Below are 57671 nucleotides of genomic sequence, written 5' to 3'. Positions count from 1 at the left end.
TCCCTTTATAAACTAGTGCATCTATAAGCGACTGCATCGTTGGTGCAGCTTTGTTTTTATGGTCTTGATTCGAAATTTAACTGTCTTAGTTTGAAATTATATAAGCGCCCATGGGTTCTTATCAGTATTAAGTCATTCGATGGATTTTGTTCTAGCGCCTATTTAGGCACTTGGCTTTAAAACACTAAAACTTTGTCTAAGCGATACAGGAAAGGTCCAAAGAGTGTCTTTCATGACGCTTATTTTAGATTGAATTAGACAGGAAAAGTTAAGCTGATTTCAAACGTAATTGATTGTTATGCAACGGTGATAATCCTAACGCTAAATGGATTAAATTGTAATCAAAACTCGTGATGGGCGAGAAAATGGAATCGGAATATTTATCCATAAAGTGACTTAACGAATATGCATACAGTTGGTTCTTTCTGATGTGCTGTTATCTTGCAGTAAAAATTACCGATTAATCTAAGATCTGCAGTAATTGTTTGGGATAAATATTCAAATCAATATTCTTTTCAGTGAATCTTATTGTAACAAGTTGTTTACAATTCTGAAGTAAATAAAAGATAGGGACGGTTGAAATGTTAAACCTACACAAAAAATCACTTCATATTACTAATGTTCAAAACGCCAATTGCGTTGTTATGGTGCCGCCAAAAGAGTTTAAATTTAACGAAGAAACAGCACGTGATAACGAATTTCAGCACAGAGTGAATCTGACCGAAGCTGAGGTGAAGGTAGAAACGATGGCCGAATTTAAGGCTATGGTCGCTTCGTTGCGTAAAGAAGGTGTGCAAGTTGTAGAGTTTGATTACCCAGAATTGGGCGTTGAAACGCCGGATGCTGTTTTCCCAAACAACTGGTTTAGTACCTGTAGTGATGGAAGCTTATTCACGTTCCCTATGGCGTGTGAAAACCGTCAGAATGAAGTTAAGCCAAATGCTCTTATTGAAGCGTTAGAAGCGTCGGGTCGCATTGTTAACCATAGCGAGTCTCTAGAGTCTTACATCGCGCAAGGTTCTTATCTAGAGAGCACCGGTGTGATGGTTATCGATCACATCAATAAGACGATTTATGCGGCGCTTTCTCAACGTTGCGACCGTGAAGTATTAGAAGATTATGCGAAGCGTATTGGTTATTCTCGCGTGGTTTCGTTCCAAACTGCGTTACCGTCTGGTCAGCCGATTTACCACACCAATGTGATGATGGCGATTGGTGATAACTTCTGCGTGATCTGTGATGAAGTGATCCCTGAGTTTGAACGTCGCTTTGTGGTGAAATCTCTTGCCAAAGACAAGCAAGTTATCTCGATCTCGATCGATCAGATGAACCGATTCTGCGGCAACATTCTGCAATTGGAAACCGTGAATGGCGATAAGGTAATCGCGATGTCTCAGTCGGCTTACGATGCATTTTCTCCAGCTCAATTAGCTCAGCTTTCGACACACGGCAAGCTGCTGCCATTTAACGTGAAAACGATTGAAGACATTGGTGGTGGTTCGGTGCGATGCATGTTGGGTGAGGTGTTTTTACCAACGCGAGTGAATCGTCTGTAGCAAGTATAGAAAGTATAACAAGCACTCACTTTCAGTAATGAATCTTTGAATACCACTCTTATCGCAGAGTGGTATTTTTGTTTTTATCTATCTTTGTATCGGTCTACCAGAAATAAGAAAACAGTAATAAGAGAACCAGAGCTAGATACACGAGCTAACGCGCACAAAAGTTAACGGAAAACAGCTAACGCAAAAGCTATGAAGCGTCCTTAAAAGCTCTGTGTTCGATGAATTGAGCCGACAGTGCCACGACTTCCTTGGAGTAGACAAGCGCCGTGTGGTTGAGTTTGAGAGCGTAAGTATCCGTTGCCCCTCTCAGGTTTGCGTCTTCGAGTGTGACTGTGCCATCCCCCGGATTTTTTCCGAGTACAATACGTCCAACTCCGGCGTCGTAAGTGCCTGTAATCACGCCAATCGGCACATCAATATCGTAGTCACCCAAGCCATCGCTTAAGATCATTTTGCTCGAACCAAATATAAATCCAAGCCCATGATTCGACAGTGTTTTGGCGATGGTTGCCCCATTGTGCGGTGTGCCTGCGGTAATAATACAGGTGTCTGCAAAGTCGGGTTGGTAGAACTTAAAGTAGTGGCGAATCAGCAAGCCACCCAGTGAGTGACCAAAAAAGTAGACTTCATCATATTCATCGAAACGGGCATTAATGAAACGATTGAGACGTTTAGCGGCCGAAGGGAAGCGCAGCGAGTTGTAGGCAAATTTGTGCGTTGTAAAGCCGCGTTTTTTGAAGTTTCTATCCAGATATTGCATGATCAACGCAGGCATATATAGACCATGAATTAAAACTATATGTTTGTTTTCATTATTCATTTTTGTCCTCCGTTTGATGATGTCCCCAGTATATTTAGTCGCAAATCTAAACTCAATAAAACTTGCTACTAATGGGACACAAAGGCAGAGGTGTACGTTATAAACAGGACGTTTGTTATAGATAGAGCGTTCGTTATAGAAAGAATGCGCGTTATAGACAAATAGTGCGCTATCGACAAAGAGTGCTTGATGGACAAAAGGCGGGTTAGTCCGATTTCACTCCACCATACACATCAATAGTTAAGCCGCCTTGTTTAGCGTAAGTATTGGGTGTTAGACCGATGGTTTTCTTTAGGTAACGAATCAGGTGCGGTTGGTCGCTAAACCCAAATTGAAAGGCGACGTCCATCCAGTCGATGTCATCCAAATTTCGCTTATACAAATATTCCAACATCGCTTCGAGTTTGTTCATCGATTGGCACTGTTTTAATGTCAGCCCAGTTACCTTGTTGAAGCTTCTTTCCAATGTTCTTTGCGAGCAAAACAGCTTGTCGCCAAGCTCTGCAATCGGTGTCGAACCAAGCACACCCAACACCTTACGTGTCAGTTCGCTGTGCCTATCCGTTTTAGCTGTCGATAGCCAAGGAAGTAGCAAATCATCTAACTGCTGACAGCAGGCCTCAACATGGGTTTGAGCGAGCTTGATCAGTAGCGTTGCATCGGCGTTTGGATTGTTTAGCAAACCTGCGAGATTGACTGGACTAACCCTGTCCAAGCTAGGGTGAGGACTATCTGGGATAACCAATGAATACAAGGCTCCGACATGGAATTTAATGCCCAAGTGAACAAAGGGCTTCGAGTGATCCAATTCGATGGCTTTATGGTGTGGCAGCAGTAGATGGCAACCAACGTCTTGATCGATTTTTTGCTCAATAGTGTAGTGATACGCTTGCTCGCTTGGCGATAAGATCAGGTGTGCTGATGGATCGGGATTGAGTATCGGAAATTGATGAGTTTGAGCGTCGGGCGTCTTTTCAATCAGCCAGTAGCAATCAATGAACTGAGCAACTACAGGGGATTTTGGAGACTGTAACCAATTGATCATTAGACCTTCTATTTCAGATGACTGTCACCTCCAACTATATGTGGATATCGTTGGAGGTGACAGTTTTTATCAGTATCTATTGTTAGAACTTAGTCTTGATGTTTGTTAATCCGAATCAAGGCTAATCAGTTTCCTTTAATTCGCTAAAATTAAACTGCAAGATACGATGCTTTGATGATAACCCAGCGCGTGTGATGGCCTTTTGTGCGCCAATATTACTGCTTTCCGTAGAGCACATAGCTTCTAACCCTTGGCTATTAGCGTGCTGCTTTAGAAAGTTAAGAACACGCGTTGCTAAGCCTTTACCGCGTTCTTGTTGTGCGACAATCATACCTAGGTCGGCAAACTGTGTTTGATGCTCATCGAACTTACGACACTCTCCGGTTGCTAGAACATGGTTATTTTCTATGTAGCCCCATAGCTCTTGGCGAGCAATTAAGTTGCTGTAGTAACCGGTGATCCACTCTTTTGGCGCGCCAATCGCTGATGAAGCAAACTCAACGAACTGCTCCAGTTGTTCTTCTGTCGCGAGGCTCATCTCTATCTCTTCAATGCGGTCTGAATCACAATCAGATCTGGCTTGAGAGTTTTGGCGGTACATCATCGCATTCACTTTAAATGACTCTGTGTTGTCGACACACAGTGATAAATATTGTGGCTCAGCCGTACTCACGAATGCGCCTTTCACATTACCAATCACAGAGCTGTTGTTCTCTACGATTAAGGGGAACAAGTCTTCAATATGAGTACTGGCTGTTGGTGCTAGGTAGAACTGAAGTAAGTAGCCTTCGCCATTCAACACGCAATAACCGACAAGATTACCGTTTTCGTAAAAACCAAAATGGTCAGACATTGGCACAAAGCCAAAATGCCACATGCCATCGAGTGGTGCTGTTGATTCGGTAAAGTAAGCCGTTTGAAGTTCGCTTAGGTCACTAAGTGTTGAGATTTTTTTGATGTCTAACATCGCTTGAATTCCTGCTGTTTTGATTCGGTAGAGTGCGTGGTCGTCATCTTGTTCTCAGGTACGTCAATTGACGATGAGATAATTGATTAGCTGAGCCACGTTTCAATAACAGCAATTGTAGGCGACGGCTTGAGGCCGGTATTGAATAAAAACGACAGTTTTGAAAGGTGTGTGGGTGTTAACAGAAGAGCTGATGTTAATTGAAAGAGGGCAAGATATTTTGCCCTCTGCTGAACTTATTGATTGGGACGTTGAATAGGGCGCATTACTTTCCTGAGTCTTCAGCTTTGATGAGTTTTGTATCGACAGTTTCACTCTTTAACTCAGGCTCAACTAATACCTTTATCACGCCTTTTTGTAGGATCAGGTTATTAGGGTAGGTGATGATGTTGCCCGAACTGTGTCGAAGAATAACGTGGAACATGGTGATATCGATGATCACACCGCTGATGTCTTCGTCTTTCTCCGCGACTCTTACTCTGTCGCCAATGCGATAAGGGAATACGAAAAATATTAGTACACTGGCTGTGAGGTTACTTAGAATCGACCATTGCGCGAATAAAGCGACACCCAGCACCGCAAATATGGATGATAAAAACAGCGAAATATCACCAAAACCCAAGTTAAGAACAATCGTAAACACAGCGATGAAGAGTAGAAACAGAACGATATTGAAACACTTAATCACGAACTGCTTTCGCTTCAATTCGACGCGCTTATTTTCCGCTAATGTTTCTATCCAGTTTTTCCCCAAGCGTTTTATCACCCAATAAACAGTGATAAGAAGTAAACCTAAACCCACTTGTTTAAGCCACATATTGGATTGCAAAAACTCAACCATTAAATAAACCTCAATTTTTTCAAAATAATGACCTCTGCCGCTATGACCACGAGCAGCCCAACGCAAAATAGTGGGAATGCTATTGGGTTATCTGTTCCGGGTATTCCTGCAATATTGACACCCAGCAAACCGGTGAAAAACCCAGCAGGGAGGAAAATACCCGCAATGATAGAAAATAGGTACGTATTTCTATTCATTTTTTCAGCTTGTTGCTGACTTAGGCTCGCTAAAAATACATTAATTTGTTCGATGTAAAACTCAACAGACTCATTAATTCTCAGGATGGTATCAAGGCTGTTCTTTATATGACTGTTGTGCTTACTCAATGGTGTAGGCAGGTCACTCATTAAGTCCTCAAAAACGTATTTCTGTGGCTTCAAATAGCGCCTTAGTCTAAGTAGCCTTGAATGCAGAGCGTTAATGGATCTTATGTCGATATTGGATTTAGATTCTAACTCGTCAATCAAGAGTTCGACGGGTACTAGGAAGGTTGAAATACTGTGGTTGATTCCACGTATCATGCCCAGTAATACATCAGGTAATGATGTCGGGCCTTGGTTTTGTTTGAGATCAGATATCAGATTACTGACCGCTTTTGAAGGAACTTTGCGTGTCGATATTAAAGTGCCTTTGTACCATAAGATGCGTAGGCTAAGCATGTCGTCAGGGTTAGCACCTTCGTTTAGATTAATCCCTCGCAGAATCATCAAAAAACAGTCGTGGCCAAACTGTTCGAACCGAGGACGGGTGTCATCGGTGAGTAATGAATCGATGATGGCATTTGGAACCGTATTACTGTGGAGCCATTCTCTCAAACCGTCAGCATCTCTTTGGCAGTGATACCAAGTTGATTGCTCGAATGAGGCTGGGCTGGTGGTGTGTTCATGTGCCACACCCTCAGAAAATTGCCAGCTTGAAATTATGAAAGCGTCCATTCATTTGTCCTTAATGATATGACGTAAACATTGATATTGTGGCGCCATTCAGGTGCCGTATTGAACTGAGCTTAATCTTGGTAAGTTCAATGAGCGATGTGAGTGAGATAAAGTCTAATAAGACAGGTTGGTCTTTGGAGCACGACGGACTCTTCCATTATTGTCTCTATTAAATGTAGCTCATTGTTTCGTCGTTATAAATTAGCACTCTGGCTCCATGTTAGCGACGAAAAAAAAGAAAAGACCGAGGTCTTTTCTTTTTAGGAGAAGTTGAGGAGAGCTTGTTCAGGCAACTCGAGTTTTCCGATGGTTTACATAAGCAAAAGCACTACCGACACGCAGCAAAAATGTCTTGGTTCTCTCGATATTCTTTGGTTTGTACATCCATCAGGCCGAGTAAAGAGTCGAACAGGTTGTCTTGGGAGAAGCTCTGTTCTTTGCCTGCCTTTCTTAAGCAGGTCTGGTTTATCCCTTTCTGCTCGGCGAAACCATCAGACATCCACATGATCATAGGCACATGGGTTTGCTCTTTCGGTGCCAATGAATAAGGCATGCCGTGTAAGTAGATGCCATTTTCTCCCAATGATTCTCCGTGATCGGAAATGTACATCAGCGCGACATTGTACTTATCGGTGAGTTTCTCTAGTTTCTGAATAGCCTGTGATAGAAAGAAATCTGTGTACAAGATGGTGTTGTCGTAGGTGTTTACCACTTCCTCTTTGGTGCAGTTTTCGATATCTGCACGAGCGCAATCAGGCGTAAATTTCTTATGTTCTTCTGGATAACGCTCAAAGTACGTTGGGCCGTGAGATCCCGAAATATGATAGAAAATGATGCTATCTTGCTTAAGATCTTGAGTGTCTTGTTCGAAGTTCTCTAGCATCGCTGTGTCATAGCACACATCGTTATTACACAGCGGGTCGCTGTCTTTGGCGACGAGAGTCATCTCTTTGATTCGATGTGCGACCGCCTTGTCTCCACCATCGTGCTCTCGCCAGATAGAGTGAATGCCCGCGCGGTTCATAATGTCGACCACGTTATCTTGGTTGTAGGCTTTGTCGCGATCGTAGTTGCTGCGATTCATGTTAGAAAACATACACGGCACAGAAACCGCAGTGGCTGTTCCGCATGACTGAACATCAGAGAAAAAGATCGGACTATAGGGTTTGGTATGAGCATTGGTTTCTTTCTCATAGCCATAATATTGGTAGTTATATACACGTGCTGTTTCACCAAGAACAAACACCAATAAGGTTGGTTTTTCAGCTTGTTTAGCTTCTGGTTTTAGCTGCGCATCTAAGCCGATTTCTTGGTAAGGAATCGGTTCTTTGATGTAAGTATTGTTGATGTATTTTGCGGTTGAAGCGACGTATTCGGTTGGAATGATCATCTTTTTAAGATGAGAGTTATTACGACCAATCGACACATAATCTTTGTAAAACAACCCGGCAATGATGGCAATGACGATCAACGAAGAGAGTAATCCAATCGCCTTCCAAATAGCAAAATCTTTCCAAGATTCTCTTTCAAGATCCGTAAATAAAAGCAGCAGTGACGGAACTCCTCCCATTAGAACAAACCATAAAATAGAATAGCTGCTTAGGTAGCTAGCAGCCTCTCCGCTGTTGGTTTCGAAGACGTTTTCTATCATTCCATAATCTACAAAAATGCCGTAGTTGAACATGCTGTAGCTGACTAAAGAGGAAGTAAGTAGTAACAAGATAAAAAAAGCTTTGGCGAATATCGGCCAGTTGAATACTTGAAAGATAAAGTTGAATGCGGCGAGAAAGAAAAATGGGATCGAGATGATAAACCCAATGCTTTCGGCTTGTGAGGCACTAAGAATATTGAACAGTTCGCGTGAGATAGGCAAGTTAATGACAAGCAGGTAATACACTGCCAAAACGAAAGGGAGTTTGTTTATCGACATGTTTAAGCGTGGTAGATTCATAGGTCTTGTCTTCCTGTGTCACTTATCCCTTTATTTTAGTCTCGCTACCAAGAAAGCTCTAATATCAATGCATAAAGCTCAAATAGAAGGCGCTGAGCGATAAACTGGCTAAAGTGAAATGACGCTAAGGTGTGTAGATACAAAAAATTCACTTTACTGAGTGACCTTCATGACAAGGTGGAACAGCAAAGTGAATTAGTATGTTCAGCTTATTCTATGTGGTTCAATCACATTAGAAGTTGTATGAGCCACCGAAGCTAATGCTGCTGAATGCTAGTGTTTTGTCTTCTTTCTTAGATCCGTAATCGTTCTCTACGCTTACTGCATCTGCTTGCGAAATCAGACGCAATGTTAGGTGTTCGATTGGCGTGTATTCGACACCAACACCAAAGTGGAAACCCGTACCGCTATCGTCTGCATACTGAGCTGCGGTATTTGCGTTTAGGTCAACAGAGCTTAAACCAGCCAAAACGAATGGGCGGATTGTGTTGTCGAATGTGTAACCAAGATTTGCTGACAAAGAAACAGACGTTGGAGACAGTTTTTCAGTCCCTTTTTTGTAGTCTGCGTAATCGTTGTAGCCAAGTTCAACACCTACGATGCGGTTGAATTGATAGCCGCCATATAAGTTGTAGCCCATACCGTCTGAATCTAAACTGCCTTGACCATCGGTGTCAGAATCTTGGTATATGCCAAGACCGCCACCAATGTACGCACCGCCGTCAGTACCTGCTGCTAAAGCAGGAAGAGAAACTGCGCTGATTAAACCCAGTGCTAATGCTGATTTTGTTAACTTGTTCATCTTTGTTACTCACTCTGTCATGTCTTCAAATGTGATTGTCGGTTACTGTCGATTTTTATTAGTTGTTGGCTCGTCGCCTCTCGACCGTTGTGACAATTATCCCTGAGTCTTTTGCTCATTACTGTATGGCTTTGTAAGCTGAATCGTTACATAGATACAAAAATTCACTTTACTGTGCTGCCTTATCAACGAGCAGAGTAGCAAAGTGAATTTGAGCTACTTACTTACGACGTAGTCGTTTGGGGTGAATATTAGAAGTCGTATGAACCACCGAAGCTCACACTGTTGAACGCTAGAGTGTGGTCGTCAGTTGAGATCGTAGAGCCACTAATTTGATAAGAGTCTTCTACGCTTACTGCGTCTGCTTGCGAAATCAGGCGAAGTGTTAAGTGCTCAACCGGTGTGTATTCAACACCAACACCAAAGTGGAAGCCGGTGCCGCTATCATCATTGTAGCCAGCGCCGCTGTTCGCGTTGAGGTCTACGGAACTCAAGCCAGCTAGTACAAATGGGCGAATGGTGTTGTTGAACGTGTAACCGACATTTGCTGATACAGAGATAGACGTTGGTGAAAGCTTGTCTGTGCTGTTCTTGTAATCTGCATAGTCGTTGTAGCCAAGTTCCACACCAACGATACGGTTGAATTGGTAACCGCCGTATAGGTTGTAGCCCATGCCGTCTGAATCCAGACTTGGTGCTCCATCCGTATCGGAACCTTGATAGGCACTAAGTCCGCCACCTACGTATGCGCCACCATCGATACCTGCTGCAAAAGTTGGAAGTGAAACTAAACCGATTAAGCCGAGTGCTAATGCTGATTTTTTCATGATAATACCTTGTTTACTCATCCTGTGATGCAAATCACGGTATCTCTGATGATTGATTTATAAAACCCTCACAAATGAAACCTATTTTTTCATTGATAACGTGATTACCTGCGCCCCTTGATTTATCAAGAGCTAATGAAATATTTGTTGGTTATATTGTTTATAAATAAAATTCATATATTGACAAATGGTTAAATTTGCTAAATAAAACGATGTTTTTTAAACTTATAGGTAAGGCTATTTTTTCTAACTGTTTGAAAAATAGCGAATAACTAATTGTCTATTTGTTTTATTGTAGTATTTATTTGGTGTTTATTGAGAGCAAAGCAGTACGCTGATTCTAATCATGACAAGGAGAGTTGGATGTTAAACCGAGCAAATACAGGTTTGGTGGTTGTGGACGTACAAGGCAAGCTCGCACGCCTTGTTGATGAGAGCGATACGCTGATTGCTAATTGCGGAAAGTTAGCTCAAGGAGCGCAGGTTTTGGGTCTGCCAATTGTTAGCTTGGAGCAGAATCCTGAGAAGTTAGGTGCTACGGTCGACGAGCTGAATGACCTGCTGAGCGATGCTAAGCCGATACCAAAATTTACGTTCAACGCGTGTAACGAGCCTAAGTTTGTTGAGGCGGTGCAAGCCAAGGACGTGGATACTTGGTTAGTGTGTGGTATTGAGGCTCACATTTGTGTTTATCAAACCACAATGGGGTTGTTGGAACTTGGGTACAATGTTCAGGTAGTTGGTGACTGTATTAGCTCACGAACGGCGCTCAACAAGGATCTGGCAATCCGCCGATTAACGGATGCTGGTATCGAAATCACAGGATTGGAAATGAGCTTATACGAACTGGTAAAGGACTGCCGCGCGCGTGAATTTAAGCTCATTCTATCCTTGATTCGTTAATCACCGAGAGGCTGTCGGTCGCCACCGCCTCGGTAGGAATCTAACGCAACCTTCAAACGACGCAGCTTGTCGCGAGAACGGTTCTTATGATTGACAGCAATCCCCATAGAAAGCACATCCACTAACGCCAACATAGCGTAGCGAGAAGCCGACGGCTTGTAGATGAAGTCGGTTTCCATATGCTTGATGGGTAACAAGATATCGGCAATTTTTGCTAGCGGTGTATCTTGTGGGGTAATCGCAATGATCTTAAGTCCGTACTGCTTAGCCAGCTCTGCCGTTTCTGTGATCACTGGTGTAAAGCCAGTCGCAGAGATCATCACCATTACGTCATTAGCATCTGCCGTGGCAGCAACCATACGTGACATCAAGCCATCGTTGTACGACACCACTGGGTAGCCTAAACGAAACAGTCGATGTTGCAGCTCTTGAGAAGCAATGGTTGAACCACCACCCATACCAATAGCAATGATCTGTCTGGCGTTATGCAGCCAGCTGACTGCGGTTTCAACGTCTTGCTCTTTGAACAGAGTGCGGTTGATGTCTAGGCTCTGCTTGATCGATTCGTAGATACCTTGATAACCCGTTTGGTCAACAGGCTCGAGGATAAAGCGCTGACCAACGGTTAGCGTCTGAGCCAACTTAATCTTCATATCACGTACGTTGCTGCAGCCGATCGCCTTAGCAAAACGTGTGATGGTGGCTTCACTCACTTGCGCACCTTCGGCTAGCTCTGTGATGCTGGCATTGGCAGCAAAATCAATGTCGTCCATGATCAACTTGGCGACTTTCTTTTCTGCATCACGAAGAACAGGGAAACGCTCTGTTATCTGTGAAATGATATCTACTTCTAAACTCAAGAATCCTGATCCTTTGTTGATGGGGCTATTTGCTAATACCTAGTCATTGGTCGCTAAAGCTTAGCCCCGTTAGTATATCTTATTGTTTCGCTGATTCTAGCTTATTGAAAAATTGAACTAGAAGCAGGTTTCTACCCATTTGGTCACCTGATGTTCGTCATCGCTGATGGCAATGTAGCGCCATTTGTCGAAGGTTAAACACGGGTGTGAGGTCGAGAAAGCTATCATGTCGCCCACTTCAATCTCAGAAGAACCGTCAGTTTCAACAAAAGTATGTTGATCCATCACGGCAGTAGAGGTTAAGCCTTTCACTGAGATAGCTTTGCCATTGCGATAGCCGCGCTCGGCAATCGGTAAACCCGCATCAAAGGCCACATCACGCTTGCCTAGCCCAACCACTAACTTGGTTGGCTCCGGACGAGAGATTACATACGCCCATACCTCAAGTGCCGATTCTAAATCGCCACCCAATTCGCACGCGTAGCCTTGGTTTACTTGAGCGCGTTGCAACACCTTGCTTTGTGCGTCTAGGTAAATGCCTGTGTCGTGAATGGCATAGCAGCCCGGGCGGATGATCGCCAAATAATCAGTTAGGTTCGCCAAGCATTCTGCCACCACATCATACCAAGCCGAGCCTGCGCCAGTGATAATAGGTTGCCCTGCAATTAGCCCATCTGATACGAGGCTTTCGACTGAAGTGAGTGCCTGATTTAAGAAGGTACGAATATCTTGTTCTGCATTGTCACCGTGAATTACACCTTCATACACCTCAATACCTGCCAGCGAAAGGGCTGGTGTGTCTTGGATGGTTTGAGCCAGTTCTAGAACTTCTTGTGGTGAACGACAACCACAGCGACCGCCCGGTACACCAAATTCGATCAGTACCTTTAGCGTCTGCTTTGTATTGGTGAAATATTGGTTAAGTTGCTGCACGTTTACCGATGAATCTACACAACAGTAAAAATCGACATCAAATTCGCGAATAAGCTGTTCGATGATCGCCATGTTGGCTTTACCCACCAATTGGTTTGCCATGATGATTCGTTTCGCACCTACCATAGCCGCAATTTCGGCTTGTGCAGGTGTTGCTACTGTTATGCCCCAAGCGCCATTTTCTAGCTGTTGGCGGAAAAAATCAGGTGTCATGGAGGTTTTGCCATGTGGCGACAATTTAACCTGATGGTGATCGGCGAATGATTGCATCCAATTCAGGTTATTGGTTAAGGCGGATTGTTTGATAATTGCTACCGGGAGCGAAATGTCTTCATCAACCAGTCGGTAAATACCGTTCTCAGATTGTGATATTGCTCTCCCTTTTTGGCCTTTTTCAGTCAAGACAAAACTATCGTTTTGATACTTTATAACATCTTTATGTGCAGGGTTATGTTTCATTGCTGATTCCTAACATGATTTAAGTTGTTGTTATTTAATGTTTAAATATATCCACAATCTGTTTTGTGGTAGAAACTATCACACAAATTAAAATATTATGTGTGTTTTGTCACTGAAAATAATCGGCTGAATTTCTAATATAGCTCCATCAACACAGTGGATTGAGAGAGTGAAAAATGTTGTTCGATACGATAATTAAAAATGTAGAGGTGTTTGATGGCACCGGCGAACAATCGTTTTGTGCCGATGTAGCAATCCGAGATGGAAAAATAGCCGAAATTGGTCAAATCGATCACGAAGATTGTGGTCAGTTGGTTGAGGGAGCAGGCTTAGCATTGGCTCCTGGATTTATCGATGTACATACACATGACGATACCAACGTAATTCGTTACCCAGACTGCCTGCCTAAGATCAGCCAAGGTGTCACAACCGTGATTGTTGGTAACTGTGGTATCAGCGCATCACCAACCGTTTTGGCTGGCGATCCACCTGACCCAATGAATCTTTTAGGCGCACAAGCTGACTTTAAATACCCAACTTTCGCCGCGTATGCACAAGCGGTAGAGCAAGCTCAACCCGCAGTAAACGTTGCCGCGTTAGTCGGCCATACGACATTGCGTAACCAAGTGATGGACGACCTGCAGCGCACTGCAAGCGAAGACGAAATCGCAGCGATGCAAACCAACCTTGATTTAGCGATGGCGCAAGGCGCATTAGGTTTGAGCTCGGGTTTGGCTTACGCAAGCGCGAAACAAGCGAATGCCAACGAAGTGATGCAGTTAGCGAAAGTGCTTTCTGGTCACGGCGGCATCTATACCACGCATATGCGTACCGAATTTGAAGAGATCTTAAGCGCGATGGAAGAGGCGTTTGAGACAGGACAATACGCGAAAGTGCCTGTTGTTATCTCCCACCTAAAATGTGCAGGTGCGGGCAATTGGGGTAGAACCGTTGAAGTACTCGACTTAATGGACAAGGTTTCTGAGCACCAAGATGTGTCTTGCGACTGTTACCCATACTCAGCGAGTTCTTCGACATTAGATTTGAAACAAGTGACCGACGATTTTGACATCTTCATCACTTGGTCTGAAGCAAAACCAGAACATGCAGGCAAAACGCTTAAGCAGATTGCTGATGAAATGAATCTCTCCCTGATGGACGCAGCAAAAGCGCTTCAACCAGCGGGCGCGGTTTATCACTGCATGGATGAGAACGACGTAAAGCGCGTATTGAAATACAAACTGACCATGGTCGGTTCAGACGGTTTACCAAATGACCCGCATCCACACCCAAGATTGTGGGGCACCTTCCCGAAAGTGCTAGGTCACTATTGCCGAGACGAAAAACTGTTCTCGTTGCCAGAAGCGATTCACAAGATGACCGGAATGTCGGCGCAGCGTTACAACTTAGCGGGCCGAGGCGAAGTTCGCTGTGGTGCCTTTGCTGATTTAGTTTTATTTGATCCAAAGAATATTAAAGACACAGCAACATTTGAAAATCCTATTTCAGTTGCTGAAGGAATAGAAAGTGTATTTGTAAATGGTGAGTTAACTTACCAGCAAGGAAAAGTAAGAAATAATCGTTCAGGCGTTTTTATTTACCGAAACTAGAGTTTATATTATTTATTAAATTCAGGTTATTATAAAAACGGCGAATTAATTTAAATATATTGGAATAGAAACTGTTTTATCTATAAACCCAATAGTATCTATAAATAAGTGGAGTTAAAAAATGACTATTAAACGTTACGGTGTTGAAGGCGGTACAGGTACAGGCGGACAACATTTACCATTTGCACGTGCAACTGAAGCAGGTGGTTTCCTATACGTTTCTGGCCAGACACCGATGACAGATGGTGAAGTGGTTGAGGGTGGCATTGTTGACCAGTCTCGCCTAGCGATCCAAAACTGTGTCGATATCATGACTGAAGCGGGCTACGGCCTAGAAAACGTAATACACGTAAAGGTTGTGCTAACGGATTCTCGTTACTTCCAATCTTTTAATAAGGTATTCAAAGAGTTCTTCGGTGCTAACCCACCGGCCCGTATCTGCATGGTTTGCGACTTAGTTGTAGACGTGAAGGTTGAAGTAGATGTGACTTGCTACCGCGCCGATCGCGGATAGTAATAACCTAATCACAATTACCTACTTAGAGAGTATTAGGGGTTAGTCATCCCTGTTATTATCCTTTAATACTCTCACCCTACATTTATAAAAATTACTTTAATTAAAAAATATAGAATCAATAAAGTAATTATATGAAATATAAAATGAATGAATCATAAATAAAGTTCAGGAATGAACTCAATATTTCACTGAGAGGTGTCAAATGAACAGCACACTTTTTCTTACAGGCTTCGGCGTGTACGTATTATTTTTAATTTGGTTAGGCTGGTTTGTCTCGCGTAATCAAAAATCTGGCGAAGATTTCTTATTAGGTGGCCGTGGCCTACCTATGTTCTTAGTACTTGGCACAACAGTAGCGACGATGGTCGGTACGGGTTCAAGTATGGGTGCGGTTGGCTTCGGCTACGCAAATGGCTGGGCAGGTGCTCTGTACGGCATTGGTGGTGCGATAGGCATCCTATTACTTGCACTTTGGTTTGCTCCGGTTCGTAAATTGAATTTCATGACCATGAGTGAAGAACTGGCTTACTATGTTGGCGCTAACCGCATCGTGAAAAACGTTGTAGGTGTACTGATCTTTGTCGCTTCAATTGGTTGGTTAGGCGCCCACATTCTAGGTGGCGGCATGTACTTAGCGTGGATTGCAGACATCGATCTCAACCTAGCGAAAATCATTATTGCAGCGGCATTCACTATTTACGTGGTGATCGGTGGTTACACCGCGGTTGTCTGGACCGATACCATTCAAGCTATCATTCTTTTTGCTGGCTTCATCTTGATGGCGGTAATGTCAGTTGATTACATCGGCGGCATGGATAACCTTTACGCTGCAATGGATCCTGCTGCTACAAGCTTTTTAGCAATCGATAAACTGGGTCTTTTGCCTGCTGTTTCTCTGGCTGTGGTTATTGGTGTAGGTGTACTGGCGACGCCTTCATTCCGTCAGCGTATCTACTCAGGTAAAGACGTATCAACTGTTCGTCGCTCATTTGTTGCATCGGGTGTGTTGTACCTTTTCTTCTCAATCATCCCTGCAATCATCGGTATGGCAGCACATGCCATTGACCCAACATTGGATAACGCGAACTACTCGTTCCCTTACGTAGCTGCAACGGTCCTTCCGGTTGGCGTTGGCATGATTGTTCTTATCGCGGGTCTTTCTGCAACGATGTCGAGCGCAAGCTCAGATGCGATAGCCGGTGTTTCTATCCTACTTCGTGATGTTTACGTGATGTTCACGGGCCGCGTACCAAACAAAGAGTCAATGGTGAACTATTCTCGCTTGGCACTGATTGTGGTGATTGGTTTTGCACTGTTGTTCGCACTAACGTCAAACGACATCATTGGCTACATCACGAAAATGATTTCAACCGTAATGTCGGGAATGTTTGTGTGCGGTATGTTGGGTCGATTCTGGAAACGTTATAACTGGCAGGGTGCGCTTGCTACTCTAGCGGGTGCATCTGTGGCTTCATTTGTTGTAATGCTAAACGCAGACTACACGGCTTTCTGGGGTAACCCTGTGATTCCTTCTTGTCTAGTGGCCCTAACGGCTGGTGTGGTTGTGAGCCTATGTACTCCGGCTAACCAAGTGACACCTGAAATGGCGAAAGCAATTCTTGATGACGAGCGCGCTCTGATGGAGATGGAATTGTCAGACTCAGGTGTGCTTGAAGAAGACGCGTCTTCTCAACGTCCTGCAAATCAAACAAGCTAATCTAAAACGCTCCACAGCTAACTAGTACAACAAACTTAGTACAACAAGCTGTGGAGTGGTTTAGCTAGCTCAGGCTCTGCTTCTCGGTAGAGCCTTCTTCCCCATTTATCTCTCTATTTTAGGATCTGCTATGCCTGCATCATCTAACTTCAATATTGCTTTTTTTGGCGAGTGCATGGTCGAAATCAGCGGCTCTCCATTAACCAAAAAATTCGGCGGTGACACGCTCAATACCGCACTTTACCTTTCTCGCTTAACCTATCATCAAAATCTCTCTGTTCATTACGCTACTGGACTTGGTAGCGATGAACTGTCTCAGAACATGCTTGATAACTGGCAGCTAGAGGGTATTCAAACCAATTTCGTTGAACGCATCCCAAACAAGCTTCCTGGGCTCTACATGGTCGAAACCGACGAGACAGGCGAGCGACACTTTCACTATTGGCGCAACGATGCGGCAGTAAAATCTTACTTTCAAATCGATAACTTAAACAAGCAAGCCGACAACCTGAATAAGCTTGAAATCGCTCTGACAGAGAAGCAAGTCGACGCGGTTTACATCAGCGGTATCAGTATCGCGATCTTGGATGATGTCTCTCGCGAGCGTTTATTCAAAGCCATTAGCGTGTTCTCAAATCAAGGTGGCAAGGTGGTTTTTGATAACAACTATCGCCCGCAACTTTGGAGCACCGATCAAGCTCAACATTGGTATGCCAAGTTACTGCCGCTGGTGGACATCGCTTTGATTACCGAAGACGACGACCTGCTGGTTTGGGGTAACTCAGAGAGCGTTCAACAACGCTGCCTTCGTTTGGGGTGCCAAGAGATCGTCATCAAACGTGGCTGCGAGCCATGCAAGGTTGTTCAAGTTGAACAGGGCAACATTATTGAGAATTATGTCTCAGCGACTCGTGTTTCTAACGTGGTCGACACCTGTGCTGCGGGCGATTCATTCGCTGCGGGCTATTTAGCTGCGCGTCTTACTGGCGAGAGCGCCACTGACGCAGCCGAACTTGGCCACCAACTGGCTTCCATCGTTATTCAATACTCTGGCGCGATCATCCCCGTGAGCGCTATGAGCCAACTGATTAAAAAATAAAATAAAAAGCGAAATTATTATGTCTCAAGAAATGATCAACAAACTTAAGCAGTTCAAAGTTATTCCTGTTATCCAAATCAACAAGGTTGAACACGCGATTCCACTGGCAAAAGTGTTAGTAGAAAACGGCCTGCCCGTTGCTGAAGTGACATTCCGCACTGAAGCGGCAGCAGACGCGATTCGTGCAATGCGCGATGCGTACCCAGAGATGTGTATCGGTGCCGGCACAGTATTAACGCCTGCGCAGATCGACCTTGCAAAAGAGTCGGGCAGCGAATTCATCGTGGCTCCGGGCCTGAATCCAAACACCGTAAAACGCTGCCAAGAAATCGGCATGCCAATCGTTCCGGGTGTAAACAACCCAAGCCAAGTTGAGCAAGCGCTGGAACTGGGCCTTAACTTCTTGAAGTTCTTCCCTGCAGAAGCATCTGGTGGCATCAACATGGTGAAGTCTCTGCTAGCGCCATATGTTGATGTGTCTTTAATGCCAACGGGCGGTATCGGTAAACACAACGTGAATGACTACTTAGCAGTGGATCGCGTGGTGTGCTGTGGTGGTACTTGGATGGTGTCGCCAAAGATGATCGAGAACGAGCAATGGGATGAGATTGCAGTATTGGTTCGTGAAGCGGTCGCTCTTGTTAACGAGCAATAAGCTTTTGAACTAGCGATAACAAGCTTTCGAATTAGATATAACGAGCAACAGCAGTGGCTGATGGTTCTGTTTTGTGAATCGCCTCCGATAAACAAAACAGAACCATATTTATATAGGAAAACTAATAATGAAAAAAACTATATTATCCCTATTGATTTCAGGTTCAGTAGTGTCCCCAATGGCGTTAGCAATGGCTCCAAATACCGATCTAAATTTAATGCCGTACCCACAAACGGTCGAGCTGCAAGCTGGGCAAGTTAAGGTCGACGGTAACTTCAAGGTTTACATCAAAGGCTTTAATTCTGATCGTGTTGAATACACGGCGAAACGCTTTATTGATCGCCTTGAGCGCCAGACGGGTGTGCCGATTCTAAATTGGCAGGTTGATAGCGAAGACCAAGCGAACCTGATCATAGATATCGACGCAGCACCAAAGTCTGAAATACAAAATATCGACTCTGTAGAGTCCTACAAAATTACCACTCAGGGTGAACAAATCACGCTGAGCTCTCCAAGCCCATACGGCACTATTCACGGCATCGAAACCCTTTTACAGCTCGTTGAAACGACAGCGACTGGCTACCATATTCCTGCTGTAACCATTGTCGATGAGCCTCGTTTCCGCTGGCGTGGTGTTTCTTACGATACTTCACGTCACTTCATTGAATTCGATGTGCTGATTCGTCAGTTAGATGCGATGGCGTCGGCGAAGATGAACGTGTTCCATTGGCATTTTTGGGACGACCAAGGCATTCGCATTCAAACCGAATCATGGCCGCGTTTGTGGTCTGAAACCGCTGATGGTAATTACTACACCAAAGACCAAGTTCGCTACTTAGTTGAATACGCGCGTAATCTTGGTATTCGTGTGATTCCAGAGGTGTCTCTTCCGGGTCACTCTTCTGCGGTTGCTCACGCTTACCCGCGTTTGATGTCGGGCGGTGAAGGGAAAAACTACGAGCAAGAAAGAGGGTGGGGCGTGTTTGAGCCGCTCATGGACCCACTGAACCCAGAAGTCTACGAGATGCTAGGTGACGTGTTTGATGAAGTGACCGAGCTGTTTCCTGATGAGTACTTCCACATTGGTGGCGATGAGCCGAATTATGCACAGTGGAAAAACAGCGAAAAGCATCAACAGTTCATTGAAGAGAACAATATCGATGGCGAGCGTGGTCTGCAGTCTTACCTCAATGTAAAAGTTGAGAAGATGCTCGAAGAGCGCGGTAAGAAGATGACGGGTTGGGATGAGATTTGGCATAAAGATCTGCCGACTTCGATCGTGATTCAAAGCTGGCAAGGGCACGACAGCATTGGCCGTGCGGCGAAAGAGGGCTACCCAGGTATTCTTTCTACGGGTTATTACCTAGATCAACCTCAGCCGACGAGCTACCACTATCGCAATGACCCAATGCCAAGTGGCATTACTGTTGACGATAAGCTGCACAGTGGCGAAAAGTTCGTCACGTATCAATGGGAGAAGCCACGTTCAAAAGGCGGCCCACGTAAGGGAACACTGACTATCATTGAAGCGAAAGACGGGACTTTCCGCGCATTCAGTGATTACAACGGCAAGTCTCGCGAAGAGATCTTCATCCTTGATTATGTGCCGGGTAAAACCTTTGTCGGCCACTTCGATAACTTCATGTCGTACACAGAATTCAACTTGAATCTGAATCCAAATGGGTTTGCTGAAGGCAGTTACCAACTGGTGGGTAACGTGCGTTGGCCAACCACAGGTGAAGTGATTGCGAGTAGTGATGTTGAAGGCAGTGTGATTCCTGAGCCAAACGGTGGTTACCCTGCGGAGCTCACCGACAAAGAAAAAGAGCTGATTTTAGGCGGTGAGATCACCATGTGGCTAGAAAATAAAGACAGCCACACGGTTGAAAACTACCTATGGCCACGCAGCTATGCGATTGCAGAGCGCTTCTGGTCTGATGCAGAATTGACGGACGAACGCAGCATGTACAAGCGTATGAAAGCGATGGATACATGGTCTGAAGTGTCGGTTGGGTTACGTCACCACGCCGATGCTGATATGTTGTTAAAACGTATTGCGAAAGGCCAAGATATCCACGATCTACGCGTGCTTGCAAAATACACCGAGCCAGCACAGTACTACGCTCGCAACTGGGAAAAGTGGAACTCCACTGAGCCTAAGGGCACTTTATACAGCCAATACGAGCGTCTAAACCGCTTCGTTGATGCGTTGCCAGTGGAAAGCTACGCTGTGTATGAGATGCAAGATTTGGTCAACGACGTTGCGACGGGTAATCAACAAGCGCTTGAGCAACTCGCTCAGCATTATCAACAAGCAAAAGCGGCTGCACTCGCGGCTAAAACTGTCTTCGCTGGCAATGTGTCTTCGGTAGAGACTGTGGTTGTCGCAGAGAAAACGACGGAAGTCGCAGACTTGGCGTTAACCTTGATTGCTAAAGCACAAGCGGGTGAAAAAGTTCGAGCATCAGATGCGAACGCCTATCAAGCGATACTGTCTGAGTCAGCGAAGATCTATGATGAATCAATCATCGCGATTGTTCGTCCGACAGAGCTACTGTTGAAGCAGTTAGCTGAGTAAGCCGTTACGGATTAGCGAATAAGTCACACGCCAATAAGTGAATCAAAACCGCCCTCTGTGGGCGGTTTTTTAGTTTTCGCTTCTCAATCGGGTGCGATTCCTCGCCCAATGTAAGCGACTACTCACTATCACTATTCTGTAGCGTTAACGTGAATGTCATGCCTTGATCTGGGTTGTTCTTGGCTATCAAGGTACCTTGCATATCTCGCACGTTGTTTGCTGTGATTGCCAAGCCTAGACCCAAACCTTCGCCCATCTTTTTGTTGGTATGGAAGGGTTCGAAAATGGTTTCGAGTTGGTCTTCTGACACGCCACAGCCATTATCTTGCACCTTGATGATCACACGTTGTCGATCGGTGTGTGCGCTGATAACAATGGTCGCGAGTGTTTGATTCTGCGTAGCGTCTACAGCGTTTCTGATTAGGTTGCCAAGCACTTGGCGAAGTCGTGCCTCTTCTCCCATCACCATCAAAACATTAGAGGCGACACGCACGCGAATATCGACGTTGTCTAATTCGGCTTGGTGAATTCGTAGGGTTTCTTGCAGTGCGTCGGTGAGTGAAACTGGATAGGGTTTCTCAAGTCTTTTAAAGGCGAACGACTTCAATTGACTGGTCATGTTGGCCATTCTGTCGATGAGGCTCATTACTAAGTCCATGTTCGCTTTCAACATCTTGGTCTCACCTCTTTCCATCAGCAACTGATTACTTGAAAGCAGGGTTTTTAGACCAGTAAGCGGTTGATTCAGCTCATGAGTGATCGCACTCGACATCCGCCCTAATGCGGCAAGTTTGCTTGATTCCACCAATTCTTGCTGCGCATCTTTGAGATCTTGTGTTCGCTCTTCTACCCGCAGTTGCAGTGTTTTATTGGCGTTTTGTACTGCAATTTCTGCTTTCTTACGCTTGCTGATGTCGATTACGGTACACAGGTAATAAGGCGTTGAATGCCAAGGAAATGAGCTAATAGAGAACAGCACAGGGAAGTAGCTGCCATCACTGCGTCTTGCCATGGTTTCGACGCTGGTGATCTCAGCCAGTTCTTGGTGTTGTTCCAAGTTCTTGAGTAGCTGTAACGTGGTTGAATTTGGGTTGCCTGCTTCAAATAACTGCCATGCCTTAATGTTGCTGATCATCGAATCAGAAAGGCAAAAGTAGTTCTTCGCCATCAGGTTAATATCGTGGATATGGCCATGCTTATCGATCAGTACCAGCCCAACGTGGGTTTTATTGATCATTCCAGACAGTCGTTTTTCCGACTCTTCGATGAGCTTTTGGATTCGCAGATTACTGAGCTTTTTCTGACGTCTTTGATAAAGAATAACCAGCAACAGCAGAATGAAAAGACAGCCAACCGCCACACTCCAGCTGATCCAGTTAGTGGTCTGGTTGAGGCTGGTTAATGGCGTCAGGTAGGTTAAACGCCAATTGAGGTCGTCTAACTTGATTGACTGAATCAGATAGTCTTTGCCTTGCAGTCGCCACACGCGAATATGGGTTTGGTCATACAGCTCACGTTTTGTGGCTGTGGGCTGAGAATTGAAGGTGTCATTGAACCAGTCGGCACTCAGCTTGTTGTCACTGGAGAGAAAGAACTGATCGCGAGGGTTCTGAAACAGGACTGCTTCTCCATCGGCAAACCATTGATCGGTTAACAATGACAAATCGATTTGCACCGCGACAATACCCACCACATCAGAGGCCCGATAAACCGGCGCTGCAATGAAGTAATCGGGTGTCACGCCTTTGTTTTTTGTCACTACAGAGATAGCACCACCTTGCTGGTGGATCTTAGAGACAATCGTGCTGGCGTTCTTTTTACTCAGTTTGCTTCTTTCAACACTCGATACCAACAAATCACCTTCGCCAGAAAGCAGATACCAGCCCTTGGTGTTGGCGGCTTTATCCAATTGAATCAGCTGCTTCTTAATGCGTTTTTCTAGGCGGGCTTCACCATCAATGAAACGCACACTGGTTTCATCATTGGTTACTAGGTAGGGCAGATAATAGAAACGTTTCAGGGTTCGCCTTGCTTCAGCAATGTATCCGAGGAAGCGCTGTTCGGCATAGCGTTGGGCTTGTTCGAGCTTCCATTGGCTTATGCCACTTTTGGTGGTTACCTGAACCAAACCAATTAATAAACAGGCACATAGGAACAACCAATATCGATTGTTATTCATCATTGCTGATTAAATCCTTTCAAAATTAGTGACTTGTCCCTTTAAACTAGTGGTTTGACAAGGTTTCTGTTTGCTTTTTAAGCGAATGGAGAGTGAGACAAGTTGAAGCTAACAAACATTATAAAACTGTTAAAGGAGTGTTATTCAAAGTGGGAGCTAGCTCCTTTTCGTCTGCGGGTTTTTTACATACCGTGGGCGACATTATTTAGATGTAAGCGGCGGAACCAAACTATGCAGCGTATAGCTTTGATTGAAGATGATGCAATTGTGCGTCAAGCAACCAGCCAGTGGTTACAATTAGCGGGCTTCGATGTCACCGCATTTGAGGTTGGGCAAGATGCGTTAAACGCGGTAGAGCAGGGTGACTTCCAAACCATCATCACCGACGTTCGTTTACCTGATATAGACGGCGTTGAGTTGCTTGCGCGATTTAAGCAGTTAGTACCTGAGGTGCCTGTCATCTTGATTACGGGGCATGGCGATGTCGATATGGCCGTGAAAGCGTTACAGCAAGGCGCGTATGATTTCATTGAAAAGCCATTCGACCCTGAGCGCCTCTCTCAAACAGTATCTGAAGCGGTCGACAAACATCAAAGTGGCCAAGACAGAAACAGTCGTCAGAACTATCTGGATAACCTGAAGGGCATTGAACAGGTGCTGATTGGTCGCAGCAAAGTGATGTGTGAATTGCGAGAGCAAATACAAAAAGTCGCCTCGATTGATACCAATGTGATCATTTATGGTGAAACTGGCTGCGGTAAAGAGCTGGTCGCTTCTTGTTTGCATGAGTTTAGCCTGCGTAAAACCCATCCGTTTGTACCGCTTAACTGTGGCGCAATCCCAGAAAATCTCTTTGAAAGCGAGCTGTTTGGACACGAAGCCGGAGCGTTTACTGGTGCGGCCAAACGACGCATTGGTAAGCTGGAATTTGCCGACAAAGGCACAGTGTTCCTTGATGAAATAGAAAGTATGCCGCTGTCGATGCAGGTCAAAGTGCTGCGCACCTTGCAAGATAATGTCGTCGAACGCGTGGGTGGTAATCAGCAACAACATGTTGATCTGCGAGTGGTCTCTGCCTCGAAAAGCGATCTACTGAATCACCCCGATTTTCGCCAAGACCTTTTCTATCGTTTGAACGTTGCCCAACTGCATTTACCTCCCCTTAGTGAACGAGAAGACGATGCTTTGATTCTTTTCGAACACTTCACTCAAGAAGCGAACAGTGAAACCCGAGTTGCCAGTGAGGCCGATCGCTATGCCTTGTTGTCGTATGCGTGGCCGGGCAATGTGCGTGAATTGCGCAATGTTGCGATTCGTTTTGCGTTGGATGAAAGCTTAACAGTGGGCGATATCTTGGCGTGTCGCCCCAATTCTGTCACAGAGTCCACAACCGCAGGCATCCCTTTGGCGGTTCAAGTGCAGAGCTTTGAACGGAAAGTGATTCATGATGCGCTAGTGCGTTATCAAGGGCGCATCAATGATGTGATGCAAGATTTGGATTTACCCCGTCGAACATTGAACCAAAAGATGGTGCGTTATGCGTTGAACCGAAGCGATTATGTCGATTCGTAAGTGATGATGAGATTAGAAGTGTTGTCTGGAATCAATGAGCAAAAAATGGCTTATCAGATATTTATCATTTTATAAACATTGATCACGCAAATGTAACACAGTGTGACTTGGCTACCTTTAAACCGATGTTATTCGCGGTTTGGGATAAGCAAAAAATAGCTCATTGATTCGTAGTCAAATAAGCAAAAAATGGCTTACTTTAGGTGGGTTTTTAAATAAAAGCCAATAAAAACAGATAGTTGAAAATTGGCATTGTGCTTGCTATCTAGCAATTGTTGTTAACAAAAATATAACGTGAATAACTCTACATGGAGAGTAATAATGAAATACAACAAGCTAGTTAAAACTTTAGCAATCGCAATGGCCTCTATTGGCCTTATCAGCAATGCCTCAGCTCAAGAAGACCGCAGCTACATTTTAGCGACGGCCTCAACGGGTGGTACTTACTATCCAGTGGGTGTGGCTTTAGCGACATTGAGTAAAGTTAAGCTTGCGCCAAAGCAGCACTTTTCTTTGGCGGCTATCAGCTCTGCGGGCTCGGGTGAGAACGTAAAGTTGTTGAACGAGAACGAAGCTCAGTTCGCTATTCTACAAGGTTTGTATGGTGCTTGGGCTTGGCAGGGTTTAGGGCCATATGAGAAATCTGGCAGACAAACTCAACTGCGTTCAGTTTCCATGTTATGGCAAAACGTAGAACACTTTATTGTGCGTTCAGATCTAGCAAAAACAGGTACGGTAAGCGATCTAGAGAACCTAAACGGTAAGAAATTCTCTATCGGTAAGAAGAACTCTGGGACTGAAAACTCAGGTCGTCAAATCATGCAAGGCTTATCCGTGGACCCAGAACAATTTAAACTCGCCTTTATGGGTTACGGTGGCAGTGCGAGCGCATTACAAAATGGCACAATTGATGGTATGAACACGCCTGCTGGTGTTCCTGTTGGTGCGGTGACGCAAGCCTTTGCAGCACTGGGTGAAGATATTCAAATCTTGTCGTTTACCGATGCACAAATCAAACAAGCGAATGGTGATTACAATATTTGGACCAAGTATGAGATCCCAGCAAACACTTATCCAGGTGTCGATAAACCAATTACTACGATTGCCCAACCTAACTTCCTAGCGGTTCGTGAAGACATTTCTGAAGAAGATGTGTATCAACTGACCAAAGCTATCTATGAAAACCTACCTTTCCTACAAGGTATCCATAAAGCAACCAAAGCAATGGCACTTGAGAAAGGGATCGCAGGTCTGCCTGTTCCTCTTCACCCAGGCGCTGCACGTTATTATCGAGAGATGGGCATCGAGATCCCTTCTGAGTTGATCGTTAACTAGCTTATCTTTTGTCAGGTAACTATTGGTTCGTGAGCTAATGATTTGTCGCGAACTAGCTGTTTGTCATCAACTAACCCCTTCGTGACTTAATTACTTGGTGCACGTTCGCTCAAGAATGTGTTCGTGCACCTCCTCACTTTATGGATTTTCTCTTCGTGTTTGCTGCGGAGAGCAGGAGTTTTCTATGAGCGATTCGCTGCAGCAGGAACTGAAAAAATTTGAACTGCCGACCCGAACGGATTTTCCGTGGGTGGGCAAAGCAATAACGACAATGGGAGTGCTCCTCTCGTTGTTACACATTTGGTTTAACACCTTATCTACCTTGCCTGAGCTTTGGATCTCGGCGACCCACTTCGCTGGCTTTGCGATCATTTGTGCACTTTGGTATCCCGCCCATGTCTCGCTTAAAAAAAGCAAAATAGCATTAGCTATCGATATTGGGATTGCCTTGGCTGCTTTAGCTTGCCTTATCTATATTCCCTTTGCCGAAGATGCGTTGTATGACCGAGGCGTAAAATTTATCGCCAGTGATTGGTTTTTCTCTATCTTGGCGATTGCCATCGTCATTGAGCTGATTAGACGCACTATGGGCTGGTTCATTCCAGTGCTTATCTTAGTGTGTTTAAGTTATGTAGTACTTTGGGGACAATGGACCAGCGGTATTTTTCATTTTCCGGGTTTAAGCCTTGAGACGTTACTTTATCGAAGCTTTTATTCATCAGAAGGGATGTTTGGTTCGATCTCAAGAATCAGTTGGACCTTCGTGTTCATGTTCATCCTATTTGGCGCATTTTTAGTTCGATCTGGTGTCGGCGACTACATTATTGATGTATCCCGTGCCGCGGCGGGCAAAGTGATTGGTGGCCCTGGTTTCATTGCCGTTATTGGCTCCGGCTTGATGGGCTCTGTCTCCGGGTCGAGCGTAGCAAACACAGTATCGACGGGCGTGATCAGTATTCCCTTGATGCAAAAGGCTGGTTTCCCTTCGCGTTTCGCGGCAGGTGTTGAAGCGGCTGCATCTACTGGCGGGCAGCTGATGCCACCTGTGATGGGTGCGGGCGCGTTCATCATGGCCTCTTACACGCAGATCCCTTATGTCGATATTATTGCGGTTTCTTTTGTTCCTGCGCTTATCTACTTTTTGTCTGTGGCCTTTTTCGTGCGTATTGAAGCGAAGCGTAGTGGTGTACAAAAGGTGACCTCTGGCTGTGAACCTTTGTTAAAGGTATTGCTGTCGGGTTGGCACAACCTGATCCCATTGGCCGTGTTAGTGACTTTGCTCGTTCAAGGCTTTACGCCGACTTACGCTGCGGGTATTTCGATTCTTTCTGTGGTGGTGGCATCATGGTTCTCTAAAAATCACAAAATGGGACCGAAAGCGATCATTGAAGCTTTGTCTCAAGGCGCAAAAAACATGGCGACCACGGCTGTGTTGCTAGTGGGCATTGGTCTGGTGATCAACGTGATCAGCACGACTGGTATTGGTAACACCTTCTCGTTGATGATCAACAGCTGGGCGAACGGCGATTTGTTGGTGATGATCGCCTTAATTGCACTGGCGTCTTTGATTCTGGGCATGGGGTTACCAGTAACCGCGGCTTATATCGTGTTGGGTACTCTGTCTGCACCAGCTTTGTATAAACTGATTGCTGAAAGTCAGTTGCTCGACCTGTTGGTTTCGGGACAGTTACCGGAACAGGCGAAAGCTATCTTCATGTTGGCTGCGCCAGATAAGCTTGATTTGCTGAACGCGCCAATGGCACTTGAAACAGCCAAAGAGATGATTGCGTTAGTCCCTGCTGATTTTGTGGAAACTCTGCTTGAACAGAGCCTTGGCTTAGAAGCGATCAGCCTTGCACTGCTTTCTGCCCACTTGATCATTTTCTGGCTATCGCAAGACAGCAACGTGACTCCGCCTGTTTGTTTAACTGCATTTGCGGCTGCAACCATTGCTAAAACACCCCCGATGAGAACGGGATTAATGGCATGGAAGATAGCCAAAGGCTTGTATTTAGTACCATTGTTGATTGCCTACACTAACTTGGTAAGTTGGGATGTGATCTCCGTGTTAGTCACGGGTGGCTTTGCTGTTATTGGTACTTACGCGTTTATCGCGGCGATTGAAGGTTATCTAGAGAGCGAAGTTAATATTATTACTCGAGTAGTGTTGGTTGCGGTAGGTATAGCTCTAGTATGGCCTGATGTTTCAGTCGTGATCCGTTTGGTATGTGTTGCCATTTTTGTTGGCATCTTTATCTACAGCGGTCGTAAATACGATGCTAATCAAGTGAAAATGGAATCAGAAAGTGAGGAAAAAAAGTTACCTCAAACCGGGTCTAACACTGTCGCGTCTTCCCTATAATTAAAAGGATTGAATGTAGGAATATTATGAACTCAACATACGACTATATTATCGTTGGTGGCGGCATTGTTGGCGTGTCTACGGCTTGGCAATTACAGCAAGCTCACCCTGATAAAAGTATCCTTTTAGTCGAGAAGGAACGTGGTTTCGCGCAGCACCAAACTGGCCATAATAGCGGGGTGATTCATGCTGGTGTTTACTACGCTCCGGGCAGTTTAAAGGCGGATTTTTGTAAACGCGGCGTAGAGCGCACCATCGCCTTTTGTAGCCAACACGATATCCCCGTCGAAAACTGCGGTAAGTTGTTGGTCGCGACCAATGAGCAAGAAGTGGAGCGAATGAATGCGCTCTATCAGCGTTGCCACGATAACGATATTGATGTTGATTTGTTGGATCAAGCTCAGCTCAAACTTGCCGAGCCAAATATCACGGGTTTGGGTGCGATTTATGTCAAAACCACCAGTATCGTCGACTACAAAAAAGTCACCGAAGTTATGGCTCAAGAGTTTGTTGAGGCGGGTGGTAAGCTTAGCCTTGGTACGGAAGTGATCATGGCCGATGAGCAAGAAGATGAAGTGCAGTTAACGTGCAAAGTAGATGGTCAGACTCTTCAACTGAACAGTCGATTCTTGATCACGTGTTCTGGCTTGATGGCCGATAGAATGACCAAGATGTTAGACATCGAAACCGACTTCCAAATCGTGCCTTATCGCGGTGAGTATTATCAGTTAGACGCTAAGCACAACCAAGTGGTGAATCATCTTATCTATCCGATCCCTGACCCAGAACTGCCTTTCTTGGGCGTGCATTTAACACGCATGATTGATGGCTCCGTAACAGTAGGGCCAAATGCAGTTCAAGGCTGGAAGCGAGAAGGTTATGGCAAGCTTAACTTTAGCTTCAAGGACACTTGGCAGATGCTGAGCTTTGCGGGTTTTTGGAAAGTGACTGCGAATCACTTGAAAACGGGTTTGGTCGAGTTTAAGAACTCGTGGTGGAAACCGGGATATCTAAAGCTAGTGAACAAATACTGCCCGAGTATTACGGTTGATGATTTTAAGCCTTATCCTGCTGGGATTCGTGCTCAAGCGGTACTGAAGGATGGCACCTTGGTCCATGATTTCCTGTTTGCCGAAAGCCCAAGAAGCTTACATGTATGTAACGCGCCATCACCGGCTGCGACCTCTGCAATGCCGATTGGTGAGTACATCTGTGGCAAGGTAATGAAAAAGACGGCTTGATGATAACTAAAGGTTATTAAGTTGAGATGCTCTCCGAAGACAATAAAAAATCCGCAAGCTCAAATCTATTTATGATCGTGGGCTTGCGGATTTTTAGTTTTAGCCGTGTTTGCTAGGTTTAATTGTTAGTCAATTAACCAACCTTAAAGCCAATCAGGAACGAAGTTAGCGACGATGGTGACATCACTAAAGTTACGGTAACCGCGCACCATGATGCTGAATTCACCCGCTGGCTTGTTCAATACACACTGTTCGTTGCTGCTGTTCTGGTATGGGCGGCAGTCGTAGTTCGCTTTCGATACGGTGCCGTTGTGTTTCACATATAAGTCGGCATCGCCACTTCGAGGGCCGGTTAATGTTACCGTTAACTGACCTGCACTTTGAGTCGTAAATGTGAAGAACTGCTCTTCACCATATCCTGCAGTAAGTCCTTTAACAGGCACGCCATTTTGCAGCTCTTTAGGGCCTGCAACGGGTGAATCAAGGCTGGTTTCGACAAGGTAAGCAATGGCTAGTTTGGCGAACTTGGTCGCGTGTGTCGCCGTAGGATCGGAGTTCTCAAGCGTGTCGTGCTCAGTGTGAATACTTGGGTTGTAATCATTGAACATGCTTTCGAATGGCATGGCAGCTGGGTAGCCAACATTGTGCCAAGAGGCGTGGTCAGAACAGGCATAGCCACAATCATCGAAACCGTAACTGATGTCGCTCGCGTAAGTGTCGATCAGCTCGCTTAAATAGGCGGTGAGGTTGCTGTCGGTGTAGTCCGTGATGAAGGTGATATCGTGCGCTGAACCGTTGTAGTTGGTCATGTCTAATTGCAATACCGATACAACGTTGGCTTGCTCATCTCTTAAAGCGTTGGCGACATCTTGTGAGCCGCGTAGCCCGACTTCTTCTGCAGCATAACCATAGAACTTAATGGTCTTGTCTGGCTGAATGCCACTGGCGATCATCAGGCGAAGCGACTCAGTTACGGTCGCAATACCAGACGCATCATCATCGGCTCCGGGTGAGATGGTGCCTTCGCTTGTCCAAGATCCAACGGTCGAATCAAGGTGCCCACCAACAACGACGATCTCTTCAGGATATTTAGCGCCAAGCAGTGTCACTTCAACGGATTTTTGCGGATATTCGGCATGCGTGATCTGGCGTGCAGACGCATAAGGCACATCTTTAATTTCCGTCTCCCAACGTTCTAAAAGCCAATCTGAAGCCGCGACACCAGTAGAAGTAGTATAAAAACGGTTGGTGAAGTTGGTTAGATTTTCGATGGTCGTGACCATGTTGTTCGGCTCGACCTGAGCGAGTAGGTCGTTCACTGTGTCTTGATGGCTGATAACTGGCTTTTCGAAGCTGCTCATTGTCAATGGCATAGCCGCCGCTTTGAGAGCACTTGCTTTGTCTTCGTGCACCATGTAGCCACCACAACGGTGAGTTTCTTCGTGCATGTGGCTGGATAGTTTCGCCAGCTCTTTCTGGTTGATTTTCGCGACGATGGAATGCTTGTTTCCAGTCACGCTTGGATAAACCGTTGCGCCATGCTGAGTCATTATATGCTGTGCGTCAGCATCGGTGGTGATCCAAACTTCTTCGTTCGCTGGTGGTGTGATGCCTAGTGATGCGTAAGCCGAAGTACTGTTGATTAAGGCTAAAGAACCTCCGAGTACAGCCAAAGCTAGCATGCTTTTTTGAATAGCCATTTGTCGTCCTTTTTATGGTGAGTATTGTTATGTTGATGGGGGTGATTTTTGTGTAATACGTGGATGTATTTGTGTAGATGTTTCATTTGCTGAACAGTTAACCGCGAAAAGGGCCCCTTTCGGAGCCCTGAATTTGCTATTGATTACTGTGTTTTAATGAAACGGTAGTGCTTGGTTTCTGAACAGATATCGCTTGAGGTACATACTTGGTACTCAACATCTATTGTGCCGTTGTGACGGAACTTGTCGACGTATGAGTTAAAGTCTGTAGCACCAACATTCTTGCCATTACGCTTAATCACGAAGTAGTCATTGGTGTCGTAATCCCATGCCAGCTTAACGCGAGCTTTGCCATTCGGGTTTTTGTTACCAAACTTCAGTTTTAGCGGGAAGCCTTCTGCTGAGTCACCTTCAATCGTGATCGACTTGCTGGTTGATGTTGCAACGCCTGCATCGTCAGTCACGGTTAGAGTCACCACGTAGTCGCCAGCTTCAGCGTAGGTATAACGAGTCACTTCACCGGTTTGCGTGTTGCCATCGCCTAGGTTCCATTGGTAAGAGACGATCTGGCCATCGCTGTCCGAACTTGTGCTACGCAGCTCTACTTCTTTGCCTACGACCGTGTGTTCGAAAGAAGAAACTGGCGGTACGTTAGCATTGCCTGATTCGTACGATGCTTTCAGATTTGCACCTGCGTAATCTGAGTAACCCAGAATGTTCACCGTGTAGCGACCAGCTGTTGGGTTTTCAATTACACATACTTCATCGGTTACGCTTTCACTCTTACAGATATTCTCTTGAGAGCTTGGCGCATAATCTAGACCAACATACATATCCGGATCACCAGTAGACACAGCAAGATCAATCGTTAGCTTGTCTTGGCCTTCTGGTACTTCGATATCGAAGTAAGTTTTTGAGCCTGTTTCACCAGCAACTGCGGCTTCAACACCGTTTTCAAGGCGTTGATATTCCGGTTCTGGTGGAAGTGGTGGTTCGCCACACGGTGATACACCCACTAAGTTAAACGCAGAAACAACATCATCGGCACTGTAGCCAAGGTCGGTTGCTGAGTTTTTCACGCCACAGGCGCCCTGCCAAAAGTCACTGTTTTCAGACCAGTAGATCTGGTTGGCTAGCACGAACAGTTCGAACGCTTTTTTGGTGTCCCAACCTTGTGTGGTTGCAAGATGGTAGAACGCCTTGTTGAACACGCCAGAGCTGTAGTGCACGTTTAAGCCATCGTAGTACTCGGATGCGTTGTTGATTGAAGAGCCATCGCGTGATGGATCGTCCATGTAACGCAGCGCACCTTCGCCTTTAAAGATATTGCGTCCGACCATCCAGTCGTTGGTGCCTTTCATATAGTATTCTGCGGCTTCACCGGCCATGTCCGAGAATGCTTCGTTCATACCGCCCGATTGGTTTGCGTAGATCAAACCTGAGTTTTGCTCAGTGAAACCGTGGCTCACTTCATGGGCTGATACATCTAGGCTAACAAGCGGGTAAAAGAAGCTCTCCCCATCACCAAAGGTCATGGCTCTGCCGTCCCAAAATGCATTCTCGTAGTTTTCACCGTAGTGAACACGCATCATGAGCTTGAAGGAGAGTGGCGCTGTGTCGAACCAGTTTTTATACATATCGAACACGATGTTGCCAAAGTAATGGGCATCGTTGAGTGGTGAGAATGCGCCGTTCACGGCTTTATATTCGTTACGAGGACATTCATAGCTGTAAGTGGTGTCGCCGTCGGTCGCGCCATTAAGGTCAACGGTAACGACATTTTCAGACTCCATTACACACTCTGTGCCCACTTCTTGAACATCAAGGTAGTGGTAGTCGGTGCCGTATTCGTACATGCCGGTTTTTTCGTTGCCGCCAGGGCCAGTACCGATCTGAGCATGGGCAATACCTTCCCAGCGGTCGATGACTTCGCCTGTGTGCGCGTCTAGCATGGTGAACGGTCGAGTCGGCTGTTCACTGCCTTCTACTAGGTAAGAGACAACGTACACTAGTCGTGTTTTATCTACGCTTTGTTGTCCGATGCCTTGCTTCACAGAGCCTTGATAGATAAATAGCTGATGTTGAACGTTGTCTAGAGATTTGCTGGTTAAGCCTTGAGTCTTTAGATCTTTACTTGCGAGTTCAACCGCTTGAGCGCTGTTGATTGATGGCTTAACAAAAGATCGCTCTAAGGTCGTTGTTTTAAGGTAGCGACCTTGAACGGACTTAAGTGCGCCACCTTGGACACTTTGGGTGGCATTTAGGTAATGTCCCCATACCGGTGTTCCCCAGATGTTCTGCTGGATCTTAACTTTATAGATACCACGCTTTTTCAGGTTTACTTCTTTCACCATCTTGAAGCTAGAGGCGTTACTGACTCCTAACTGAGCGTTTAACCCAGAGAAGCTAGTAAAGTTGATCGGTTGATCGATTTGAACGGATTCACTTGCATGCACTGACAAAGACATAGCACTGGCTATAGCAACGGCAACTAAACGTTTTCTTATTTTCATTGTTGTTTTCTCTTTCCATGTAAAATCCAAGAAAACGTAACAAATTAATCACAACGAATTTACATTATTCGATCTGATTAATTAGTAGCATGGCAATGATCTCTTTTATTCATGAAACTTATATTTCTCGTATTTACAGATAGTTATCATTTCTGTTTATTTTTGAACGCACCTATATGTTTTATTTATAAAATCGTGACACTTTTATTAAGTGTTTATTTCTCTTGGAAATTAAGACTTTCGAGTAAATTGATCTGTGCCTCAATTAACGGATTCTGGGTTGATAGAAGGATCAACGATTTGAAAGTGTCACTTTAAACAGAAGGCCATTTAGCGAATTTAGGGGCAATTTTGATAAGAAATCGAAGACTTTTCGGCTTATTTTTCGAATTGTTAGTTAAAAGAGGGAAGGGGAATCGGGCACTTGTTTGGCACAGAGCACAAAACCGGTTGGATGAAAAAAGCCAGCGACGAGGTCACTGGCTTAGATGAGCTTAGTTTGTACAGGCTACGATTTAAGGCGAGTAACTTAAGTATGCAACGATAGCTAATTACTGCTTCTTACCGCCAACTTGAACGTAGTCGATACCGATAATACGGTTGATGATACCCAGAACAGAGCTTGTGTCAGAGTTTGTAGAGCGAATAGTCTCAACCGTCGCGCCTTCAGGTACCAATTCCATTGCACGATCTTGTGTGTTACCAGGAACTTGGAAACCTACGATGTTGAAGCTTTCAGCGTGCGCTGTGTAAACTTCTTCGTTGTGGCTGATACCTGAACAACCTGCTAGAGAAACAATACCTAAAACAACTAATAACTTTTTCATATAAACACCTTAAGAATGATTGGAACCTAGATGGCAAGGCACAAAGACAGTGGCATGATTATCTAGATTTAATAAGTTCATGGGAGACTGCATCTCCCGACCGATGTTGAACATTATTCCAGAGGTGTTTTGTCGTTACTGTATGGGTTTGTCAGCTGAATCATTACATAGCTGAATGGTTATGGTGAATACTGCACCTTTTAAGGCTTGGCTCTGACCCACTTCCACGGTTGCGTTGTGTTGAGCACAGATCTTCTCGACGATAGACAACCCTAAACCATGGCCACTCTTGGCTTTGTTACGCGCTTTGTCGCCAACATAAAAGGGATCGAACAGATGTGCTCGGTGCTCCTCTGCAACTCCATCACCATCGTCATGTACCGCAATTTTCAGTTGATCTTGGTGCACGCTTGCTTCTATCGACACTTGCGAGCGTGCGAACTTCATTGCGTTACGCACGAGGTTATCTAGTGCTCGGTTGAGTAGTGTTTCATCCGCAAGTATTGAGCTAGGTTGCGCTGGTAGTGAAAGGTCGATGTTGAGTTGAGTGTCTTTACTCCAACGCGTCATTGCGTGGTCGAGAAAGTCTCGAATCTCTAATGGCTTTTTTAAGTTCTCTAGGTCAGTGCTATCGAGTTTGGCGTAATACAATAGTTCATCGACCATCTTTTCCATCTCTTCAGTGTCTTCGACAATACTCTCTATCGTACGCTCCTGCTCTTCGTTTAGCTGAGTGTCTTTCAACATTTCAGCTTGCCACTGAATACGGAATATTGGCGTACGCAGTTCATGAGCGACAGCATTAGTGAGTGAGCGATTACTTTCAACTAAGCGATGAATTCTGTCGGCCATCAGGTTGAAGGATTTGTTCAGTGAACCAATCGCAACACCGCTTGAAGTCTCGGCTCGTGTGGAGAGATCCCCTTCAGCAAAACGCAGAGTGGCAGACTCAAGCTTTTTGACTCGGCGGAAGATAATAAATAGATGACACAAGCCATATAAGATAAAGCTCGCTAAAAAGAACAACCAAATGAGGTCATCCTCCAACTCAATTTTTTGCCTAACGAACGCTTCACTGTTGGGAAGGTAGTGATAGGTATTGTCGCTGCTTGCTAAGCGAAACCATAGGTCACGCTCATCATCGTGAAAGATAAAGGTATTCGGATTGGTACTGAAGAACTCTGAAACGGGGCCTGGTATTTCATCGTCTGGGCTGAACGTAACCAGTTTATTTCGTGTGGTTTCTACAAATTGGTTTATCGCTTGATGAGCAGCTTCAAGACCCTGATTTTTAGCGATATTTTCGATCAATTGCTGGTGGGCAGTCGCTTCGTAATCTTCCAGTACATATTCGTAGTCGGTATTGAGCTGATAGACGCTAATCTCGTAGGCGACAAGGCCGGCCATGAAGCAAACTAACAGCCCTAATAGGGACTCCAAAAAGATACGTCGCATAATCGCTCTCTCTATTACGCTCGTATTGAGCGAGGTTAACGCCAGGCGGTCGAAACAAATAAGTAGCCTTTACCGCGAATGGTCTGAATTTTCTCTGCTGGTGTGTGGTCGTCGCCCAAAATCTTCCTTAGACGTACAACCTTGTTGTCAATCGTCCGGTCTATTCCGTCGTACTCAATCCCGCGCAATGTTTGCGTCAAGTAGTCACGAGATAACGGCGTGTCTGGGTTGCTTGCCAATAACCAAAGTAGGTCAAACTCGCTGTCAGTGAGTGATAAAACCGCACCATAAAGTTCACACTTCTTATAAGTGTTTTTCAGAACGAGTTGATCGAACTGAAGGGTGTCTGAGTCATCGACTGAAGCGGTATTGGTGTCTTGGCGGCGTAATAGCGAACGAACTCTGGCCAGCAGAACTCTTGGTTTGATTGGCTTGGTGACATAGTCATCAGCCCCTGTCTCTAAACCAGCGACGTGGTCAAAGTCGTCATCGCTAGCAGTGAGCATCAAGATTTTACCTTTATAGTGCGTACGCGTCTGTCGGCAGATTGTAAGTCCATCAGTTACAGGAAGCATCAAATCCAGCAGTACGATGTCAGGTTGCTCCGTGAGGATGGTGTGTGCGGCATCACTGCCATCGTCCAACACCGTGACATCAAAATCTTGCGCGACGAAGTAGTCCTGCAACATTTTCTGAAGTTTCAAATCGTCTTCCACGATGATCATTTTAGGTTTTGTCATTCCATTATCAGCCTTGTCGTGCGTTTCACTTATTGAGATTAGGTGAGCGAGTCTTCGTCGTGATGAACCATTACGATTATACGCTATTGCATATAAGTTCAGATGCTTCGCCAAATACCTAAAGCGAATGATTAAACACTTTATAAGTTAGTTCAATGATGAATTGGCATTTATAGGAAAATAAAAAACATCGTTCAAATAGGCTCGACATTCTCATACATTTCCACGACAGATAAATTCAGCACTAAACAATAGAATTTTCTCATCAAACATTTTGGGAATAACGGTATGAACGACTATAGAAATGCATTACTGGCGTTACCTTTGATTCTGTTAGCGGGCTGTAATTCAAGCTCTAACTCAGGTAAAGCTGCCACCAAAGTGCAAGCAAAACCTCAAGCAGATTACGTATTTTCATCAGCGAAACTGGGTGAGTTGTATAAAGAGCGACAAGAGGTCCAAGAATCCATAAAACTTGATTACAACGGTGTGCAGTATGAAATCGTTCTGTTTGCGGAAGATATTAGTGATAAGCAAAAAGTGGTTAGGCTTGCGGATAGTTTAGGTCAAAGTGTGGATCTGTACCTCCCTGATGCAGGATTTGATAGCTGCGGTATCTACACAGAGAGCAAGGGTTTGGACGTGTTTGATTGTGGTGCGGCTCAACGCTCAATCGGCAATGACACCACGTTAATTAACACGACGACGAATACTCATAAGCCCGTCGAGCTTGAGTATCACAATGAACTGGTTCAATACGTGACTAGCCTTGGGTCTACCATTCTGAGTAACACTAAAAGTGGGAACAAGGTAACGATAACCACCTCGTTTGCTTTCAACGCTTTTTACCGTGATGTGCTCAACGAGACTGGCGCTGTTGATCGCATTACTTCCACTCTAGGCGCATCAACCTATTCTCAGCTTTTTGATGTCGTGAAATTGTATCAAGGCAGTGAGATGACGTTGAAGTTTACCAACCATATTGGTGGCAGCGCTGACGATGATATCAATATGTACACCGGGCGCATGATCCACAGTAACAACATGACGACGATCGTAACGCCTACGGGCTCGGTGTTCTCTGGCGGCACGGATCTTTTCGCTGCGGGTAACCCACGAGTTTTGCAACGAGCAGATACCTCCAAAGCTATTGAGCTTAATAAACAGGTTGGTGTGCATAGTTGGGCTGAGGATGATAAAACAGCCAAAGATTTCCCATACACGAACGAAAGTCATCGCAAGCAAGCGACCTACTTTAAAAAGGTAATGGGAGATACAGGAATCGATTTCTATATCTTCACTTTAGATTCTGCTCCGGCTTCTGGCGAACACTGGGTGACTAAGGCTGAGTCAGATAAATACGGTTTCATCACACGCATTGAGTAGCTTAGGCTCGTAATAACATAAGAAACGACTTGATAAGGTTGGTGATGACGTTGTTGTCACCAACCTTTTTTGTTCATTTTTTGATTCGTTACCTGTGTTGATTGTGGATTTCCTTGTCTTAAATTTCAGTATGAAAATTCCTTGATACTTACTTTCCACTCCCTCCCCAAAAAGTTTCTACAAGGACTCTCACTGATTGATTCTTGAACTTTCTAAGCAAAAACATTTGACCAATAACTATCACACCTCAAATCTTTAATTGTTTTCGTTAGTGCTCTAAATGATATTTAAGCTGTTGTTTCATAATGATTTTTGTTGTTTTGAATGCTGTATTGTTACGAGTTTGTTTTAAATAATCATTTGAACCCTAACTAAATTTCTGTCATTTTATATTTAACTGAACGTTCAATATAAAATAAAAGGACTGAGAAATGCCGAAGGTTGGGATGCCTGATATACGTAAACCACAGCTTGTTCAAGCCACCATGACGGTGATTGATCGAGTGGGTTTGCATGCCGCGAGTATTGCGTTGATCAGCAAAGAAGCGGGAGTCTCCACTGGCATTATTAATCACTATTTTGGCGGGAAGCATGGGCTGCTCGAAGAGACCATGCGTGAAATCCTTCGCCAACTTTCTAATACCATCACCACGTCACTAAAAGCACTTCCTGTTGATGCTCACCAACAGAGAATCAACGCGATCATCGATGGTAACTTCGAAGGTTACCAAGCAGAAAATAAGGTCGCGAAGGCGTGGTTGGCATTTTGGTCATATTCAATGCATGACGAGCAGCTGAAAAGACTGCAGCGTGTGAATGAAAAACGTTTGATTTCACACTTACGTCTTGAGTTGAAAGGTATTTTGAATCATGAACAAGCGGATCTCGTTGCTCACGGGATTGCGTCTCTGATTGATGGTTTATGGCTGAGAGGCACACTAAACCCAGATGGTATCGATGCTCAAAAGGCGCGTGCTATTATCAATGATTATCTAGATAAACAACTTACGTTCTACTCGTGTCACAGCAAATAGATCGCAGTGGTAGCGTTAGACCTAGACCTAGACCTAGACCTAGAGCAGAGCAAGAGCTAGAACGACCACTATTCGCACCCAATACTCACATATAGACCAGTAGAGTCTAATAACAATAATTAAGTCAGAATCTCAAATGGAAATGAACTCGTTATACATCGATGGCGCAGCGGTTAAAGCAACCTCTGGTGAAACCTTTGATAGCATTAACCCTGCCAACGGTGAACCTATCGCGACCTTAGGCCAAGCATCTTCAGCAGATGTCGACAGTGCTATTGAATCTGCGAAACGCGGGTTTGCGGTATGGTCTGCAATGACCGCTGTGGAACGCAGCCGCATTCTGTTGAAGGCAGTGGAAATACTTAGAGCTCGAAATGATGACCTTGCAAACCTTGAGGTTGTTGATACGGGCAAGCCGCTGCAAGAAGCAATTGAAGTGGACGTGGCGTCTGGCGCTGATGTTATTGAATACTTTGCTGGCTTGGCTCCAACGCTACAAGGCGACCAACAGCCGCTGAGTGAATCTCAATTTTTCTACACACGCCGCGAACCGCTAGGTATCTGTGCGGGCATCGGCGCGTGGAACTACCCTATCCAAATTGCGATGTGGAAATCGGCTCCAGCACTCGCTGCGGGTAATGCGATGATTTTCAAGCCTTCAGAAGAGACGCCGCTCACAGCTCTAAAGCTTGCAGAGATCTTTACTGAAGCTGGTCTTCCTGATGGCGTGTTTAACGTGGTTCAGGGCGATTACCGAGTAGGTCAAATGCTAACGGCGCACCCAGATATCGCGAAAGTGTCGTTCACAGGTGAAACCGGTACCGGTAAAGCGGTAATGTCGGATAGCGCTAAGACACTGAAATCAGTCACCATGGAACTTGGCGGCAAGTCACCAATGATCGTGTTTGATGATGCGAAATTGGATGATGCAGTTTCGGCTTCGATGGTCGCAAACTTCTACACTCAAGGCGAAGTGTGTACTAACGGTACCCGTGTTTATGTACACAAAAATATCTACAACGCATTCATCGATCAACTTAAAACACGCACTGAGAAGCTGATCATTGGTAACCCAATGGACATGGAGACTCAGATCGGCGCGTTGATTTCTAAAGAACACCTTTCAAAAGTCCTTGAAGCAATTGAGCTAGCAAAACAGTCGGGTGCAACCCTGCTGACGGGCGGCTATCAAGTGACAGATAACGGCCTCGAAAACGGCAACTTTGTTATCCCAACCGTGTTTGTGGATTGCGAAGACAACATGCCTCACGTTCAACAAGAGATCTTCGGCCCTGTGATGTCAGTGTTGAAGTTTTCGGACGAAGACGATGTGATTCGCCGTGCAAACGACACCAAATACGGCCTTGCGGCTGGTGTGTTCACGCAAAACCTTTCTCGTGCGCACCGTGTTATTCACCAAATGCAGGCGGGTATTTGTTGGGTTAATACGTGGGGTGACTCACCAGCAGAAATGCCAGTTGGGGGTTACAAGCTTTCGGGTATTGGCCGTGAAAATGGACCAGAAACTCTACTTCACTATACGCAGACTAAGAGCATTCTTATTGAACTTGGCGACTACGCCAGCCCTTATGCCTAACGCGTAACACTCAATTTTATGGGTTAGCTTAACAGAGCTAGCCCTACTGACTCATCTCAGGGAAATCAAAACATGGAACAACGCTACGATTATATTATCGTCGGCGCGGGTTCGGCCGGCTGTGTGTTAGCGGATAGGCTAACGGAAAGCGGTGAACATAGCGTTTTATTACTGGAAGCTGGTGGCACGGATAAGAGTATTTTTATCCAAATGCCAACCGCGCTTTCTTACCCAATGAATACTGAAAAGTACGCTTGGCAATTTGAAACAGAGCAAGAACCGGGCCTTGATGGACGCGAACTGCACTGCCCACGTGGCAAAGTGTTAGGCGGCAGCTCATCAATTAACGGCATGGTTTATGTTCGTGGCCACGCGTGTGATTTTGACCAATGGGAAGAAGAGGGCGCAGCGGGTTGGAACTACCAAGCATGCTTACCTTATTTCCGCCGTGCTGAATCATGGAACAAAGGCGGTGATGAATACCGTGGCGACAATGGCCCTGTCGGCACTTGTAACGGTAACGATATGGAGCTCAACCCGCTTTACCAAGCGTTCATCGATGCAGGTAAAGACGCCGGTTATCCAGAAACCAACGATTATAACGGCTACCAGCAAGAAGGCTTCGGCACCATGCACATGACGGTAGACAAGGGTGTTAGAGCCTCAACCTCTAACGCTTATCTACGCCGTGCATTGAAGCGTTCAAACCTGACCTTAAAGAAAGGCATCGTGGCGCGTCGTTTCCTACTTGAAGCACAAGACTCAAATGGCCAATCGGGCTTGAAAGCGGTTGGTGTCGAGTTTGAAAAGTCAGGCAATACCCAGGTGGCTGTGGCGAACAAAGAAGTGATCTCTTCTGCGGGTTCTATCGGTTCTGTTCAACTGCTGCAGCTTTCTGGTATTGGCCCGAAAGCCGTGCTTGAAAAGGCCGGTGTTGAAGTTAAACACGAACTGAGCGGTGTCGGTGAAAACCTTCAAGATCACTTAGAAGTGTACTTCCAATATCACTGCAACGAACCCATCACGCTCAACAGCAAGCTTGGTTTGTTCAGCAAGGGCATGATTGGCGCGGAATGGATTCTAACTCGCAAAGGCCTTGGTGCTACTAACCACTTTGAATCGTGCGCGTTCATTCGTTCTCGCAAAGGATTGAAGTGGCCGAATATTCAATATCACTTCCTGCCAGCCGCGATGCGTTACGACGGACAAGCGGCCTTTGATGGTCACGGTTTCCAAGTACACGTTGGGCCTAACAAGCCAGAAAGTCGCGGTACGGTTGCGATCACTTCTGCTGATCCACATGCCAAGCCAGAGATCATTTTCAACTACATCTCGACTGCGCAAGACCGCCAAGATTGGCGCGATTGTATTCGTCTGACGCGTGAGATTTTGTCTCAACCTGCGATGGATGTGTATCGAGGAAAAGAGATTCAGCCGGGTCTAAATATTACTTCCGATGAAGCAATTGATGAATGGGTTAAGCAGAACGTTGAAAGTGCTTATCACCCTTCATGTGGCTGCAAAATGGGTTCAGATGATGATCCAATGGCAGTGCTTGATGAAGAGTGTCGCGTTCGCGGTGTCGATAATTTACGTGTTGTCGACTCATCGGTTTTCCCAACCATTCCAAACGGCAATTTGAACGCCCCGACCATTATGGTTGCTGAGCGTGCTTCCGATTTGATTTTAGGTAAGCCGATGCTCAAAGCGAAGGACGTTCCAGTGTGGATTGCACCTGAGTGGCAAGAGAAGCAAAGAATAAATAAACCAGTAAGAGAAGCGTAAGCCTCTGTTATTAGTTCAAAAATAGAAAGTAGTTCAAAAATAGAAAAAGCAAAAAGTAACAACAAAAATTAGTCAAAAGTCAGAAGAACTGCTCTCTATCGGTGTTGATATCGAGCAGAAAAAGGAAAGATAAAAAGGAACCATTATGACGACTCTAAATATTCAGAACATGACCACGAAAACGTTAACAGCACTAGCCATTAGTTCATTTTCATTTGGTGCTAACGCTTCTATTGAACCACAGCAATGTGAAAACGTTCGCTTCGCTGATGTAGGCTGGACTGACATTACCGCAACAACCGCCGTTACTTCTGAACTATTAAAAGGCCTTGGTTACAAAACCAAAACCGACCTACTTTCAGTACCGGTGACTTACTCTTCAATGGCGAACGGCGATATTGATGTATTCCTAGGTAACTGGATGCCAACCATGGAAGGCGATATTGCTAAGTACCGTGAAGCGGGCACGGTTGAAACCGTGCGTGCCAACCTTGAAGGCGCAAAATACACGCTAGCTGTACCAAAATATGTGTACGACTCTGGCGTAAAAAGCTTCGCAGACCTAGCAAAACACGCCGACAAATTTAAAGACCGCATCTACGGCATCGAGCCGGGTAACGACGGTAACCGCTTAATCCAATCAATGATTGATTCTGACGCGTTTGGCTTGAAAGATTTCAGTCTAGTGGAATCAAGTGAAGCGGGCATGGTGTCTCAAGTATCACGTGCAGCACGTCGTAGCCAATGGATTGTTTACCTTGGTTGGGCACCGCACCCAATGAACAGCAATGTTGAGATGGAATATCTATCAGGTGGTGACGACTTCTTCGGCCCGAACTACGGCGGAGCAAATGTTTACACCAATGTTCGTTCAAACTACCTGTCTGAATGTGCAAACGTCGGTCAACTTCTACAAAACCTAGAATTCACTCTAGAGATGGAAAACCAGTTGATGGAAGAGATTCTTAACCAAAAAGTGAAGCCAGAAAAAGCAGCTCAACAATGGTTGAACAAGAACCCTCAACAAGTTGAAGCTTGGTTAGACAACGTAAAAACGCATAAAGGTGAATCAGCGACTCAAGCCGTTACTGAATACCTAAAGCAAGTTAAAGCTTAGTTCTACCTATCTCAACAGCTACATAAATAATAAAGGTGGGCTTGCCAATTTATCGATTGGTTTGAAGTAGCCCACCCATAATAAAAGGCAATATTGTGAATTTTATTACGGAAAACAAAATCCCTGTCGGACAATGGATGGAAGCGGGTGTTGATTGGCTAACAATCAATGCAGCAGGATTCTTTGACGCTATTTCGATTTTTCTAGAAACCGTCATTATGTTTTTAGTCGATGTATTTAAGTGGATGCCGCCTGCACTGCCAATCGTTATGACTGCTGCGATTGCATGGTACTTACACCGTAAACCTTCGCTGGTGATCTTTGTGGTCGCAGCACTGCTGACTATTCTTAACCTCGGCTATTGGCAAGAAATGCTGGAAACCTTTGTTCTCGTCTTTGCGGCGACAACGATTTCCGTATTAATTGGCGTACCGGTTGGCATCATGGCTGCTCACCGTCCTTGGCTCTATACAGTTTTGCGTCCAATCCTTGATTTGATGCAGACAGTCCCAACTTTCGTTTATCTGATTCCAACTCTGGTTCTATTCGGCTTGGGTATTGTTCCTGGCTTAATCTCTACCATTATTTTCGCGATAGCTGCACCGATTCGTTTAACCTACTTAGGCGTCACTAAAGTGCCTGAAGAGTTGATTGAAGCGGGTAAAGCGTTTGGTGCCAGCCGCATGAAATTGCTGATGAAGGTCGAATTACCGGCGGCTCTACCAAGCATCATGGCGGGTGTAACCCAATGTATTATGTTGTCGCTTTCGATGGTGGTTATCGCCGCTCTTGTCGGTGCTGACGGACTTGGTAAACCTGTTGTTCGTGCATTGAACACAGTGAACATCTCACAAGGTTTTGAAGCTGGATTAGCGATTGTATTAGTCGCAATCATCCTTGACCGCTTGTGCAAAACACCAAACCAGAAGGAAGCTTAATCATGTCTAACTCTCAGGAAAAAAAGACAATGGACGCGATTACCATTAAGAATCTCGATGTTGTGTTTGGTAATAAATCGAAACAAGCGCTTGAGCTACTCGACCAAGGTAAAACTCGCCAAGAGATCATTGATGAGACTGGCCAAGTGGTTGGCGTAGATAATGTGTCGCTGACCGTTGAAGAAGGCGAGATTTGTGTGCTGATGGGGTTGTCTGGTTCTGGTAAATCATCTTTGCTTCGCGCAGTTAACGGCCTGAATGAGATCAGCCGTGGCTCATTGGCGATCAAAGATGGAGACAAGCAGGTTGATTTAGGTGAACAGTGCGACGAAGCGACCTTGCGTCATCTTCGTACTCACCGCGTTTCTATGGTGTTCCAAAAATTTGCCCTAATGCCTTGGCTAAACGTGTTAGATAACGTGGCGTTTGGTCTAGAAATGCAAGGCGTAGCCAAAGATGTTCGTCGTGCTAAAGCGCGTGAACAACTTGAAATGGTGGGTTTGGCAGAGTGGGAAACCAAGTATCCGCATGAGCTTTCTGGCGGTATGCAGCAACGTGTTGGTCTAGCGCGTGCCTTTGCGATGGATACCGACATTCTTCTTATGGATGAACCGTTTTCGGCGCTTGATCCACTGATTCGTGCTCAGTTGCAAGATGAACTGATCACACTGCAAAGCAAACTCAACAAAACGATTTTGTTCGTGAGTCACGACCTAGATGAAGCACTGAAGATTGGTAACAACATCGCGATCATGGAGTCAGGAAAGCTGATTCAACACGGTAAGCCTGAAGAGATCGTATTGACGCCAAAAACAGAATACGTAAAAGACTTCGTTGCTCATACCAATCCATTGAATGTGCTTAAAGGTCGCTCTTTGATGCAGCCTCTTGATTCACTAACGCAAGAGAATGAAAGCTGGAAGATCTGCGATTCTAAAGATCTCTGGATTGAACAGAGTGAAGGTGCTTTATCGGTGAAAGGTGAATCTGCTTTGGCGCTTGTCGAGTGGAGTGAATCTGACGACTTAACTGCAATCAGCGAGTCGAGTGTAGTTGTGGCAAGCCCGGAAATTGGCATGCGTGATGCGATTAAGCTCAAGCAGATCAGTAACCACCCGATTTTGCTGGTGGAAGACAATCAACTGGTCGGTATTCTGGATAACAGCGAGTTTTACAACGCACTAACGGGTAATTTTCAGATGAATACAGCCGCGTAAAATTTCGTTTTCCAGCTTGGCGATTAGGGCTGTTTTTTTATTAGGTGGAGAGGGTTAAGTCTCTCTACCTCTATGATTATTAAAATATATTATTGTTTGAACTTGTATTCTCTGACTCACTATTTTTACCTTCATTGAAGCTTGCATTTCCCCTTCATTAAGTAAAAGTGCCGTACCACGCAAGTTTAGTGGTATAGAAAAGATTGAGAATAGTATGAACATCAGTACAATGCGGAAAAATCAATGAAGTAATTTATCAATTTACAGTGTAATTCGAGCTCACCTGACGTAAATAATCAGGACATATCATCGCTTCGACGCTGTAAAACCATTCACAGTATATTAGTACAAAGGTCTGCATCTTGGACAAACATGACGAAATCCTGGTCGCTATTCGCCAAATTATTCGCGCTATCGATTTACACTCGAAAAAGCTGAGTAAAGAGTATGGTTTGACTGGCCCTCAATTAATCTTAATGAGAGCAATCCAAGAAATGGGTAATGTGACGATCAAAGAATTGTCTAATCACACCAATGTAAGCCAAGCCACCACAACCACGATCATCGATCGCTTGGAACTGAATGGCTATGTACAACGTGTTCGCAGCTCGTCAGACCGACGCAAAGTACACGCAAACCTGACTGAAAAAGGTCAAGAGTTGCTAAACAATGCGCCGCCACCGCTGCAAGATAACTTCGTTAAAAAATTCCAAAACCTAGAGCCGTGGGAGCAAAGCTTACTGCTTTCTTCAATGCAGCGAGTATCATCAATGATGAACGCAGAAGACATCGACGCCGCTCCAGTACTTCAACTTGAAGGCATTGCAAACGTAGCCAAGAGCTAACCTTATTTATAAATTGTTATTTAGAACAACAACTTAAATAATTGTCAAATGGTCGCACTAAGCGGCCATTTTTGATCCTGCCATTTAAAATCTCTATTTGCCTTGCGTGTTAGTTACGCCTTCTTATTTTAAATTCCCCTGACTTTTTGCCCCGTTTGTAGCCGCCTCATTGGATTGTCATCAAAACTCCATTGACGATTCTCTGACAATAAAACACTAGACCGACCGGTCTGTTGTATATTATTGTGTGCTCATCTTAACCACGAGGTGATGTATGAAACACGAATTGACGCCAACACAAATGACCATGACGTTGAACAGCATGCAGGGAGCTTTTGCACAGAAACCGATGCCAGCGATATCGGAGAGAATTGAGCATCTGCTCGCACTTAAATCTGCGCTAATCGATTACACAGATCGTTTGTGTGTAGCCGTGAGTGAGGACTATGGTCACCGTAGCCGACAAGACACTTTGATGGCTGACATATTGCCTTGTATCGGAAATATTGATCACAGCATTGAATGTTTGCCTCATTGGTCGACATCTTCAATTCGTCATTCTGGCCCATTGCTTTCAACCTCTCGTGTTGAAGTGGTTTATCAACCCAAAGGCGTTGTCGGGATCATTGCTCCGTGGAACTTTCCGGTCATGTTATCCGTCGGCCCGCTTATTTCGGCGTTGGCTGCGGGCAATCGCGCCATGATCAAGATGAGTGAATTTACCCCAGCGACGAACCAAGTATTAAGAGCGCTATTGGCGGAAGTCTTCCAATCCGATGAGGTGTGCTTGGTTGAAGGTGAGGTAGAGATCGCAGCCGCATTTTCGGCGTTGCCGTTTGATCATCTTCTGTTTACGGGGTCAACCCAAGTGGGTCGCCAAGTGATGAGGTCTGCGGCTGACACGCTAACTCCAGTCACGCTAGAGCTAGGTGGTAAGTCACCGGTTATCGTTGCAGAAGACATGCCAATTGATATCGCGGTTGAGCGAATCATTTATGGTAAGAGCCTCAATAACGGGCAGGTGTGTGTGGCTCCTGACTATGTATTGCTACCCGAAGGGAAAGTTGAATCTTTCATTCAAGAGTATAAAAAACAGTACCAATTGCTGTTCGATGAAGGGGTCTATTCCGAGAGTTTGACGTCCCTAATCAATCCTCGTCAATGCGATCGTATTGTCGGCTTGTTGAATGAAGAGCAACAAGCAGGAACGCGAACCGTCGCTTGCCATGACGAAGCGATGGACTTAGATAACCACCGTTTGGTGACGCACCTGATTGTTGAACCAAGCCTGTCATCTAAGGTGATGAACGAAGAGATTTTCGGCCCACTATTACCCTTGATTACTTATCGCAATATCGAAGAGGTGTTCCAAGTCATCAATAGCAAACCAAGGCCGTTGGCGCTCTATCTAATGAGCTTTGATTTGAGCTTACAAGCTCAGGTTAAACACCAAGTTCATTCCGGAGGAATGTGTATCAATGACTGTGTTTTCCATTTAGCAGTTGATGACGCGCCGTTTGGTGGCATTGGTGAATCTGGTCAGGGCAACTATCACGGCAAAGAAGGTTTCCTTACTTTCTCCCATGCAAAAACCGTCTTGGAAACAGGCTTAGATCATCGAGTTAAGCATCTGTTTTCAAAAGAAGACAACGAATTAAAGACCGCAGTGATGAGCATGCTTGGCAAGTAAATCATTTCTGTCATCACCCAATTTATCTACAAGAAGTTATTTATAAGAAATTATTTTTACGACGTTATTTTAAGAGGTTATTTTTATGTTGGAACGATTTTTTGAACGAACGATGAAAGCGTATTTGATGGTTACAGGATTCTTAACCGCAACCGCTTTCTCTACTTTCCTTGCGCCTGATTGGAGTATGCGAACGCTGTTCTCGTACAACGATACGATGATGGTGAACAAAGAGTATCTTATGGGTACCTATCAACACTGGGGAGTCATGGTTGGCTGTATTGGTGTGTTGTTGATGTTCTCGGCGAAGTACAAATCGCTGCGTACTTCGACCATGATCTACAGTGCATTTGAGAAGTCGATGTTTGTGGGCATATTCTTATACAACGTGTGTATCAACGATTATGAGTGGTTTTATGGTTGGAGCGGTGTGTTTGCGCTCGATGGATTTGTGACTGTCTACTCTTTAGTTTACCTGTATTACTACCTCACTAGAGACAAAAGCAAGGTGCCAGCTCATCTTCGTTAATAGTTAATAGTTAATAGTTAATGAGTTAATGAGTTAATGAGTTGCTCATGGTGAGTCAATGACACTTATTTAATGATCACTCACTAGCTTACTTATTACTACAGCCCGCATTTGCGGGCTTTTTTCGTTTTGGGGCAATGATCCATAAAGATCTTAATTGACATATCTTTGACATTAACGCTATAGACCGACCGGTTTGTATTGGTTATTGTTTAGTCATCAACTAGAAATGAGGTAAATATCATGACAACCAATAATTTTAACTTTCAACTTAAAACCATTGTTCATGCTCAAGAGAATGGCATTGAAAATATCCCTTCTCTTTTTGGTCGCTTAGGTGCGCAAAGAGTCGTGCTCTTTTCTGATAAAGGCTTGGAGTCTCTTGGTTTTGTTGAGCAGTTCTCGGCGTTGTTTGTAAACGAAAAGGTGAACCAGCCAGGTAATGAACAAGCGGTTCAGCTTGTTGGTGTGTACACCGATATCGCGCCAGACGCGACTTGCGACAACATCAACGCAGCAATTGAGTTTGCAAACAGCGTCAATGCTGATGCGATCTTGTCTGTTGGCGGCGGCAGCGTAATTGATGCTTCTAAAGGTGTGAAATACGCATTTCATAAGAAGATAGATGACATTCGCACCGTGATTGCGGGTGGCGGTCATATGGATGTGTGGCCAAACAATGAAGATATTCGAGTGCCCCACATTGCGGTTCCGACAACGGCTGGTACGGGCGCAGAAGCCTCTCCGATTGCTGTTTTTTACAATGAACATGAAAACATCAAAGCAAGTCTAGTCGCGTCTGGATTGGAAGCTGATATCGCAATCCTTGATCCAACGGTGACCACTAAGCTGCCAGCTCACCTTACTCGTTCTACCGCTATGGATGCACTAACACACGCCGTTGAAGCGATTGTCTCGCCAATGAGTAATGCATTCACAGACGCTTACGGCATTCAGGCTGCAAAATTGATTGTTGAAAACTTACCCTTGGCATTGAAAGAACCAGAAAACCTAACCGCGCGCGGCAACCTTCTTCAAGCGAGCACTATGGCGATCTCTGCATTTTATTCGTCTTTGGGCGGGATTCCGATTCATAACTGCGCCCATGCCTTTGGTGCGATTAGCCACATTCCACATGGCGATGCCAACACGGTACTGATGCCGGTTGTGATTGAAGCGCTGCCGGAATTTTATATGCCAAATGCGGCGAAGTTAGCTCAAGCTTTCTCGGTCGACACTACGGGAACCGATGAGATGGTTTACCAGAGAGTGTTGGATTTCTTAAACAACTTCCAAACCAGTGTCGGTGCGATGAAGCGTTTCAGCAGCTGGGACTTTGATGCGCAAGAGAAGAGCAACATTGCAGAAGCGATTGAAAAAGACATCTGTTTTCAGTTCTACCCAATCTCGAAACAGACGATTGAAACCATCATAGAGAAAGCGATTTAAGTCTCTGTCTTAATCGACTGAATGTTATGACCATTTAATTCAGTCCCTGATTCACTCAACAATCATTACTCGAGAGACAATTATGAAAATCGAAAACGTATTGCTATCAAGCTTGTGCATCATCGCGCCATTCCTACTTTTCACCTAATTCATTCAACAGGGACGTCGTGACCTTTATTCCCGAGGAGGAAATAAATGCTCAATAAACGTTTAACTACCGTGATTTTGGCGGGTGTTTTGGTTGTTCTGTTTTTTGCCAAGGCAAGCTTTGGAAGCGAGAGCTTTGAGAATGAAGCCACCATGGATCAATCGCAGCAGCATCAAGACGTCGTGCAACTGTTGGATGAAGCTTACCAAGGGCAATTGGAAGCCCAGCTCTCTGTCGCTTACTTATATCTGAGCGGAGAGGGCGTAGAACAGAATGATGAAAAAGCCGCGGAGTGGTTTGTCACCGCAGCCAATAACGGTAGCCCTGAAGCTCAAACACAGCTTGGGTTGATGTATATCTCTGGAAGTGGCGTTCAAGCCAGCCAAGCGGAAGCTGTCACCTGGATTGGCATGGCAGCAGCTCAAGAGTATGACCCTGCGCTCGACTTATTACATTGGATGTCGCAAGCCGCGCATTAATTCAGATCCTAACTCAGGTTAATCACAGAAAGGTTAACCTCAGAAAAAGTTATTCGCAGAAAAGTTACTCGCAGAAAAGTTAATTACTGAAACAAGTTAATCACAGAAATTGGAGAACGTCTTATGCAGACATTCAAGAAATCTTTAGTGTTCACTGCAATGGCTGCGGCAAGCAGTGCTGCTCTGGCGGCTGAATCAGAAAAACCGAATATTGTTGTTATTGTTGGCGATGATGTTGGCTTTGCCGATACTCAGCCTTATGGCTCAGAAGCCAATACACCAAACCTAATGGCGCTGGCTGAAGAGGGGGTTAAGTTTACTAACTTTCACGCGTCACCAACCTCATCGGTAACGCGCTCTATGATGCTAACCGGAGCAAACAGTCACGAGGTTGGGCTAGGCACCTTTGATTATGCCGTCTATCCGGGCGCTATTGGTAAGCCGGGTTATGAAGGTTACCTCACCAAGAAAGGGGTTACGGTCGCCACGTTGCTTGAAGAGAGCGGCTATAACACTTACCTCTCTGGTAAATGGCATTTGGGGCACGAGGATGGCTTCCTACCTGATGATCGAGGTTTTGGTGAGAGTTACGGTATCTTAGCGGGCGGATCGAATCACTTTAATCGAGATATGATGTTCCCGGCCAAAAATGCCGCGACAGCGGATGCGTTGCAAAAAGGCGATATTCCCGGCGTCGAAGTTGAGCCAACTTACCGCAACGGCCAGGTGGTTGAGGATAAATACAAAGGCGAGTACTCAGACCAAGTTTACACCAACGAGATCATCAAGATGATCGACAGCAAGAAAGACGACGGCAAGCCTTTCTTTGCCTACGTTCCATTCACAGGTATTCACCTGCCACTGCAAGCGCCTGAGTCAGCCTATCAAGATAAAGTCGATTACTACGTTGAACATGGTTGGGACTCGGTTCGAGAAGATCGTTTCCAACGCATGAAAGAGATGGGTGTGATTCCAAAAGACGCCGATATTTCAGATCGTAACGCATTAAGCCGACCTTGGGACTCGCTCTCTGAAAAAGAACAAAAGTGGTATGGCAAGAAAATGGCTGTCGCGATGGGCATGATGGAAATGCAGGACCAACAAGTCGGCCAGATAGTCGATTACCTGAAAGAAATCGGCGAATACGATAATACTTACATCATGTACCTAGCGGATAACGGCCCAGAAGCGGCGGATATTACCGGTGAAAATATCAGTGATTTGATCCGAACGTGGACTGCTCATCATTTCGATAATTCGACTGAAAACTTGGGTAAGGCGAACTCCAGTGTGTCACTTGGTCCGGAGTGGGCAAGCGCTTCAACCGGTGGCCTATCTTGGTACAAAGCTTACACAGCAGAGGGCGGTATCCGTGTGCCATTTATCGTTAAGCCAGCCAAAGCGCTTTTAGACGGTGAAGATGCGTTGCAACCGGGAACTCAGACAGACGACTTATCCCAAGTGAAGGACATTGCAGCCACGATTCTTGAGATTGCAGAGGTCGATCATCCAGGAACCGAATATCAAGGTCGAGAAGTGGCGCCGATGAGTGGTGTGAGCTTGTTGCCTTACTTCAAAGGGGAAACGGCAGACGTGCACAGTGCCAACAATGCGATTCCATTTGAATTGTTTGGTAGCGGAATTCTGCTTAAAGGTGATCATAAGATCATCCGAATTTCTACGGGAATGGGCGGTGACAGTGAGTGGCACTTATACAACACCAAGAAAGATCCAGCTGAGCAACATGACTTGAGAAATGAAATGCCAGATCTGTTCCTTGAAATGGTCGCTGAATATCAAGAATACGAAAAAGCGCAAAATATCGTCCCGGTTGACGAAGCGTGGAACCCGTTTGAAAACGTGAAATAGAGGAAAAAACCACTCAGCCAACCTAATGCCATCAAGCTTGGTTGGCCGATGAACACCGTGTAAAGGAATTACGAATTGTTTTGGCTAATACAATAACTTTTACATCGAGGCACTCTTCATGACGACATTATCGCTATCAAATTTGAGTTCAGTTCCGCAGTTCAATGGCAAAGCACACAGCAAACTTCAGGCGTTAGCAAAACCGATTGGGGCGGTGTGTAATATCAGTTGCACCTACTGTTATTACTTAGAAAAACAGCAGCTGCTTGAATACCCAAAAGGCTCTCAATATACGATGGATGAAGTCCTGTTAGAGCGTTATATCAAACAGTACATAGATGGGCAGAACACGCCTGAAATCATCTTTTCTTGGCATGGTGGAGAGCCTACCTTGTTGGGGATTGAGTACTTTCAAAAGGTCGTCGAGCTGCAGAAAAAATATTGTCCTAGTTACAGCAAGATCAGCAATGACCTTCAAACCAATGGCACGTTATTGAATGATGCGTGGTGCGAGTTCTTCAAGAACAATGACTTTATCATTGGCGTGAGTATTGATGGACCAGAGCACCTACATAATCACTACCGAACCAACCGTGCAGGCAAAGGCACTTTTTCTCAAACAATGCGTGGCATTCGCTACTTGAAACAACATAACGTCGAGTTCGCGACCCTAAGCTGCGTGAATGATGTGACAGGTAAATATCCACTAGAGGTTTATCGCTTTCTACGCGATGAAGTGGGTTCGAAGCAATTGCAGTTTATTCCTGTGGTCGATAAGCGCGAAGCTCACACCAACAATAAATGGTTGAGCAACCAACAAGCGATCATTCCCGTATCAGGCGAGGTTGAAGCTTGGAGTGTCGATTCAGTGCAATGGGGAGAATTCCTCACTACCATTTTTGACGAGTGGATTGAGCACGATTTTGGTCGGGTATTAGTGCCGTACTTTGAAAATTTTGTCGGAGTGTGGATGGGCAGAGAAAGCACCATGTGTACCTTGAGTGAGATCTGCGGAAAAGGGTTAGCGGTTGAGCCTAATGGCGATGTTTATTCATGTGACCATTATGTCTTTCCTGAATTTCAGCTAGGTAATATTCAGGAACAAGCACTTTCAACTTTAGCCTTCTCGCCAAAGCAGCAGAGTTTTGGGTTCGCCAAACAGAAGTCTCTGCCGAAACAATGCCAAACCTGTGAGTTTAAATTTGCATGCCATGGCGAGTGCCCAAAAAACCGCATCATCAAAAGCCGAGATGGTGAGGCTGGGTTAAATTATCTCTGTGAAGGATGGCTGAGCTTCTTCAAGCATGTCGACCCTATTATTAAGGGCTTACTCAAAGCTAATAATATTCCGTCTCATCTTGGGTAACGGAGTAAGCGTGAATCGATTTAATCAAAATTTACAGTAAGATAGAAGGCTCGCATAAATTATGCGAGCCTTTTGGTTTTTGGTTTTTGGTAACGGGTATATTATATCTAGTCAGCCGATTTTTGGGCTGGGCTCATGGCGAGAAGAGTCTCTTCCATGGCATTGTTTAGAATCGAACGGTTACGCTGCATGGCGGCCATGAGCGTTGAGCCTAGCCATAGGCCATAAAGCATTCGAGACAGCGATTCGGGCTCTGCGATCGTGAAGTCACCGGTCTCATTGCCTTCTTCAAATAGCTTCGCCATACGCAGGATGATCTTTTCTGCGCCTACTGCCATTGTGGACTGTAACGGGTTAGCAGACCCAGATACTTCTCCTGCCAGTTTTACGACAAGACATTGGATATTGAAGTCTTCAGTCAGTTTCGATGCACACCAAAACTCGAAATAGGCTTTAACGCGATCACGGCGAGAAAGCGACTCATCACTTAAAAAGTCGTCCAGCTTAGCGAGATGCTCATCAAAGTAGTTAGTAAGCAGGATCTCACCAAAGTGTTCTTTGGATTTAAAGTAGTGGTAAAAAGAACCCTTCGTGCCTTCCGCTTGGTTGATGATTTTCATCAGGCCAACACCAGCAAACCCGTGTTCATTAATAAGGCTAAACCCTGCATCGAGCATAGCTTGTCGCATGTCTTTCATTGTTCTTACTCTTTATGCTGAGAATGAGGAATAGTGTAACCAGCAACATACCAACCGTCCAGTCTAGCGCGTTAGGACACGGTCAATAATTGACTCGTTTAGTCAAATTGATTTTTCTCTTGCTTACACTTCTAAGCGATAAAACTTTTTTCAAGATAAGCGCATGCTATAAAACGAAAATAACAACCTTATAGGGCTTGTTTGGTGCCTTAAAATGGCTAAATTGGGGTGTTTTAAGTTGCTGTTTTTGTTGGTTTTTAATTTGGTGTTTTCTTGAGATCGCAATGATAGTCTTAGATTAATTTCTTTAGGGGGCTAAATGGACACCAATAACAGCACTTATCATCACCACAATTTTGCTCAGCAAGACTTATCAGAGCTTACATTTACAGCCTGTACGTTTATCCGTTGTGATTTCAGACGTTCGAACTTACGTGACGCAACGTTTATTAATTGTAAGTTCATCGAACAAGGTGATATTGAGGGATGCCACTTTGATATTGCAGACTTACGAGATGCAAGTTTCCAGAACTGCCAGTTGGCGATGGCCAATTTTAGTAACGCCAATTGCTATGGGATTGAGCTACGTGAATGCGACCTGAAAGGGGCGAACTTTACTCGCGCTAACTTTGCCAATCAGGTAAGCAATAGAATGTACTTTTGCTCTGCGTATATTACGGGCTGTAATCTGTCATACGCCAATTTTGAACAAGCTTGTTTAGAGAAATGTGAGCTGTTTGAGAACCGTTGGATAGGCACTTACCTTGGCGGCGCGTCACTGAAAGAGTCTGATCTTAGCCGAGGTGTGTTCTCGGAAGATGTATGGGGGCAATTCAGTATGCAAGGTGCTAATTTATGCCATGCTGAATTAGAAGGGTTAGATCCTCGCAAGGTAGACACATCGGGGATTAAAATCGTTGCTTGGCAGCAAGAGCAACTGCTTGAAACCATGGGTATTGTGGTAATGCCCGATTAATAGGGCTAGCGAAGCGAGTAAATGGTATAGAGAAGGCGGTTGTTTTGTTTTCCTAACCATTGATAGACTACTGGCTCGCGGCTGCACATGTTTATATTCAATTTAATCTAGAGAAAATTATGACTATAGAAAATGTGCTTCCTGAAGATTATGCAGAAATGCTTAAGGTTTGGGAGAATTCGGTCCGAGCAACTCATGACTTTATTACAGAAGAAGATATTGAGTTTTTTAAACCTATCATCATGGAACATGCGTTCCCTGCGGTTTCTTTGAAATGCGTTAAAAATGAAAGTGGTTCGATAGTTGGCTTCGTGGGTGTCCATGATGCAAAAGTCGAGATGCTTTTCGTTTTGAATGAAGTTCGAGGGCAAGGCGTAGGTACGGTGCTGTTGCAACATGCGATTGAGCAGTTAGCAGCCACCAAAGTTGACGTTAATGAGCAAAACCCACAAGCGGTAGGTTTCTATCAGCACATGGGGTTTAAAGTAGAATCACGCTCACCACTTGATGATATGGGAAAACCATTTCCAATTCTGCATATGACGCTGTAAGACTCGGTTGTCGTATCACTCGGTTGTAATCAACCACAGTCGCTAGAAGAAAAGCCCAAAGCTAATAACTTTGGGCTTTTCCGTATCTGAACCAATGATAACCAAATTATCCAATATGAGGCAGATCTGAATAGGTGCGTGAACGAGGTGTTACTCACTTACAAAGTGGTGGTGTTTGTATTTCATACGGGATCTTGGTCACTGATCTTAGCGCTTAACATTACCCAAACGCCCAAATTAAATGTAACCATCATCACAATTAATACTTGGTCAATACGTATAAATAGATCTTTATCACGTTTGTGTAATCTTATTTAAATCCTATAATTGGGCTTGCCATCAAATTTAAACTATTGACTTGTTGTTAATAATAAAATTGTAATTAAATTTCATGATAAATATGAGAGGTAGAGAATAACTAATCGTTTGACTCTGATATTTAAGTGACCTGGATCTCACTTTGTTGCCATTTCTCTATTCTTCTACTTCCATTGATAATAATCCCAACAAAAACGAACAAAGAATAACTGGGATATATTATGCTTTATGACCTTATTGACCACGACCTAATTGATGTTATTAACCACTCTGAATACAAGTGGGAAGATGCAGTTAAGGAAACGACTCGTTACCTACAAGATAAGGGCTACGTTACCGATAACTACGCAGACGCGATCATTCAGTCAACGCATGATAATGGACCTTATTACGTTCTTTGTCCAGGTATTGCTATGCCTCATGCCCGCCCAGAAGCAGGTGTACTAAAGACTGGACTTGGTATTCATGTCTTTTCTAACCCGGTGGATTTTGGGTCTGATATGGGGCCTGCCAATGTCTTATTAACATTAGCTGCAAAGGATTCAGATACACACATTGAGGTTATTCAAGCGCTTAGCGAAATGCTGGTTGATGAAGAAAACATTGCCAAACTGGCTGCTTCTTCTTCAAAAGCAGAAGTGCTTGAAATTATTCATAGACAGGATCTTAAG

The 57671-nt window shown here is 44.9% G+C and carries 46 protein-coding genes; 29 read left to right on the top strand and 17 right to left on the bottom strand.

Annotated features, from left to right (window positions below; translation table 11 throughout):
- Window positions 1-581 precede the first annotated feature (581 nt).
- Window positions 582-1556: an arginine deiminase-related protein gene (locus AB4558_RS09650; protein WP_017061193.1), complete on the top strand. Its 975-nt coding sequence runs from the start codon at window positions 582-584 to the stop codon at window positions 1554-1556.
- A 196-nt stretch (window positions 1557-1752) separates the two neighbouring features.
- On the opposite strand, the gene AB4558_RS09645 is transcribed toward AB4558_RS09650, so the two are convergent.
- From AB4558_RS09645 to AB4558_RS09610, 8 genes are all read right to left on the bottom strand, one after another.
- A complete protein-coding gene (locus AB4558_RS09645; RefSeq protein ID WP_017095825.1) occupies window positions 1753-2385 on the bottom strand; it encodes a triacylglycerol lipase in 633 nt (210 codons plus the stop codon).
- 205 nt (window positions 2386-2590) lie between these two features.
- Window positions 2591-3430 carry an AraC family transcriptional regulator gene (locus AB4558_RS09640; protein WP_017095824.1) on the bottom strand — a complete coding sequence of 280 codons (840 nt, stop codon included), beginning with the start codon at window positions 3428-3430 and terminating at the stop codon, window positions 2591-2593.
- Window positions 3431-3551: 121 nt separating this feature from the next.
- Window positions 3552-4397, bottom strand: a complete 846-nt coding sequence (locus AB4558_RS09635) for a GNAT family N-acetyltransferase (RefSeq protein ID WP_017095823.1) — start codon at window positions 4395-4397, stop codon at window positions 3552-3554.
- 265 nt (window positions 4398-4662) lie between these two features.
- On the bottom strand, window positions 4663-5238 hold the full coding sequence (locus tag AB4558_RS09630; protein WP_017078430.1) for a mechanosensitive ion channel family protein: 576 nt from the start codon (window positions 5236-5238) through the stop codon (window positions 4663-4665).
- Window positions 5238-6173 carry a CorA family divalent cation transporter gene (locus AB4558_RS09625; protein WP_017078431.1) on the bottom strand — a complete coding sequence of 312 codons (936 nt, stop codon included), beginning with the start codon at window positions 6171-6173 and terminating at the stop codon, window positions 5238-5240. The genes AB4558_RS09630 and AB4558_RS09625 overlap by 1 nt, the downstream gene beginning before the upstream one ends.
- Window positions 6174-6501: 328 nt before the next feature.
- Window positions 6502-8124 carry a phosphoethanolamine transferase gene (locus AB4558_RS09620; RefSeq protein ID WP_017095822.1) on the bottom strand — a complete coding sequence of 541 codons (1623 nt, stop codon included), beginning with the start codon at window positions 8122-8124 and terminating at the stop codon, window positions 6502-6504.
- A 232-nt stretch (window positions 8125-8356) separates the two neighbouring features.
- The gene (locus tag AB4558_RS09615) at window positions 8357-8926 is read right to left on the bottom strand and encodes a porin family protein (protein ID WP_017095821.1); all 570 of its coding nucleotides are present in this window, start codon (window positions 8924-8926) and stop codon (window positions 8357-8359) included.
- A 251-nt stretch (window positions 8927-9177) separates the two neighbouring features.
- Entirely contained in the window at window positions 9178-9753 is a 576-nt protein-coding gene (locus AB4558_RS09610; protein WP_372158731.1) for a porin family protein, read from the bottom strand.
- A gap of 363 nt (window positions 9754-10116) precedes the next feature.
- Here AB4558_RS09610 and AB4558_RS09605 point away from each other — a divergent pair, with 363 nt between their 5' ends.
- The gene (locus tag AB4558_RS09605; RefSeq protein ID WP_017095819.1) at window positions 10117-10656 is read left to right on the top strand and encodes a hydrolase; all 540 of its coding nucleotides are present in this window, start codon (window positions 10117-10119) and stop codon (window positions 10654-10656) included.
- Here the strand turns inward: AB4558_RS09605 and AB4558_RS09600 are convergent.
- Complete coding sequence (locus AB4558_RS09600) at window positions 10653-11516, bottom strand: MurR/RpiR family transcriptional regulator (RefSeq protein WP_017082877.1); 864 nt, start codon at window positions 11514-11516, stop codon at window positions 10653-10655. The two genes, AB4558_RS09605 and AB4558_RS09600, sit on opposite strands and share 4 nt — an antisense overlap.
- Before the next feature lie 117 nt (window positions 11517-11633).
- The gene (locus AB4558_RS09595; RefSeq protein ID WP_017095818.1) at window positions 11634-12908 is read right to left on the bottom strand and encodes an amino acid deaminase; all 1275 of its coding nucleotides are present in this window, start codon (window positions 12906-12908) and stop codon (window positions 11634-11636) included.
- A 176-nt stretch (window positions 12909-13084) separates the two neighbouring features.
- Between AB4558_RS09595 and AB4558_RS09590 the strand changes: the two genes are divergently transcribed.
- The 6 genes from AB4558_RS09590 to AB4558_RS09565 all read left to right on the top strand — a co-directional run bounded on the left by AB4558_RS09590 (window position 13085) and on the right by AB4558_RS09565 (window position 21084).
- Window positions 13085-14518, top strand: a complete 1434-nt coding sequence (locus tag AB4558_RS09590; protein WP_017095817.1) for an amidohydrolase family protein — start codon at window positions 13085-13087, stop codon at window positions 14516-14518.
- A 121-nt stretch (window positions 14519-14639) separates the two neighbouring features.
- Window positions 14640-15032 carry a RidA family protein gene (locus AB4558_RS09585; RefSeq protein ID WP_372158728.1) on the top strand — a complete coding sequence of 131 codons (393 nt, stop codon included), beginning with the start codon at window positions 14640-14642 and terminating at the stop codon, window positions 15030-15032.
- A 205-nt stretch (window positions 15033-15237) separates the two neighbouring features.
- On the top strand, window positions 15238-16752 hold the full coding sequence (locus AB4558_RS09580) for a sodium:solute symporter family protein (protein ID WP_017089370.1): 1515 nt from the start codon (window positions 15238-15240) through the stop codon (window positions 16750-16752).
- Window positions 16753-16882: 130 nt separating this feature from the next.
- Window positions 16883-17851, top strand: a complete 969-nt coding sequence (locus tag AB4558_RS09575; protein ID WP_017095815.1) for a sugar kinase — start codon at window positions 16883-16885, stop codon at window positions 17849-17851.
- A gap of 19 nt (window positions 17852-17870) precedes the next feature.
- Window positions 17871-18506, top strand: a complete 636-nt coding sequence (locus AB4558_RS09570) for a bifunctional 4-hydroxy-2-oxoglutarate aldolase/2-dehydro-3-deoxy-phosphogluconate aldolase (RefSeq protein ID WP_017084927.1) — start codon at window positions 17871-17873, stop codon at window positions 18504-18506.
- A 127-nt stretch (window positions 18507-18633) separates the two neighbouring features.
- Complete coding sequence (locus tag AB4558_RS09565) at window positions 18634-21084, top strand: family 20 glycosylhydrolase (RefSeq protein WP_017095814.1); 2451 nt, start codon at window positions 18634-18636, stop codon at window positions 21082-21084.
- Between the two features lie 118 nt (window positions 21085-21202).
- On the opposite strand, the gene AB4558_RS09560 is transcribed toward AB4558_RS09565, so the two are convergent.
- A complete protein-coding gene (locus AB4558_RS09560; protein ID WP_372158726.1) occupies window positions 21203-23266 on the bottom strand; it encodes an ATP-binding protein in 2064 nt (687 codons plus the stop codon).
- Window positions 23267-23494: 228 nt separating this feature from the next.
- Here AB4558_RS09560 and AB4558_RS09555 point away from each other — a divergent pair, with 228 nt between their 5' ends.
- From AB4558_RS09555 to lhgO, 4 genes are all read left to right on the top strand, one after another.
- The gene (locus AB4558_RS09555) at window positions 23495-24835 is read left to right on the top strand and encodes a sigma-54 dependent transcriptional regulator (RefSeq protein WP_017088795.1); all 1341 of its coding nucleotides are present in this window, start codon (window positions 23495-23497) and stop codon (window positions 24833-24835) included.
- Between the two features lie 321 nt (window positions 24836-25156).
- Entirely contained in the window at window positions 25157-26170 is a 1014-nt protein-coding gene (locus AB4558_RS09550; protein WP_372073369.1) for a TAXI family TRAP transporter solute-binding subunit, read from the top strand.
- A 184-nt stretch (window positions 26171-26354) separates the two neighbouring features.
- Entirely contained in the window at window positions 26355-28532 is a 2178-nt protein-coding gene (locus tag AB4558_RS09545) for a TRAP transporter permease (protein WP_372073367.1), read from the top strand.
- A 26-nt stretch (window positions 28533-28558) separates the two neighbouring features.
- Window positions 28559-29773: an L-2-hydroxyglutarate oxidase gene (gene lhgO / locus AB4558_RS09540; RefSeq protein WP_372073365.1), complete on the top strand. Its 1215-nt coding sequence runs from the start codon at window positions 28559-28561 to the stop codon at window positions 29771-29773.
- Between the two features lie 143 nt (window positions 29774-29916).
- Here lhgO and AB4558_RS09535 read toward each other — a convergent pair whose 3' ends face one another.
- The 5 genes from AB4558_RS09535 to AB4558_RS09515 form a co-directional block, all read right to left on the bottom strand.
- Window positions 29917-31473 (bottom strand): M28 family metallopeptidase, encoded by a 1557-nt coding sequence (locus AB4558_RS09535; protein WP_372073363.1) that lies wholly within the window; start codon window positions 31471-31473, stop codon window positions 29917-29919.
- 143 nt (window positions 31474-31616) lie between these two features.
- Window positions 31617-33986: a M4 family metallopeptidase gene (locus tag AB4558_RS09530; protein ID WP_372073361.1), complete on the bottom strand. Its 2370-nt coding sequence runs from the start codon at window positions 33984-33986 to the stop codon at window positions 31617-31619.
- A 551-nt stretch (window positions 33987-34537) separates the two neighbouring features.
- On the bottom strand, window positions 34538-34813 hold the full coding sequence (locus AB4558_RS09525) for a hypothetical protein (protein ID WP_017632032.1): 276 nt from the start codon (window positions 34811-34813) through the stop codon (window positions 34538-34540).
- Between the two features lie 135 nt (window positions 34814-34948).
- Window positions 34949-36268 carry a sensor histidine kinase gene (locus AB4558_RS09520; protein ID WP_372073359.1) on the bottom strand — a complete coding sequence of 440 codons (1320 nt, stop codon included), beginning with the start codon at window positions 36266-36268 and terminating at the stop codon, window positions 34949-34951.
- Window positions 36269-36303: 35 nt separating this feature from the next.
- Complete coding sequence (locus tag AB4558_RS09515; protein ID WP_017065179.1) at window positions 36304-37008, bottom strand: response regulator; 705 nt, start codon at window positions 37006-37008, stop codon at window positions 36304-36306.
- A 288-nt stretch (window positions 37009-37296) separates the two neighbouring features.
- Here AB4558_RS09515 and AB4558_RS09510 point away from each other — a divergent pair, with 288 nt between their 5' ends.
- The 14 genes from AB4558_RS09510 to AB4558_RS09445 all read left to right on the top strand — a co-directional run bounded on the left by AB4558_RS09510 (window position 37297) and on the right by AB4558_RS09445 (window position 54457).
- Window positions 37297-38394, top strand: coding sequence for an alpha/beta hydrolase (locus tag AB4558_RS09510; RefSeq protein WP_372073357.1), 1098 nt, complete (start codon window positions 37297-37299; stop codon window positions 38392-38394).
- A 431-nt stretch (window positions 38395-38825) separates the two neighbouring features.
- Window positions 38826-39428 carry a transcriptional regulator BetI gene (gene betI / locus AB4558_RS09505; RefSeq protein ID WP_004732441.1) on the top strand — a complete coding sequence of 201 codons (603 nt, stop codon included), beginning with the start codon at window positions 38826-38828 and terminating at the stop codon, window positions 39426-39428.
- Window positions 39429-39564: 136 nt separating this feature from the next.
- Window positions 39565-41025 (top strand): betaine-aldehyde dehydrogenase, encoded by a 1461-nt coding sequence (betB, locus tag AB4558_RS09500; RefSeq protein WP_372073354.1) that lies wholly within the window; start codon window positions 39565-39567, stop codon window positions 41023-41025.
- 72 nt (window positions 41026-41097) lie between these two features.
- Entirely contained in the window at window positions 41098-42810 is a 1713-nt protein-coding gene (gene betA, locus AB4558_RS09495; RefSeq protein WP_372073352.1) for a choline dehydrogenase, read from the top strand.
- 145 nt (window positions 42811-42955) lie between these two features.
- Window positions 42956-43927 (top strand): choline ABC transporter substrate-binding protein, encoded by a 972-nt coding sequence (locus tag AB4558_RS09490; protein ID WP_102562655.1) that lies wholly within the window; start codon window positions 42956-42958, stop codon window positions 43925-43927.
- 95 nt (window positions 43928-44022) lie between these two features.
- On the top strand, window positions 44023-44865 hold the full coding sequence (gene choW / locus AB4558_RS09485) for a choline ABC transporter permease subunit (RefSeq protein ID WP_009845976.1): 843 nt from the start codon (window positions 44023-44025) through the stop codon (window positions 44863-44865).
- Between the two features lie 2 nt (window positions 44866-44867).
- On the top strand, window positions 44868-46082 hold the full coding sequence (choV, locus tag AB4558_RS09480) for a choline ABC transporter ATP-binding protein (RefSeq protein WP_372073350.1): 1215 nt from the start codon (window positions 44868-44870) through the stop codon (window positions 46080-46082).
- 362 nt (window positions 46083-46444) lie between these two features.
- Window positions 46445-46927, top strand: coding sequence for a MarR family winged helix-turn-helix transcriptional regulator (locus tag AB4558_RS09475; RefSeq protein WP_017061075.1), 483 nt, complete (start codon window positions 46445-46447; stop codon window positions 46925-46927).
- Between the two features lie 274 nt (window positions 46928-47201).
- Window positions 47202-48617, top strand: a complete 1416-nt coding sequence (locus AB4558_RS09470; protein WP_137001586.1) for a coniferyl aldehyde dehydrogenase — start codon at window positions 47202-47204, stop codon at window positions 48615-48617.
- 85 nt (window positions 48618-48702) lie between these two features.
- Complete coding sequence (locus AB4558_RS09465) at window positions 48703-49146, top strand: hypothetical protein (RefSeq protein ID WP_137001585.1); 444 nt, start codon at window positions 48703-48705, stop codon at window positions 49144-49146.
- A 243-nt stretch (window positions 49147-49389) separates the two neighbouring features.
- On the top strand, window positions 49390-50595 hold the full coding sequence (locus tag AB4558_RS09460) for an iron-containing alcohol dehydrogenase (RefSeq protein WP_372075049.1): 1206 nt from the start codon (window positions 49390-49392) through the stop codon (window positions 50593-50595).
- A gap of 195 nt (window positions 50596-50790) precedes the next feature.
- Entirely contained in the window at window positions 50791-51222 is a 432-nt protein-coding gene (locus AB4558_RS09455) for a tetratricopeptide repeat protein (protein ID WP_372075050.1), read from the top strand.
- A 123-nt stretch (window positions 51223-51345) separates the two neighbouring features.
- Window positions 51346-53091, top strand: a complete 1746-nt coding sequence (locus tag AB4558_RS09450) for an arylsulfatase (RefSeq protein WP_372075051.1) — start codon at window positions 51346-51348, stop codon at window positions 53089-53091.
- Between the two features lie 118 nt (window positions 53092-53209).
- Window positions 53210-54457: an anaerobic sulfatase maturase gene (locus AB4558_RS09445; RefSeq protein WP_372075052.1), complete on the top strand. Its 1248-nt coding sequence runs from the start codon at window positions 53210-53212 to the stop codon at window positions 54455-54457.
- Window positions 54458-54564: 107 nt separating this feature from the next.
- Here the strand turns inward: AB4558_RS09445 and AB4558_RS09440 are convergent, their stop codons facing one another.
- Entirely contained in the window at window positions 54565-55155 is a 591-nt protein-coding gene (locus AB4558_RS09440; RefSeq protein ID WP_017082845.1) for a TetR/AcrR family transcriptional regulator, read from the bottom strand.
- A gap of 319 nt (window positions 55156-55474) precedes the next feature.
- On the opposite strand from AB4558_RS09440, the gene AB4558_RS09435 reads away from it, so the two are divergent.
- From AB4558_RS09435 to AB4558_RS09425, 3 genes are all read left to right on the top strand, one after another.
- Window positions 55475-56131 carry a QnrS family quinolone resistance pentapeptide repeat protein gene (locus AB4558_RS09435; protein ID WP_017095792.1) on the top strand — a complete coding sequence of 219 codons (657 nt, stop codon included), beginning with the start codon at window positions 55475-55477 and terminating at the stop codon, window positions 56129-56131.
- 119 nt (window positions 56132-56250) lie between these two features.
- Window positions 56251-56682, top strand: coding sequence for a GNAT family N-acetyltransferase (locus AB4558_RS09430; protein ID WP_017065189.1), 432 nt, complete (start codon window positions 56251-56253; stop codon window positions 56680-56682).
- Window positions 56683-57221: 539 nt separating this feature from the next.
- A partial coding sequence (locus AB4558_RS09425) for a PTS sugar transporter subunit IIA (RefSeq protein ID WP_372158717.1) occupies window positions 57222-57671 on the top strand: 450 nt, incomplete at its 3' end.

Origin of the sequence: Vibrio sp. 10N.222.51.C5 (assembly GCF_041474575.1) — a bacterium.
In the GTDB taxonomy this organism is placed as follows: domain Bacteria; phylum Pseudomonadota; class Gammaproteobacteria; order Enterobacterales; family Vibrionaceae; genus Vibrio; species Vibrio crassostreae_C.
This window is presented reverse-complemented; position numbering and strand designations above follow the sequence as displayed.

Bases quoted from the DNA above. Each gene is read 5' to 3' on its own strand.
- betB (WP_372073354.1), top strand. From the start codon at position 39,565: ATGGAAATGAACTCGTTATACATCGATGGCGCAGCGGTTAAAGCAACC.
- AB4558_RS09650 (WP_017061193.1), top strand. From the start codon at position 582: ATGTTAAACCTACACAAAAAATCACTTCATATTACTAATGTTCAAAAC.
- AB4558_RS09525 (WP_017632032.1), bottom strand. From the start codon at position 34,813: ATGAAAAAGTTATTAGTTGTTTTAGGTATTGTTTCTCTAGCAGGTTGT.
- AB4558_RS09470 (WP_137001586.1), top strand. From the start codon at position 47,202: ATGAAACACGAATTGACGCCAACACAAATGACCATGACGTTGAACAGC.
- AB4558_RS09430 (WP_017065189.1), top strand. From the start codon at position 56,251: ATGACTATAGAAAATGTGCTTCCTGAAGATTATGCAGAAATGCTTAAG.
- lhgO (WP_372073365.1), top strand. From the start codon at position 28,559: ATGAACTCAACATACGACTATATTATCGTTGGTGGCGGCATTGTTGGC.
- AB4558_RS09465 (WP_137001585.1), top strand. From the start codon at position 48,703: ATGTTGGAACGATTTTTTGAACGAACGATGAAAGCGTATTTGATGGTT.
- AB4558_RS09570 (WP_017084927.1), top strand. From the start codon at position 17,871: ATGTCTCAAGAAATGATCAACAAACTTAAGCAGTTCAAAGTTATTCCT.
- AB4558_RS09450 (WP_372075051.1), top strand. From the start codon at position 51,346: ATGCAGACATTCAAGAAATCTTTAGTGTTCACTGCAATGGCTGCGGCA.
- AB4558_RS09545 (WP_372073367.1), top strand. From the start codon at position 26,355: ATGAGCGATTCGCTGCAGCAGGAACTGAAAAAATTTGAACTGCCGACC.
- AB4558_RS09530 (WP_372073361.1), bottom strand. From the start codon at position 33,986: ATGAAAATAAGAAAACGTTTAGTTGCCGTTGCTATAGCCAGTGCTATG.
- AB4558_RS09590 (WP_017095817.1), top strand. From the start codon at position 13,085: ATGTTGTTCGATACGATAATTAAAAATGTAGAGGTGTTTGATGGCACC.
- AB4558_RS09580 (WP_017089370.1), top strand. From the start codon at position 15,238: ATGAACAGCACACTTTTTCTTACAGGCTTCGGCGTGTACGTATTATTT.
- betI (WP_004732441.1), top strand. From the start codon at position 38,826: ATGCCGAAGGTTGGGATGCCTGATATACGTAAACCACAGCTTGTTCAA.
- AB4558_RS09510 (WP_372073357.1), top strand. From the start codon at position 37,297: ATGAACGACTATAGAAATGCATTACTGGCGTTACCTTTGATTCTGTTA.
- AB4558_RS09535 (WP_372073363.1), bottom strand. From the start codon at position 31,473: ATGGCTATTCAAAAAAGCATGCTAGCTTTGGCTGTACTCGGAGGTTCT.
- AB4558_RS09585 (WP_372158728.1), top strand. From the start codon at position 14,640: ATGACTATTAAACGTTACGGTGTTGAAGGCGGTACAGGTACAGGCGGA.
- AB4558_RS09435 (WP_017095792.1), top strand. From the start codon at position 55,475: ATGGACACCAATAACAGCACTTATCATCACCACAATTTTGCTCAGCAA.
- AB4558_RS09455 (WP_372075050.1), top strand. From the start codon at position 50,791: ATGCTCAATAAACGTTTAACTACCGTGATTTTGGCGGGTGTTTTGGTT.
- AB4558_RS09550 (WP_372073369.1), top strand. From the start codon at position 25,157: ATGAAATACAACAAGCTAGTTAAAACTTTAGCAATCGCAATGGCCTCT.
- AB4558_RS09460 (WP_372075049.1), top strand. From the start codon at position 49,390: ATGACAACCAATAATTTTAACTTTCAACTTAAAACCATTGTTCATGCT.
- AB4558_RS09520 (WP_372073359.1), bottom strand. From the start codon at position 36,268: ATGCGACGTATCTTTTTGGAGTCCCTATTAGGGCTGTTAGTTTGCTTC.
- AB4558_RS09445 (WP_372075052.1), top strand. From the start codon at position 53,210: ATGACGACATTATCGCTATCAAATTTGAGTTCAGTTCCGCAGTTCAAT.
- AB4558_RS09555 (WP_017088795.1), top strand. From the start codon at position 23,495: ATGCAGCGTATAGCTTTGATTGAAGATGATGCAATTGTGCGTCAAGCA.
- AB4558_RS09630 (WP_017078430.1), bottom strand. From the start codon at position 5,238: ATGGTTGAGTTTTTGCAATCCAATATGTGGCTTAAACAAGTGGGTTTA.
- betA (WP_372073352.1), top strand. From the start codon at position 41,098: ATGGAACAACGCTACGATTATATTATCGTCGGCGCGGGTTCGGCCGGC.
- AB4558_RS09640 (WP_017095824.1), bottom strand. From the start codon at position 3,430: ATGATCAATTGGTTACAGTCTCCAAAATCCCCTGTAGTTGCTCAGTTC.
- AB4558_RS09490 (WP_102562655.1), top strand. From the start codon at position 42,956: ATGACGACTCTAAATATTCAGAACATGACCACGAAAACGTTAACAGCA.
- AB4558_RS09515 (WP_017065179.1), bottom strand. From the start codon at position 37,008: ATGACAAAACCTAAAATGATCATCGTGGAAGACGATTTGAAACTTCAG.
- AB4558_RS09645 (WP_017095825.1), bottom strand. From the start codon at position 2,385: ATGAATAATGAAAACAAACATATAGTTTTAATTCATGGTCTATATATG.
- AB4558_RS09605 (WP_017095819.1), top strand. From the start codon at position 10,117: ATGTTAAACCGAGCAAATACAGGTTTGGTGGTTGTGGACGTACAAGGC.
- AB4558_RS09440 (WP_017082845.1), bottom strand. From the start codon at position 55,155: ATGAAAGACATGCGACAAGCTATGCTCGATGCAGGGTTTAGCCTTATT.
- AB4558_RS09575 (WP_017095815.1), top strand. From the start codon at position 16,883: ATGCCTGCATCATCTAACTTCAATATTGCTTTTTTTGGCGAGTGCATG.
- AB4558_RS09635 (WP_017095823.1), bottom strand. From the start codon at position 4,397: ATGTTAGACATCAAAAAAATCTCAACACTTAGTGACCTAAGCGAACTT.
- AB4558_RS09615 (WP_017095821.1), bottom strand. From the start codon at position 8,926: ATGAACAAGTTAACAAAATCAGCATTAGCACTGGGTTTAATCAGCGCA.
- AB4558_RS09625 (WP_017078431.1), bottom strand. From the start codon at position 6,173: ATGGACGCTTTCATAATTTCAAGCTGGCAATTTTCTGAGGGTGTGGCA.
- AB4558_RS09560 (WP_372158726.1), bottom strand. From the start codon at position 23,266: ATGATGAATAACAATCGATATTGGTTGTTCCTATGTGCCTGTTTATTA.
- AB4558_RS09620 (WP_017095822.1), bottom strand. From the start codon at position 8,124: ATGAATCTACCACGCTTAAACATGTCGATAAACAAACTCCCTTTCGTT.
- choV (WP_372073350.1), top strand. From the start codon at position 44,868: ATGTCTAACTCTCAGGAAAAAAAGACAATGGACGCGATTACCATTAAG.
- AB4558_RS09610 (WP_372158731.1), bottom strand. From the start codon at position 9,753: ATGAAAAAATCAGCATTAGCACTCGGCTTAATCGGTTTAGTTTCACTT.
- AB4558_RS09595 (WP_017095818.1), bottom strand. From the start codon at position 12,908: ATGAAACATAACCCTGCACATAAAGATGTTATAAAGTATCAAAACGAT.
- AB4558_RS09565 (WP_017095814.1), top strand. From the start codon at position 18,634: ATGAAAAAAACTATATTATCCCTATTGATTTCAGGTTCAGTAGTGTCC.